General features: G+C 59.7%; 37 protein-coding genes and 2 pseudogenes. 26 read left to right on the top strand and 13 right to left on the bottom strand.

Annotated features, from left to right (window positions below):
- Positions 1-505 precede the first annotated feature (505 nt).
- Positions 506-2,737 (bottom strand): SulP family inorganic anion transporter, encoded by a 2,232-nt coding sequence (locus JWR14_RS31635; protein ID WP_299717272.1) that lies wholly within the window; start codon positions 2,735-2,737, stop codon positions 506-508.
- A 228-nt stretch (positions 2,738-2,965) separates the two neighbouring features.
- Here JWR14_RS31635 and JWR14_RS31630 point away from each other — a divergent pair, with 228 nt between their 5' ends.
- The 12 genes and pseudogenes from JWR14_RS31630 to JWR14_RS31575 form a co-directional block, all read left to right on the top strand.
- Entirely contained in the window at positions 2,966-6,328 is a 3,363-nt protein-coding gene (locus JWR14_RS31630; protein WP_299717270.1) for an adenylate/guanylate cyclase domain-containing protein, read from the top strand.
- 509 nt (positions 6,329-6,837) lie between these two features.
- A complete protein-coding gene (locus JWR14_RS31625) occupies positions 6,838-7,857 on the top strand; it encodes a LacI family DNA-binding transcriptional regulator (protein WP_299717268.1) in 1,020 nt (339 codons plus the stop codon).
- A gap of 111 nt (positions 7,858-7,968) precedes the next feature.
- Positions 7,969-9,297: an ABC transporter substrate-binding protein gene (locus JWR14_RS31620; RefSeq protein WP_299717266.1), complete on the top strand. Its 1,329-nt coding sequence runs from the start codon at positions 7,969-7,971 to the stop codon at positions 9,295-9,297.
- A 65-nt stretch (positions 9,298-9,362) separates the two neighbouring features.
- Positions 9,363-10,319 carry a sugar ABC transporter permease gene (locus JWR14_RS31615; protein ID WP_299717264.1) on the top strand — a complete coding sequence of 319 codons (957 nt, stop codon included), beginning with the start codon at positions 9,363-9,365 and terminating at the stop codon, positions 10,317-10,319.
- Complete coding sequence (locus JWR14_RS31610) at positions 10,316-11,269, top strand: carbohydrate ABC transporter permease (protein WP_299717262.1); 954 nt, start codon at positions 10,316-10,318, stop codon at positions 11,267-11,269. Before JWR14_RS31615 ends, JWR14_RS31610 begins: the two co-directional genes overlap by 4 nt.
- A complete protein-coding gene (locus tag JWR14_RS31605) occupies positions 11,266-11,460 on the top strand; it encodes a hypothetical protein (protein WP_299717260.1) in 195 nt (64 codons plus the stop codon). The genes JWR14_RS31610 and JWR14_RS31605 overlap by 4 nt, the downstream gene beginning before the upstream one ends.
- 3 nt (positions 11,461-11,463) lie before the next feature.
- Positions 11,464-12,567: an ABC transporter ATP-binding protein gene (locus tag JWR14_RS31600; protein ID WP_299717258.1), complete on the top strand. Its 1,104-nt coding sequence runs from the start codon at positions 11,464-11,466 to the stop codon at positions 12,565-12,567.
- Positions 12,560-13,597, top strand: coding sequence for an ABC transporter ATP-binding protein (locus JWR14_RS31595; RefSeq protein ID WP_299717256.1), 1,038 nt, complete (start codon positions 12,560-12,562; stop codon positions 13,595-13,597). The genes JWR14_RS31600 and JWR14_RS31595 overlap by 8 nt, the downstream gene beginning before the upstream one ends.
- On the top strand, positions 13,594-14,226 hold the full coding sequence (gene dhaL / locus JWR14_RS31590; RefSeq protein ID WP_299717254.1) for a dihydroxyacetone kinase subunit DhaL: 633 nt from the start codon (positions 13,594-13,596) through the stop codon (positions 14,224-14,226). The genes JWR14_RS31595 and dhaL overlap by 4 nt, the downstream gene beginning before the upstream one ends.
- Before the next feature lie 13 nt (positions 14,227-14,239).
- On the top strand, positions 14,240-15,229 hold the full coding sequence (dhaK, locus tag JWR14_RS31585; protein ID WP_299717252.1) for a dihydroxyacetone kinase subunit DhaK: 990 nt from the start codon (positions 14,240-14,242) through the stop codon (positions 15,227-15,229).
- Positions 15,230-15,463: 234 nt separating this feature from the next.
- Entirely contained in the window at positions 15,464-16,057 is a 594-nt protein-coding gene (locus tag JWR14_RS31580; protein ID WP_299717250.1) for a hypothetical protein, read from the top strand.
- A 117-nt stretch (positions 16,058-16,174) separates the two neighbouring features.
- Positions 16,175-16,306 (top strand): annotated as a pseudogene (locus JWR14_RS31575) (alpha-hydroxy-acid oxidizing protein); the annotation flags it as partial.
- Positions 16,307-16,345: 39 nt separating this feature from the next.
- Here the strand turns inward: JWR14_RS31575 and otsA are convergent.
- Both otsA and JWR14_RS31565 read right to left on the bottom strand, forming a co-directional pair.
- Positions 16,346-17,773: an alpha,alpha-trehalose-phosphate synthase (UDP-forming) gene (otsA, locus tag JWR14_RS31570; RefSeq protein ID WP_299717248.1), complete on the bottom strand. Its 1,428-nt coding sequence runs from the start codon at positions 17,771-17,773 to the stop codon at positions 16,346-16,348.
- 108 nt (positions 17,774-17,881) lie between these two features.
- A complete protein-coding gene (locus JWR14_RS31565; protein WP_299717246.1) occupies positions 17,882-18,046 on the bottom strand; it encodes an FmdB family zinc ribbon protein in 165 nt (54 codons plus the stop codon).
- 238 nt (positions 18,047-18,284) lie between these two features.
- Here JWR14_RS31565 and JWR14_RS31560 point away from each other — a divergent pair, with 238 nt between their 5' ends.
- Positions 18,285-18,770, top strand: a complete 486-nt coding sequence (locus JWR14_RS31560; protein WP_299717244.1) for an adenosine-specific kinase — start codon at positions 18,285-18,287, stop codon at positions 18,768-18,770.
- A gap of 42 nt (positions 18,771-18,812) precedes the next feature.
- A complete protein-coding gene (locus JWR14_RS31555; RefSeq protein ID WP_299717242.1) occupies positions 18,813-19,733 on the top strand; it encodes a DUF4922 domain-containing protein in 921 nt (306 codons plus the stop codon).
- Between the two features lie 109 nt (positions 19,734-19,842).
- On the opposite strand, the pseudogene JWR14_RS31550 reads toward JWR14_RS31555, so the two are convergent.
- Together JWR14_RS31550 and JWR14_RS31545 are read right to left on the bottom strand one after the other, a co-directional pair.
- A pseudogene (locus tag JWR14_RS31550) lies at positions 19,843-20,463 on the bottom strand (IS6 family transposase); the annotation flags it as partial.
- Positions 20,464-20,522: 59 nt separating this feature from the next.
- Positions 20,523-21,425 carry a YihY/virulence factor BrkB family protein gene (locus JWR14_RS31545; RefSeq protein ID WP_299717240.1) on the bottom strand — a complete coding sequence of 301 codons (903 nt, stop codon included), beginning with the start codon at positions 21,423-21,425 and terminating at the stop codon, positions 20,523-20,525.
- 628 nt (positions 21,426-22,053) lie between these two features.
- Between JWR14_RS31545 and JWR14_RS31540 the strand changes: the two genes are divergently transcribed.
- Positions 22,054-22,263, top strand: coding sequence for a hypothetical protein (locus tag JWR14_RS31540; RefSeq protein WP_299717238.1), 210 nt, complete (start codon positions 22,054-22,056; stop codon positions 22,261-22,263).
- Between the two features lie 28 nt (positions 22,264-22,291).
- On the opposite strand, the gene JWR14_RS31535 is transcribed toward JWR14_RS31540, so the two are convergent.
- Together JWR14_RS31535 and JWR14_RS31530 are read right to left on the bottom strand one after the other, a co-directional pair.
- Complete coding sequence (locus JWR14_RS31535; protein WP_299717236.1) at positions 22,292-22,666, bottom strand: phage holin family protein; 375 nt, start codon at positions 22,664-22,666, stop codon at positions 22,292-22,294.
- A 129-nt stretch (positions 22,667-22,795) separates the two neighbouring features.
- Entirely contained in the window at positions 22,796-23,104 is a 309-nt protein-coding gene (locus JWR14_RS31530) for a CsbD family protein (RefSeq protein ID WP_299717234.1), read from the bottom strand.
- A 522-nt stretch (positions 23,105-23,626) separates the two neighbouring features.
- On the opposite strand from JWR14_RS31530, the gene JWR14_RS31525 reads away from it, so the two are divergent.
- The 4 genes from JWR14_RS31525 (at position 23,627) to JWR14_RS31510 (ending at position 25,448) form a co-directional block, all read left to right on the top strand.
- Positions 23,627-24,025, top strand: coding sequence for a hypothetical protein (locus JWR14_RS31525; protein ID WP_299717232.1), 399 nt, complete (start codon positions 23,627-23,629; stop codon positions 24,023-24,025).
- 58 nt (positions 24,026-24,083) lie between these two features.
- Complete coding sequence (locus JWR14_RS31520) at positions 24,084-24,356, top strand: hypothetical protein (protein ID WP_299717231.1); 273 nt, start codon at positions 24,084-24,086, stop codon at positions 24,354-24,356.
- 71 nt (positions 24,357-24,427) lie between these two features.
- Complete coding sequence (locus JWR14_RS31515; protein ID WP_299717229.1) at positions 24,428-25,150, top strand: IS6 family transposase; 723 nt, start codon at positions 24,428-24,430, stop codon at positions 25,148-25,150.
- Between the two features lie 7 nt (positions 25,151-25,157).
- Positions 25,158-25,448: an HU family DNA-binding protein gene (locus JWR14_RS31510; protein WP_299717227.1), complete on the top strand. Its 291-nt coding sequence runs from the start codon at positions 25,158-25,160 to the stop codon at positions 25,446-25,448.
- Positions 25,449-25,806: 358 nt separating this feature from the next.
- Here the strand turns inward: JWR14_RS31510 and JWR14_RS31505 are convergent, their stop codons facing one another.
- The 3 genes from JWR14_RS31505 to JWR14_RS31490 form a co-directional block, all read right to left on the bottom strand.
- Complete coding sequence (locus JWR14_RS31505; RefSeq protein ID WP_299717225.1) at positions 25,807-26,181, bottom strand: hypothetical protein; 375 nt, start codon at positions 26,179-26,181, stop codon at positions 25,807-25,809.
- A 1,211-nt stretch (positions 26,182-27,392) separates the two neighbouring features.
- Complete coding sequence (locus tag JWR14_RS31495) at positions 27,393-27,761, bottom strand: BON domain-containing protein (protein ID WP_299717220.1); 369 nt, start codon at positions 27,759-27,761, stop codon at positions 27,393-27,395.
- A 734-nt stretch (positions 27,762-28,495) separates the two neighbouring features.
- Positions 28,496-29,794, bottom strand: coding sequence for a TAXI family TRAP transporter solute-binding subunit (locus tag JWR14_RS31490; RefSeq protein WP_299717218.1), 1,299 nt, complete (start codon positions 29,792-29,794; stop codon positions 28,496-28,498).
- Between the two features lie 868 nt (positions 29,795-30,662).
- Between JWR14_RS31490 and JWR14_RS31485 the strand changes: the two genes are divergently transcribed.
- Positions 30,663-31,424, top strand: coding sequence for a hypothetical protein (locus JWR14_RS31485; RefSeq protein ID WP_299717216.1), 762 nt, complete (start codon positions 30,663-30,665; stop codon positions 31,422-31,424).
- 777 nt (positions 31,425-32,201) lie between these two features.
- On the opposite strand, the gene JWR14_RS31480 is transcribed toward JWR14_RS31485, so the two are convergent.
- Positions 32,202-33,650, bottom strand: coding sequence for an ISNCY family transposase (locus JWR14_RS31480; protein WP_299717214.1), 1,449 nt, complete (start codon positions 33,648-33,650; stop codon positions 32,202-32,204).
- A gap of 228 nt (positions 33,651-33,878) precedes the next feature.
- On the opposite strand from JWR14_RS31480, the gene JWR14_RS31475 reads away from it, so the two are divergent.
- Together JWR14_RS31475 and JWR14_RS31470 are read left to right on the top strand one after the other, a co-directional pair.
- Complete coding sequence (locus tag JWR14_RS31475; RefSeq protein ID WP_299717212.1) at positions 33,879-34,121, top strand: type II toxin-antitoxin system CcdA family antitoxin; 243 nt, start codon at positions 33,879-33,881, stop codon at positions 34,119-34,121.
- On the top strand, positions 34,121-34,441 hold the full coding sequence (locus tag JWR14_RS31470; protein ID WP_299717210.1) for a CcdB family protein: 321 nt from the start codon (positions 34,121-34,123) through the stop codon (positions 34,439-34,441). The genes JWR14_RS31475 and JWR14_RS31470 overlap by 1 nt, the downstream gene beginning before the upstream one ends.
- 479 nt (positions 34,442-34,920) lie before the next feature.
- On the opposite strand, the gene JWR14_RS31465 is transcribed toward JWR14_RS31470, so the two are convergent.
- Positions 34,921-35,619: a winged helix-turn-helix domain-containing protein gene (locus JWR14_RS31465; RefSeq protein WP_299717208.1), complete on the bottom strand. Its 699-nt coding sequence runs from the start codon at positions 35,617-35,619 to the stop codon at positions 34,921-34,923.
- A gap of 371 nt (positions 35,620-35,990) precedes the next feature.
- On the opposite strand from JWR14_RS31465, the gene JWR14_RS31460 reads away from it, so the two are divergent.
- The 3 genes from JWR14_RS31460 to JWR14_RS31450 all read left to right on the top strand — a co-directional run bounded on the left by JWR14_RS31460 (position 35,991) and on the right by JWR14_RS31450 (position 40,704).
- Positions 35,991-38,288, top strand: coding sequence for an alkaline phosphatase family protein (locus JWR14_RS31460; RefSeq protein ID WP_299717206.1), 2,298 nt, complete (start codon positions 35,991-35,993; stop codon positions 38,286-38,288).
- Between the two features lie 176 nt (positions 38,289-38,464).
- Positions 38,465-39,934, top strand: coding sequence for a cytochrome c peroxidase (locus tag JWR14_RS31455; protein WP_299717203.1), 1,470 nt, complete (start codon positions 38,465-38,467; stop codon positions 39,932-39,934).
- Positions 39,935-40,032: 98 nt separating this feature from the next.
- Positions 40,033-40,704, top strand: a complete 672-nt coding sequence (locus tag JWR14_RS31450; protein ID WP_299717201.1) for a hypothetical protein — start codon at positions 40,033-40,035, stop codon at positions 40,702-40,704.
- A gap of 39 nt (positions 40,705-40,743) precedes the next feature.
- Here the strand turns inward: JWR14_RS31450 and JWR14_RS31445 are convergent, their stop codons facing one another.
- Complete coding sequence (locus tag JWR14_RS31445) at positions 40,744-41,640, bottom strand: 2OG-Fe(II) oxygenase (protein ID WP_299717199.1); 897 nt, start codon at positions 41,638-41,640, stop codon at positions 40,744-40,746.
- 892 nt (positions 41,641-42,532) lie between these two features.
- On the opposite strand from JWR14_RS31445, the gene JWR14_RS31440 reads away from it, so the two are divergent.
- Positions 42,533-43,633, top strand: a 1,101-nt coding sequence (locus JWR14_RS31440; protein ID WP_299717197.1) for a cyclic nucleotide-binding domain-containing protein, incomplete at its 3' end; no start/stop codon positions are given.

The raw sequence follows: 43,633 nt of genomic DNA, 5'->3' as shown, positions 1-43,633 counted from the left end.
ATCCCTTATGTCGAGCACATCGTGACGGGTGCTATTTCAGGTCTCTTGACGCTGGTTGCCTCATATCTCTTCGAAAACCGCGCGCGTCGCCTTCGGGCGGCATGGACTCGGGTTTTCGGTTAGCTTGTTCGTTGACTTTTTGAATCCTCCCGGTCGAACCGACCGAGGCCCCCGGTTTGGTTACGCGTCATTGGTGGGGAGCATGCGCGTGGGCGACGGGAGCTCGGGGTCCGTTACATGCCCCAGCGTCGAGGTCCGGCCATGAACGGTCTATCACCAGGGTGTATTGAACGGCCGAACCTCCGTTGGAAGGCGACATTGTTTTTAGGGCTCGTCGCTACTAATGAGAGTGACCATGCGCCGTCGCACCGTCTTCAGGAGGAATGGACCGGACATGATAGGGCCGGCCTCGACGATCCACTGGAGGGGTGATGCGAGCTCGCGCGGGACATCGCGGCATGTCCGAAATCGTTGCGCCGACGTGCACTGGATGCCGGTTGGCTGGTCAATAGGCTGCACGCAGTGCTTCATCCGCGACCGCAAGTCGTGAAGCAATCGTCTTGACGAGAAAGCGATGAAACTGCTGCGCGGTTACTGGATCCTCCTGCTCGAGTGCAAGCAGCGTCTCAAGTGACAGGCGCCGGACACGCGTGGGCACTTCGGCGAGCACATCAGCGCTGCGCCGATTCCGCGTGTACACCGCCATTTCGCCGACGACCGTACCGGGCCCGAACGAGCGCAGCCGGACCGACCGACCGTCCGCAAGCGGGAGCGATACGGCGACACGCCCGCGCTCGATGATGTACAGGGCGTCACCCGGCTCGCCGCGAAGGAACAGCGCCTGCCGGGCGTTGAGATCGCGCACCTCCATGCATGCAGCTAGCCTTTCCAGGGAGTGTGGCGTGAAATGCGCCGCGAGCATTGCGCGGAAATTGTCCTCTTCCTGAGGCGGGGCATTGACACCCGGCGCAAGCAGCTTGTCTTCGATCCATTCCAGGCCAGCATCCAAGGTCGCGAACTCATGTATCCGGAGATTGAGCGTACCGGTTTTCACAAGCAGCTCACGCGATCGCGGCGGCAATCCCGTCAATACCAAATCCGCGTCGATCGTTGCACAAAGCTGTCTGAGCTTAACGAAACTGACCGATACCGACGCGTCCATCCCGCTGGTGGCAGCAAAGTCGAGAACCACAAAACGGGCCGGCACGGGACCGCGCGTGGCTAGCCGTTCGCGCACGCGCTGCAGGATCGAATTGGCCGTGCCGAAGAACAGGAACCCTTGCAGGCACGTCCCGCATACCTGCGTGCCGAGTTCGTGGAGTCGTTGGCTATCCTCGATGCTGCGTTCGACGTTCGATGTCCGGGTGCTGGCATCGAACTCCATGCGCACGCAACTGACGCGGCCATAGAGCAACGCGAACATCACGCACGCGGCAACGACGCCCGCCACCACGCCAGTAACAACGCCATAGAGCGCGATGACGCCGAGAATGATCGGGACAAGGAGATATTCGTACCAGTTCAGCTTCCGGTATGCACCGACCAGCCACTGGATCAACAGGCGTAGTCCCATGAAGAGCTGGAGTCCGACCAGCACCGGCACGGGGAACAGCGCGACGATGTCTGGCGAGACGACCAGCAAAAGCAGGCACGCGAGGGACGCGAACACGCCGGCCATCCGGCTTGTCGCGCCCGCGCGCGAGTTGAGCATCGACCGGTTGAACGATTGATAGCCGACCATTCCACCCAGCATCCCGCTCGCAAGGTTGGCGATGCCCGCAGCCCGCATCTCGCGATTCAGGTCGACATCCTCGCCTGTCGCCGCGCCGATCGCAGTCGAGTTCATCAGGATCGTGATTGCCGACGCCGACGTGACCACGAGCGTCTCCGGCAGGTGTGCACCGATGGCCGCCCAATCGACGTTGCCGTGCACGAGCGGTCCCGGCAGGTGAAACGCGGGAATTTGGCTCAAATGCAATCCCGCATGAGGAAGTAACAGTCCCATCTTGCGCGCGTCATCGATCGACAGGCCGTCGACGTGCAGCAGGAAGTAGAAAAGCGCGATGCCGAACACCAGCACGAGAGGCAGCGCGGCAGCGTGTCTCCAGCTGCGCATCAGAACCGTGATTAGTACTCCGACCAGTAGGGCAGGCATCCAGGCGAGCCAGTGCAGATGCGTCAGGAACACCAGCGTGCGCCAGTGCAGCGGCTCGCCGGTCAGTACGCGAAACGCGCCCGACAGCAACAGGTAGCCCGTGCCGGCCAGGAATCCGCCTACAACCGGATAGGGCAGGAACTGCAGTGAGCGGCTGCGCCTCGACGAACCAATCGCGTAAAGGATAGTACCCGTCACCACTGAACACAGCGCGATGGCCATCAGCACGGTCAACAGGACGGTCTGCGCCGATCCGCCGTCCGCTCGCACGCTGCTGGCGACGCCCGCCGCGACGCCCGCGAGAAAAGCTGTCGCATTGCTGTCGGGCCCCGCGATGTTCAGGCGCATTGAACTCATGAGCGCGATGACCAGCGCGGTCACGACGCAACTGACGAGCGCGGTGGGCACGCCCAGCTCGGCATAACGGGCGAGATCCGCACTGAAGATCATCGTGCCGAGGCTCATTGCATAGCAGAGCATGACGAGCGTCGATACTGCGCCGCCAGTCAGGTCGCCGAGCAGGCCGGAGAGGCGGGAACGGGTGCGAACGTCGGCGGCTGAACCGGTGGTGTCTGGCTTCACGGTACTCCCCGACGAATGCAGGTGGTCGTGCTTCGGGCGTCGCTGGCAGAGCGACTTAGTATCCGTCGCGGGTTTCGGCCATGTCAAATTGCTTACATCTCGTCGCGTGACGCCTACACTGTTTATTCACGGGCAAACGTCGGAACAGCGAACAGTCCGTGTGGTTCTGATGCTGGGAATCGTGCAGCGTCAATTCGTCTGATTTCAGGTCAGGCGGACGGATACGTCTTGAGCAGCGAGGAGAACCGGGCCGCGTTGCGGCTCAACGAGGAACGCCGCTCCGGGAAACGGCTTTCGGTGACGGTCATGGATATTGAACGATGGCTGAGCCTGTTGGGGCTTGAGCAATACGCGCGCACATTTGCCGACAACGACGTCGACTTCGCGATGTTGCCCCGACTGACCGACGCGGATCTGAAGGAGCTCGGGGTCCATTCGCTTGGCCACCGCAAGCGCATGCTCTTGTCCATTTCCGAACTCGCCACGGCGGGGTCTTGCGCAACGCCGTCCGTGGTCGACGTGCAAGCGGATGAACGCAGACAGGTCACCATTCTGTTTGCTGATCTGTGCGGCTTTACCGCGCTGTCCCAGTCGCTCGATCCGGAAGAACTGCGCGAAATTGTCGGCCGCTATACCGCGCTTGTAGACGGTATCGTGCTCGCGTACGGCGGCACGATCGACAAGCACATCGGCGATGCCGTTATGGCGCTGTTCGGGGCTCCGCGCGCGCACGACTCCGATACCCTGCGAGCGGCGCGTGCCGCGCTGGATATCCACGACGCGCTGGCCCAGCTAGGCGCGCAGGCATCGCGTCCTTTGCAGGCGCACGTGGGAATTGCCAGTGGTGAGGTTGTCGCGGGCGCGCTCGGACGTGCCGACGCGCAGGACTACACAGTGCACGGCGATCCGGTCAATCTCGCCGCGCGGCTCGTGGCAGCGGCCAAGACCGGTGAAACCCTGGTTTCCGACGGCGTCCGCCGCGCGCTCGGTGACTATGCAGTCTGCGACCCGGCCGGCGACATGCGCTTCAAAGGTATCGGTACACCGGTGCGGGTATGGCGGCTGCGCAGCATGGCGAGCGAGCCATCGACTGCCAGCCGCGGTCATTTCGTCGGACGAAAGGCCGAACTCGAGCAATTCCATGGGATTGTCCGCGCATGTCTTGCCGGGCCGGCAGGCCATGTCGTGTATGTTCGCGGCGACGCGGGCATCGGCAAGACTCGGCTTGTCAACGAGATGCGCGGCGTCGCGCAGGCGCAGGGGTTTGAGATCCATCGCGGCCTCGTGCTGGATTTCGGGGTCGGCAAAGGTCAGGATCCGGTGCGCGCTGTCATCGGCAGCCTGCTCGGCCTGTCGTCCACCTCAGGTGGCGCCGAGTCTGGCATCGCCGTCGAGCGTGTCGTCTCGGCTGGCGTCGTCAAGCCTGAGCAGGTCGTGTTCCTCCATGATCTCCTCGATCTGCCACAATCCGGTGAATGGAGGACCCTCTATGACGCGATGGCACACGCCGCGCGCAAACGCGGCAAGCAGGCGCTCATCGCCACGCTGACTGAAAATGCGTGCCGGAATGGGCCGGTCCTGATTGTCGTCGAAGACCTCCATTGGGCTGACCCGCAGGTGCTCGACGACCTCGCGGCCTTTGCCTCGGGCGTTGCCAACGGCCCAGGCCTGCTCGTGATGACGTCGCGCGTGGAAGGCGATCCACTCGACGCCGCCTGGCGAACGCGCTGTCGCGGTACGCCGTTTGCCACCATCGATCTTGGGCCGTTGCGAAGAGACGAGGCATTGAGCCTTGCGGGAGACTTCATTGACGCCAGCCAACGTGTGGCGCTCACTTGTATCGAGCGGGCGGGCGGCAATCCGCTATTCCTCGAACAGCTCCTGCGCAACGCCGAAGAAGGAAGTGGTGAGGCTGTTCCCGCCTCGATCCAAAGCCTGGTGCTGGCGCGCATGGACCGGCTGACCCCGCGCGACCGTCAGGCATTTCAGGCGGCTGCGGTGATTGGACAGCGCTTCGACGTGGCGTTGTTGCGGCGGCTCATCGATGAACCCGACTACGTCTGCGATGCTCTGGTCGCCAATGCACTTGTGGTACCGGAAGGCGACGATCTCCTGTTCGCGCACGCATTGATTCAGGAAGGGGCCTACTCGACGCTGCTGCGAACACGTCGGCGCGAGTTGCACCGGCGAGCCGCCGACTGGTTTGCGGCTACCGACCCCGTGCTGTACGCCCAGCATCTCGATCGCGCCGACGATAACCGCGCCCCGCAGGCGTATCTTGACGCGGCTGTCGCGCAACGCACGGCCTACTTTATCGAGGCGGCGGTACGCCTGATCGAACGAGGCCTCGAAATCGCGAAGACGGACACAAATCGCCACGCGCTCATCTGCCTCAAGGGCGAACTGCAACGGGACCTCGGTGATATTGCGGCGTCGCTTGACACGTACCGGGCGGCATTGGCCGCTGCGCCGGACGAACCAGGCGTATGCCGGTCGCAGCTCGGGCTCGCCGAGGGCTTACGGGTCAACGAAGGTCTTGCTGAGGCCCTCGCCCTGCTGGAAGCGGCCCAGAGAGTGGCGGAACGCGATGACATGGTGTCGGAACTCGCGCGCCTGCACCACCTGCGTGGAAACATCCTTTTCCCCCTCGGCAAGATCGAGGATTGCCGCGCCGAGCATGAGCGAGGGCTTTCGTATGCGCGGCGCCTGGGCCTTCCTGAAGCGGAGGCGCGCGCTCTTGGCGGGCTTGCCGACGCAGCCTACGCGCAAGGGCGGATGCGCACGGCTTTCGAACACTTCAGCCGTTGCGTTACGTTGAGTCGCGAATATGGCCTCGGCCGGATCGAGGTCGCGAATCGTTCGATGCAGGGTTTCAGCCGGATGTACCTCAACGAAGCTCAGCAAGCGCGTGAGGACGCAGTCGCCGCAGTGCGTGCGGCAACGCTCGTTGGGCAGCCGCGCGCGCAGATGCTGGGCGAGACGCTAGGTGTCTTTGCCTGCCTTGAAATGGGCGACGTGCAGGCGACCCAAGTCCATCTCGAGCAGGAGATGCAGCTGATCCGGCAACTGGGAGCGCGCCGCTTCGAGGCACAAAACATGGAGATGCAGGCGCGCGTGCTGCTTGATTGCGGTCGCCGGAAAGACGCCGTAAGCCTGCTGCATGAAGCGCTGGCGATCTGTGGCGAGGTCGGCATGCAGTTCAGCGCTCCCAAGGCCGTGGGCGCGTTGTGCCGTGCGGTCGAGGACGACGCCGAGCGTGCGCGTTTCCTGGCCAAGGGTGCCGAACTACTGCGTCTCGGCGCGGTTGGTCACAATCACTTGTGGTTCTACCGCGACGCCATCGAAGCGATGCTTTCGGTCGGCGACGCGTCCGGCGCGCTGCGCTACGTGACGGGCCTCGAGGAATATACGCGAGTCGAGCCGCTGCCTTGGGCGGAACTATTCGCGGCGCGCGGCCGTGTGCTCGCCCTCTGCCTGCAAGGCCACGCTGACAATGCCACGCGGCGCGAACTCGAGCGCGTCGGCGAGGTACTTCGGGATGCCGGCTTCAAGAGTTACCTGGTTGCCGTGAACGCGTTCCTTGCCGCGTAGCTGCAGTGTTTTCCTCAAGCATCTCATCCTCGTCTCCTGCTATACCACCCACGTCTCCACGCGCTGAAAGGCTCCAGACCCGCGGTGACAGTTCGCATTGCTTATGCTGCCGGCGAGGCCGCGAAATCTGCCCAGAACCTGGGCACTCAGTCCAGGGTAAGTGCGCCCACTTGATTGGTAAAAGCACGCGACACAGACGTGCTCATACCCGCGAAACGCGGCCGAGCGACCCGACAGGTAATGTATTAGCCGCTCGTACCGACGAATATACATTTTTAGTCCGATACCGAACGGCGGCTACGACACCGCGTATATCGCGCCGCGCTTGAGTGCACCGGGCTTCACCGGCGAAAATTCCGGGCGTCTATTAAGTAAGCTATCCATATCAATCAATGTCATCATTGGCAGCGCCATGATGGGTTTATCCCAATAAATAAGCTTGCATTTTCCACCCGAAAATCTATCTTAGATAAACAACAAAGATTTTCAGCAGCGCGGCGGAGGAGACTATGCCGGCTACACGGATGATGATTGCGCGGCGAGCCGGCGTCAGCGTGGCCACTGTCGATCGCGTCTTGCGCGACGACCTGGCGGTGCGTCCCGAGACCGCCGAACGCGTTCATCTTGCACTCGCCAATCTGCGCGATGACCGTGCAAGCCGTGGCCGTCCCGCGAAAGCCACCTCGTTCCGCATTGCCTTCGTTCTTCCGCAAATCAATTCCCGCTTCCTCGATCACGTGGAACGCGACATTGCGTTGTCCGCGAGTTTTTTTCGTGAGCATCGCATCACCTCGTCGTTCTACCGCTGCGATTTCGCGGTTCAACGCGACACCGCATCCTTTTCGGAGCAAGCGATCGCATACGACGCCGTAGTCATGGCGCCTCTGGACTACCCATGGGTCGCCCACTTCATCGACGAACTGAGTAGCGCCGGCGTGCCCGTCGTCACGGTGTTTTCCGACTTGCCGGGCAGCGCCAGGGCAGCATATGTAGGCGTCGATAACCGCATTGCCGGACGCACCGCCGGACTGTTGATGGGCCTCTTTCTGGGCGCGCGCATCGGCACGGTCGCGGTGCTATCGGGATCGTCACGCCTGCACGACCAACTCGAACGGCGCACCGGTTTTTCGCAAGTCCTCGAAGAAGACTTTCGCAATCTGCGCTGGGTTGCAGAGCCCGACTTTACCGAAGATGACGACGGCGCCGGCCTCGCGGCGCAGGGCCTGCTCGCGCGCCATACGGATCTCGTGGGCGTCTATGTAACGGGCGGCGGTATCGCCGGCATTGCGTCGGCGCTCCAGGAGTCCGGCGACAAGGAGCGCGTGGTCCTGATCGGCCACGGCTGCACGGCGCAGACGCGCGCCCAACTCGCCGAGCGCGCGATTGACGTGATCCTCGATCAGGACGTGCGCGGCATCGTGCACTGGGCGGGACTCGCTGCCCTCAATTTTCTGAACGACGTGCGGGGCGCGCTTGCCATTCCAACGCCGGGAACCCGGATTTACCTTCGTGAGAATGCGCATGCCTGACGCTCGCGACACGCGGACCGATGCCTGAATCCGCAGAGCCGAAACACGGTGCCCAGCGCATGAGCGCCAATCGTCGTAATGATCGGAGACCGAAATAAAAGGAGAAGACACATGTTACGGCTTACATCAAAAAGGGTGGCTGCAGTGCTCGCCTTGACGCTGGGGCTTGGCATGGCTTCGGGCGCGCAGGCGCAGGCGAAGCAACTGACGCTGTGCTGGGCCGCATGGGACCCGGCGAACGCACTCGTCGAGTTATCGAAGGATTTCACAGCCAAGACCGGCATACAGATGAAGTTCGAGTTCGTGCCATGGACGAGCTATGCCGACCGCTTCATCAATGAGCTCAACTCGCACGGCAAGCTGTGCGATCTGATCATCGGCGATAGTCAGTGGATCGGCGGCGCGGCGGTCAATGGCCACTACGTGAAGCTCAACGACTTCTTCACGAAGAACAAGATATCGATGGACGACTTCATGCCGGCAACGGTCGTCGGCTACGCGGAATGGCCGAAGAACACCGCGAACTACTGGGCGCTCCCGGCCATGGCCGATGCCGTCGGCTGGACGTATAGAAAGGACTGGTTTGCGAGGCCCGAGTTGCGCGCCGAGTTCAAGCAGAAATACAAACGCGAACTGGCGCCGCCCACCACCATGGACGAACTCAAGCAGACCGCCGAGTTCTTCCAGGGCCGCAAGATCGACGGCAAGACCGTGTACGGCGTCTATATCTTCACCGAACGCGGGTCTGAGGGCATCACCATGGGCGTGACGAACGCGCTCTACGCGTGGGGCTTCCAGTACGAAGATCCGAAGAAGCCGTATCACCTCGACGGCTTCGTCAATTCGCCCAATGCAGTCAAGGGGCTGGAGTTCTACAAGGCGCTCTACAAGTGCTGCACGGCGCCGGGCATGACGAACGCCTACATGCAGGAAGGCCTCGACGCGTTCAAGTCGGGTCAGGTCGCGATGCAGATGAACTGGTTTGCATTCTTCCCGGGACTCTATAAAGACCCGAACGTCGGCGGCGACAAGATCGGTTTCTTTGTGACGCCAAAAGAACTTCAGCAATTCACACAGCTCGGCGGGCAAGGGATATCGGTCGTCTCTTACTCCGACCACAAGGAGGACGCGCTCGAATACATCAAGTGGTTCGCCCAAGCCGATGTGCAGAAGAAATGGTGGCAAATCGGTGGCTACTCGGCGGCGAAATCGGTCGTACAGGACCCGAGTTTCCCGACGAGCGCACCGTTCGCACCGGCGTTCCTGAAATCGATGGAAATCGTCAAGGACTTCTGGGCCGAGCCTGCCTACGCGGAACTCTTGCTCGACATGCAAAAGCGCGTGCATGACTACGTCGTGGCGGACAAGGGCTCGGCGAAGCAGGCGCTCGATCTGCTCGTCAAGGACTGGAACAAGGTGTTCAAGCAGGAAGGCAAGTAGGGCGTTCGAGCATCAGTACTGGCGGCGGTCGCATGGCCGCGCCAGTACGCCACGAGGAGGCGGGCATGCTGGCAGACAAGCCTTTTGTTTCGCAGGAGCTGGAGTCCGGGCGAGGGACGCGCAGCGGCGGCAGCTTGCGCGGCCTGTCGGATCGCACCATTGCATGGCTCTTCATTCTTCCGACCATCCTGCTATTGCTCGCGATCAATATTTTCCCGTTGATCTGGGCGTTGCGACTGTCGTTCACGAATTTCAAGTCGAACATGCCGAGCGTGCCGGCACGGTTCATTGGCATCGACAACTACATCGATATCCTGACCGACGAGGACATCTGGTACGCCATGCAGGTCACCGCGCGTTTCGTGTTCTGGTCGGTGAGCCTCGAAGTGTTGCTTGGCTTCGGCCTTGCGCTCCTGATCAACCGGCAATTCCGCGGCCACAGCTTCTGGACGACCCTGATCCTCTTGCCGATGATGCTGTCGCCTGCGGTCGTCGGCAATTTCTGGACCTTTCTGCTTCAGCCGCAGACGGGCTTGTTCAACGATGTAGTCAGCCTTGTCACCGGCATTTCACCGGCCTCGTTCCAGATGATCGGCGACGTGCCGCTCGCGCCGTGGACCATCGTCATGGTCGATACCTGGATGTGGACGCCCTATGTGATGCTGATTTGCCTCGCGGGACTGCGCTCGATTCCCGACTATATCTATGAGGCCGCGGAAGTGGATCGCGCGACACCCTGGCGCCAGTTCTGGTCGATCACGCTGCCCATGACCATGCCGTTCCTGATGCTGGCCGTGCTGTTTCGCGGCATCGAAAACTTCAAGATGTTCGATATGGTGAACCTGCTGACGTCCGGCGGTCCGGGCTCGGTCACGGAGACCGTTTCGATCACGCTCAAGCGCGCCGCGTTCGAAAAGTGGCAGACCGGTTATTCGTCGGCGCTTGCGATCATTCTCTTCGTCACGGTGTTCGGCGCAGCGAACATCTATATCAAGGCGCTCAACCGGATCAAACAGCGATGAAACCGCCCGGCAATGCTCATTCGGTGGTGGCCGCGTCGCCTCGCGGCAAGACCTTCGCGGCCATGGTCGTGATCGTGTATGCGCTCGTGACGACCTTGCCCATAGCGTGGATCTTCATGACGAGCTTCAAGACGCAGGAGGATGCGATTGCGTATCCGCCGGTCGTGCTGTTTCAGCCGTCGCTCGAAGGCTACGTCAATCTCTTTACGATCCACTCTCGGCAGACACCCGAATTTATCGCGAGCCTGCCGCCTGCGACGACGTGGTATGAACGCGATGTGCGCAAGCGCGGCATGGTGATCGCGGGGGCATCGAAGGTGTTGCCGCGCTTCGTCAATTCGCTGGTGATCGGCTTCGGCTCGACCTTTCTCGCCGTGTTTCTCGGTACGCTCGCGGCCTACGCGTTCTCGCGCTTCAAAGTGCCGCTGGCGGATGACCTGCTGTTCTTTATTCTCTCCACGCGCATGATGCCGCCCATCGCGGTCGCAATTCCTATCTACCTGATGTATCGCGCGCTGGGTTTGAGCGATAGCTATGTCGGCATGATCGTGCTCTATACGGCAGTCAACGTTTCGCTCGCCGTGTGGCTGCTGAAGGGCTTCATGGACGAGATACCGCGCGAGTACGAGGAAGCCGCGCTCGTCGATGGCTATACGCGACTGCATGCGTTCGTGAAGGTCGTGCTGCCCCAGGCCATTACCGGGATCGCCGCCACTGCGATCTTCTGCCTGATCTTCGCGTGGAACGAGTACGCGTTCGCGTCGCTCCTGACGAGCGGCGACGCGCAGACCATGCCGCCGTTCATACCATTCATCATCGGTGAGGGCGGGCAGGACTGGCCGGCCGTTGCCGCGGCCACGACGCTGTTCGTCCTGCCGATCCTCTTTTTCACCGTCGTGCTTCGCAAGCACCTGTTGCGCGGCATCACCTTCGGAGCGGTACGCAAATGAAACGTCAACTTGTCGCGCCGCGCGAGCGTTTCCTGCGACGCGGCCATAGCGAAATCGCGGCGACCGTCGTGATCGGCGCCGGCATCGCGATGCTCGTGCAACCGTTTTCGCTTGCGCTCTTCACGTGGTCGTTTCCCGTGATCCTCGCCGGCGCGCTGGCGTTCCTCGTCACCAGCCATTTTCCGGGCTGATCCATGTCCGCCATCACGCTCGTCAACCTGCACAAACGCTTCGACGATTTCGTCGCGGTGCGCAACACGGATCTCGTCGTGGGCGCCGGGCGTTTCGTCGTGCTGCTCGGTCCGTCGGGCTGCGGCAAGACAACCACGTTGCGCATGATCGCCGGGCTGGAGCTGCCTACTTCAGGCCAGATACTGATAGACGGCGAGGACGTTACGGCGCTGCGCGCACGCCAGCGCGACATTGCCTTCGTGTTCCAGATGTTCGCGTTGTATCCGCATATGACGGTGCGCAACAACATTGCGTTTCCGCTGAAGAACGAGCATGTGCCGCGCCGCGAGATCACGGCGCGGGTGGATGCGGCGGCGCGCATGCTGCGCATTGAAGAGATACTCGACCGGAAGACCGGCGGCCTTTCCGGTGGCGACCGTCAGCGCGTGGCGTTGGGCCGTGCCATTGTTCGCCAGCCGAAGGCGTTCCTGATGGATGAGCCGCTCGGCACGCTCGATGCCGACTTCCGCGAACTGATGTGCCTCGAATTGCGCAAACTTCACGACCAGCTCAATGCGACCACCGTCTACGTCACGCACGACCAGAGCGAAGCGATGGCAATGGCCGACGATATCGTCGTGATGAATCAGGGCGAGGTGCTGCAAGCGGGTGCGCCGCACGAGATATATCATTTTCCGGCGACGGTGTTTGTCGGCAACTTTATCGGCAGTCCGCCGATGAATTTCCTGCCCGTCGACGGACCCGTCGCCGCTGGTGCGACGCAAGTACAGGTGCATGGCGCGACGATTACGGTGCCGCATTGCGACGCTGCGGCCACGAGCGTGCTGCTGGGCATTCGCCCGGAGCATGTTGTCGTCGATGAACACGGGGCGCTGCGCGGCAAGGTGATCGCCGACGAGTTCCTGGGCTCCCACCAGGTGCTGATGATAGAAACGGCTGCGGGCATCGTGCGGGCGCGCGTGGGCAAGGAGGTGAGGCTCGCTGCCGGATCGCCGGTCGGGCTGTCGTTTCGCAAGGAGCGCGCGTTGCTCTATGACGCGGTGTCGGGTCGCAGGCTTCCGGCGACCGAGCTGGCGAGCGCGGAAACGGGAGATGTTCATGGCTGAGGTGCAACTACAAAACGTCTCGAAGCATTTTGGCGCGACCTTGGCGGTGGACGAGCTGTCGATTGACGTAAAGGACGGGGAATTCGTCGTGCTGCTTGGACCGAGCGGCGCAGGAAAAACCACGACCTTGCGCCTGATCGCGGGCCTGGAAAAACCCGATACCGGCGATGTCCTGATCGACGGAAAGTTGGCAACCAACGTCCATCCGTCCGATCGCGATGTCGCGTTCATCTTCCAGCAGTACTCTCTTTATCCGCACCTGACGGTATTCGACAACCTCGCGTTCCCGCTGCGTTCGCCGCGCCGTCGCATCAGCGAGGCCGATGTACGCGCGCGCGTGCAGACGGTTGCCGCGATGCTGCACATGGAATCGAAGCTTGCCAACATGGCGACGCATCTGTCGGGCGGCGAGATGCAGCGAGTGGCGATCGGGCGCGCGCTGGTTCGCGAGCCGCGCGTGTTCCTGATGGACGAGCCGCTGTCATCGCTCGATGCCAAGCTGCGCGAGGAACTGCGGATCGAACTGAAGCGCCTGCACCGGAATATCGGCGCGACTATTGTGTATGTCACGCACGATCAGGTGGAAGCGACCACGCTCGCGGATCGCATCGGCATTCTTGAACATGGGCGGCTCGTGCAGCTCGGCACGCCGCGCGAGGTCTATGGCAATCCTGCATGCGTGAGCGCGGCGCGGCGTCTCGGTTCGCCGCCGATCAACCTGCTGCCGCCGACGCTCTTCGATCCGACGGTCATGCCGGCAGGCACCGCGACCGTTGCGATACGCCCGGAGGATATTGTTGTCGCGGAAACAGGCGAGTCAGGCGGGCATAGCGAGCGCAATGTGATGGACGTGAAGGTGCTCGAATACTCGCCGCTGCGTCATCTGCTGATTCTGGATCGCAACGGCACGGCCGTGGTCGCGACGACCGTAACGGAACGCAATTTCAACGCGGGGCAATCGGTCGGCGTGTCGCTGCCCGCGCGCAGTCTTCTCTATTTTCGCGCCGACGGCAGGAGGATCCCGACATGAACGGCAAGACGGTCATGGCGTGCATCGAAGCCGCGCATGCAACGCTCAAGCAAAACATGGACGAGATCGCGTTGCTCGATCAGCAGATCGGCGATGGCGACCACATCTTCAACCTGCTGCGCGGCATGGAGGCGCTGCTCGCCGCCCGCGGTGACATCGAAGCCGCTGCGTTCGGGCCGTCGCTCGATGCGGTGGCGGCCAAAGTGTTATCGACAGTCGGAGGATCGTCGGGACCGCTGTTTTATTCATTGTTGAGCGGCATGTCTAAGTGCGCGAAGGGGCAGGGGATGGACGTGCCCGGGTTTGCCGTCATCTTTGCCGCGGGCGTGGATGCGGTCGGCCAGCGGGGCAAGACGGGCGTGGGCAGCAAGACGATGATGGACGTGCTGATCCCGGTCGCAAATCGTTTCAGGGAACTGGCGGCCGCGGGCGCGTCCGCGCAAGCGGTCCTCGACGAGCTGCCGCGCGTGGCGCAAACGCAGATGCTTGCCACCCGCGACATGCTCGCGACCAAAGGACGGGCGTCGTTTCTCGGCGAGCGTTCGCGCGGCCATATTGATCCGGGCGCGCGTTCCAGCGAGCTCATGATTGCGGCGGTGTGCGCGCATCTCGCGCAACACATCAAGTGAAGGAGCACAGGCCATGAAGAAGTTCATCAATCACGTCGACGATTTTCTTGCCGAAAGCCTGGCGGGATTCGCCACCGCGCATGCCGACCTCGTCGTCCTGAACAACGAGCCTTTGTTCGTGCGTCGCAAGGTGCTGACGCCCGGGAAGGTGGCGCTGCTGTCGGGTGGCGGGTCGGGGCATGAGCCTTTGCATAGTGGTTTTGTCGGCTACGGCATGCTTGATGCCGCGTGCCCGGGGCAGATCTTTACGTCGCCGACGCCGGACCAGATGATGGCCGCCGCCATGGCAGTCGATACCGGTCCGGGCGTCCTCTTCATCGTGAAGAACTACTCGGGCGATGTGATGAACTTCGAGATGGCCTCCGAGATGTCCGAGGTGCAGAACGCGATCGTGCTGATCAACGATGATGTCGCGGTCGAGGATTCGAGTTATACGACCGGGCGCAGGGGGGTAGCGGGAACGGTGATTGTCGAGAAACTGGTTGGCAGCATGGCGGAAAGTGGTGCGAGTCTTGAGCAGTGCAAGGCGTTTGGGGATCGTATTAACAAGCACACCGCGTCGATGGGCGTTGCGTTCACGAGCTGCGTCGTGCCGGCGGCGGGCACGCGTACGTTCAAGATCGGCGACGATGAGATTGAAGTGGGGGTGGGTATTCACGGCGAGCCGGGCAGGCGACGGGCGAAGTTGGCGCCGGCCGATGCGATCGTGGCGGAGTTGTTGAGTGCGATTGTTGATGATTTGAAGCCGGAGGGGGGTGCGGAATTGCTTGTGCTGGTTAATGGGCTGGGTGGAACGCCGCTTGGGGAGCTCTATCTGTTGTTCAACTCTACGCGAGTGTGGCTTGGCGAGCGTGGGCTGAGGATCGGGCGCGTGCTGGTCGGCGCGTTGACGACGTCGCTTGAGATGGCGGGAGCGTCAATCACGCTCTGTGTTCTCGATGAAGAGATGAAAACGCATTGGGATAGTGCGGTGCATACGGCGGCGTTGAGATGGGGGAGGTAGGGCGCGTCGCGGAACACGGCGAGAGGGGCAGGGAGAGTGAACCAAACCGTGGGAGGCCATTTCCGTTAACTTGACCGCCGTCATAGACGGCGTGACGGCGCAGTACCCGATGGGATACGACGCTTGGAATCTGCGAAGTTTCTAACGAAAAGAGCCCAGCGAGCCCGCCCGGCACGCTGGCCGTATCAGCTACGCTGGCAACGTTGCCAACCGATCGGAGACGAGCGAGTCACCGTGATCAGCGATGACGCTGGCGAATTCGGCAAGGCTGTGGACGGCAGCCAGCTCGCCAGGGGAAGGATCCTGGACTGGTTTCACATCGCGATGAAGTTCAAGGCTGCCCAGAACTCGGTTTTAGGAAGCCAGACGATGGAGCCCCACGAGCGAATCGCTGTAGAGACAGAGATCGATCACGCCAAGTGGCTGGTTTGGCATGGAAAGGGCCGGCAATGGGTGTCCCGCATCAAGGCCCTGGATGCCACGCTGTTGGCGAAGGAAGGCTATGAGCACTCGACGTTGTACTGGAACCTGCGCCGCCTGTCCTTCTACATCGAGAACAACGCCGGTACGCTCGTGAAATATGGCATGCGCTATCACAAGGGGCTACCGATCAGCAGCAGCATTGCCGAGTCCGTGGTGAACCTGGTGGTCAGCCATCGCATGGCGAAGAAGCAACAAATGCGATGGACGGACGAGGGAGCGCACTGTCTGGCACAGGTCAGAGTTGCTGTTCTCAACGAAGAATTCTCGGTTAAGAAACTTGCCGTGTTGACCAAGACTTCTGCAGCTGCAAACTCGCCGAGTGCGCGCCGAGCGCGCGTGAATTGACCTCCCACGGTTTGGTTCACTCTCGTCTACGGCTGCGCGGGCTGCGGATCCGCCAGAAGCCACCGATAGATGAGCAGGTCTTCATGCGTAAGCGAGGAGAGCGGCTTGCGCAGTTCGGCAATGGGAGAGGCTGGTGTCACCCAGTGCCTGCAGATCATCCCGAAGGAACTGGAGATCACGATGGCCTTTTGCGGCCACGCTGACATCTGTCAGGTGGACGAGCGGATTCTATTGCCTGACCGGTGTTGAGAATCTGCGCCGGGCACGACGCCTGGCGATGGACGGTGTTCAGCCAGATACACGGCGCATACCGCTCGCCGCCACTTCTTGCGGCTCGGAATCTTCCAACGCTTGCAGAAACGTCGAACTCCACCAGTGCACATCGAACTTGCGGATTCGCTGAAGAAGAGCTTCATGCCGGTTGATCCTCTCGTCGAGCGACATCGTTAGCGCCCGCTGGATGGCCTGCGCCGTGCCTTGCGTGTCGTAGGGATTGACGAGCAGCGCTTCCTTCAATTGCTCTGCGGCTCCGGCAAAACGCGAGAGCACCAGCATGCCCGGGTCGGCAGAGTCCTGTGCAGCGACGAATTCTTTCGCGACCAGATTCATGCCGTCCCGCAACGGCGTGACGAGCGCCACTCGACTCGCGCGATAGAGCCCCGGCAGACGCTTACGGGCCACGTTGCGATGGATGTAGCGCACCGGCATCCAGTCCAGTTCACCGAAGTCGCCATTAATCGCGCCGCACAGGCTATCCATCTGTCGCCGCAGATCGTCGTAGGCACCCACGTCCTCGCGGCTAGGGGAAGCGATCTGGATCAGCGTCGCGCTATCGCGGTTTTCCGGGTAGAAGGTCAGCAGTTCGCGGAAAGCATGGACGCGTTGTGGCAGCCCCTTCGAGTAGTCCAACCGGTCGACGCCCACCAGCAAACGCCGCCGCGAATACTCCTCTCGCATCCGGACGAACATGTCGCGCCCTTCCTTCGAGTCGGCAAGACGAATGAAGTCGTCGACGTCGATGCCGATGGGGTAGGCGCCGACCCGCAGCGTTCGATTGAATGCCCGAAGGCGATCCGGACTCAACCGTTGTGCCTGCGCTTCCGATTCGACGTAGTGAGAAAAATGCGTCAGGTCGGCTTCGCTCTGGAAGCCCACCAGATCGTAGGCGAAGAGCGAGCGCATCAGCCATTCGTGTTCCGGAATCGCGGCCATGATCAGCGGTGGCGGCATCGGAATATGCAGGAAGAAGCCGATACGATTGGTACATCCCATGGCTCGCAACTCGGCCGCGAGCGGGATCAACTGATAGTCGTGAACCCAGATGAGATCGTCCGGCTTCAGCAGCGGCAGCAACTTGTGCGCGAATAACTGGTTGACCCTGCGATAGCCCGCTGCGAACCGCGTGTCGAAATTGGCCAGGTCCAGCCGGTAATGGAATACCGGCCACAAGACATCGTTGGCGTAACCCAGGTAATACGTGTCGTGATCTTCCCGGCTCAGATCAAGTGTCGCAAGCGTGACGTTGCCGGCCGTTTGAACATGAACTTCGCTCTGGCCGGCTATTGCGGTATCCGCAGCTTCGCGTATCTTGCCACTCCAGCCAAACCAGAGCCCGCCGGTCTGTTGCAGGCTCTCCCTTACCGCTACAGCGAGTCCGCCGGCTGCAGGCTTGCGAGGATCGGCAGTGCGATTTGAAACGACGACTAGACGGCTCATGAGGTCCCTATGCTGGTGTGTTCACACGGCACTCACCGCCCGGACACGAAGGGGTAGCGCCGACAGTTAATCATCCACTCCATGGACGAATTGATGCGAGGTCAGATCTCAGCTCTTTTTTGACGTTTTGGCGATAAATGGCGTCGGTACGTGCTGACACGTCTCACTTGCGCACTTCGGGCAACGCGGATGGGCGCTCTCATGTTCAGCGAGATGTTCAGCGTGCTCGAACAAATGGCCACACTTCTCGCAACGATATTGATACGTTGGCATTTGCACTTCTCCAACACGAATCCACCTGGCCGGCCTGATACGATTCACCAGCACTGTCCGGCACTGTGAAAATCCATTCTAGTGCAGGAAATGCTCAGGCATGCGTCTCCGGTTCGTACTAGGCTTGATTTATGGTCAAGGCGGTCGTCGTCCGGCGAAACGTGGTGAACTGATACCCGCCTACTGGCGAAAACCGCTTCTCCCCCAGTGTTCCTGGCGGCACAGAGCGAGGTCCGATATGCAAGTACTTACAGTAACAATCGTCAAACCCGAAGCGACGAACTTCATCCTGGGGCAAAGCCACTTCATCAAGTCTGTCGAGGATCTGCACGAGGCAATGGTCGGTACCGTTCCGGGTATCAAGTTTGGTTTGGCCTTTTGTGAAGCGTCCGGTAAGCGCCTTGTGCGCCGGTCTGGCACCGACGCCGACCTGGTCGAGTTGGCGTGCCGGAATGCCACGGCCATCGGTGCGGGCCACAGCTTCGTGATTTTTCTCGGCGATGGCTTTTACCCCGTCAATGTTCTGAATGCGATAAAGGCTGTGCCGGAGGTATGCCGGATATTCTGTGCGACGGCGAATCCCACGCAGATTCTGGTTGCCGAGACAGAGCAGGGGCGCGGCATCCTGGGTGTGGTTGATGGGTTCCCGCCGCTCGGCGTGGAAAACGAGGAGGACGTTCAATGGCGTAAGGATCTGTTACGTGCTATCGGTTACAAAGCGTAGGTGCGGTTGCTCTCCTCGCGCGACCCGCGTGCCCATCGAACCATGGAACATCTACGTCTGCATCCCGGCACACTGTGGCCGGCCGTCCTGTGTCAGACCGCGCATGCGCTGCGTCTTGGTGCACTGCGGCCCATCGAGACAATCCAGACGCTGCTCGAAGAAGGCGGCGTACGCTTTCTCGTCCGCCAGGTCGCAAGCCTCGCGCGCAAGGAGGAAACCCGACAGGCGCGCGAAGTCGAGGTGGGGGCGGGCAGCGCGGTGAATCCGTTCCTTCCTTACGACCCCGACCTCTTTGTGGCCGAGCTCTCGGACACTCACGTCGCCTTGCTCAACAAGTTCAACGTCATCGACCATCATCTCCTGATCGTCACCCGTTGCTTCAAACCGCAGGAAGCGCTGCTCGAGTTCGCGGACTTCGTTGCATTGGCCGCCTGCATGGCCGAGTTCGACGGCCTCGGCTTTTACAATGGCGGCGCGCAATCCGGCGCAAGTCAACGCCACAAGCATCTGCAGATCGTGCCGCTGCCGCTCGGAGAATCAGGTCCGCCGCTCCCCATTGAATCCGTTCTTAGGCCCGGGGGCATGGAAGGTCCGATCGGCACTGTACCTGGCCTGCCTTTTCTGCATGCGTTCGCCCGTCTGGAACTGGCTCCTGCCGCCTCGCGGCACGCCGCACACGCCGCGTTTGATTGCTACCACGCGTTGCTCGAAGCTGCTGGCCTGCGAGCGATCGAGGTGAATGGCGAATTGCATCAGTCGGCACCGTATAACCTGCTTGTCACCCGCCGATGGATGCTGCTCGTACCAAGGTATTCGGAATGCGTCGAAGGCATTTCAGTGAATGCGCTGGGGTTTGCCGGATCGCTCTTCGTGCGTGACGCAGCACAGATGGACGTCATTAAGAGGCTCGGTCCGATGTCCGTGCTGCAACGCGTCGCGGTCCCTGCCGCCGTGGGTCAATAGCGCCCATCTGCCTAGCGTTTTCGCTTCAAGGCTGAACCTCATAAGGCGGAAACATGGGTTGTGGTGCAAATAGAACGAGCGGGCGAGACACCGTCTTTCGTCCGCCATTTCAACGAGCTGAGAACACCGTCATCCAGACAGCTGATGGCGTGATATCTTTGAGTTGCATCTTGAAGAGATCGAACTGGCCATTCCGAATGCGATGTATCAGTTCGATGCCGGATATCGTAACGGCCGTATTCCGAAAGCGGTTGAAGCCAAGCATCACATTGCCGCTGGACTTGACATTTTGATGGTCTTGTTCGATCGGGTTGTTGGAGTACTTCGATGATCTCGGCGTTGTACCCTCGCGCGGCAACTCGTCGGCCACCATTTCTCGCACCGCGCGTGAGATGCTGCGTAGCCATCCGGCGTAATGGTATCCGGAACCATCCCTTGGCTGTTGATCGCCTTCGCAAAGAAGGCCTTGGCAGCAACGACATCGCGCTTGGCGCTGAGCCTGAAATCGACTGTCTTTCGCGCTCGATCAACGGCACGGTAAAGATAGGTCCGTTTTCCACGAATCTTTCGTCTCGTCGACACGCCATGAGCGTCCGGCGGATATTGCGAACCGATTCCAGCGCTTAACGAATTCCGGCGTCAAGCGTTTAATCCAGCGCATGATCGTCGTGTGCGATAGCGACAGGCCGCGTTCAACCATCACTTCGACGAGGTCCCGAAGGCTTAGCTTACAAACAGATCGAGGGCGGCAGTTAAGCGCGGCACTGCTTAAATATCAATGGCGGTCTATTAGCCCGTTCGGAATGGTTTGGGGTCCAATTCATTCGAGCCGGCGCTAAGACGTTCGTATTCCGCGATCAGCTGAGCACCGAATAACAGGAGCGTCGCGAGGGCTTCGAGACTGAAGAGAACAACGATCGCTGTTGTCAGAGAACCATATACGACGCTTACCTGAGATAGCGTTGCAAAATACCAGACGAGTACGTGACGTGTCGCTTCCCACAGTAGGGCCGCCGCGATCGCGCCGACCAGCGCATGCCTGAACGTCGGGCGACCGACTGGGATCACGAGATAGATTGACGTCAAGACAAAAATTTCTCCCGCAAGTCCGAACAGATAAAGCAACACGCGTGAGGCACCGACAAGAGAGACCTGCCAGCCGAACGCGTCAATGCTGTTGGCGCCGACGGCCTGCAAGCCATTGGAAACGAGCGTGACGAGGAGAACACCCACGCCCAACGATAGACTGTAGCAATAGGGGAGCAGCGCGGAAATCAGGAAGTGTCGCCGCCGAATTGCCACCCGGTGCACAAAGATTACTGACATCGCGTTTTCTAGCACGGTGAACGCCAACGAACTGAAGAAAATCATGGTGCAGAGAAGTACCCAACCTATCACGGCGCGGTGCGCAAGGAAGTTCGCCAGTTCCCGCACAATGGCCTTCGCTTGCCCTGGGACTAACCACTCGAGCAAATGCACAAGCGAATCAAGTAGCACCCTTTGTTCAACGAGGTGTGACAGCGCGATCACAACCAGGATGAGTAGCGGGACGATCGAAAGCAGCGCGTAGTAGGCAACCGCGCCTGCGAGCAGCATCCCTTGGTTCGCGCGAAACGCTTTCAAGGTTTGCACCACGAACGTTGCCGGATGACCTGCAACGGTCCGCAACGCGCTGTCGTGTATCCGTTGCATAACGCCTCCGCTGCACGGCCAAACTGCGATTGCACTTCGTTCACTTCCCATCAGGGATGGCTCCCGAAGCTCCGGGATCCGATCGCCTTCTTGTGGACGAGCACCGCGATGCCCCGCTCATCGAATCAGCCGAACGACGGTGCGGTGCGACACGCGTTGTGGCGCCTGTGCACCATCAAATAAATTGTTCGAGCGGGCAGCGACGACTCCGATAATTTTGCCGGCCAAAACGGCCACGGTTGGCGCCTCCGCGGGTCGTCGTAAAACGAAGTCGAGCCGTGGCATCGGCCGCCACTTGATAGCTCCGTTTTGAACAGTCCCGAACATTCGACGACGGGTTTTCATAAGACTAAGCCTTACTCCGACCTCCGACTTCAATGCCTTAGCCGAAGGGCAGGCTGTGGACCGGTCCTAAGCCACGAGGCCAGACGAAAGTCCGGCACAGACTGGTGCGTCGCATCTGCAGGTCTCAAAGCGCTTCTTGGGACGGTTTCTGAGGTGTGAGCCGCAAGCCCCTGGTTTCGGGCCGCCATCGCGGCTTTCTGGCGACCGACCGCTCTAAGTTCACCCGCCTGCGATGGCGCGCACCGTTCTCGTGATCCACGCCGTCAGGACCGCTCGAAACGATATGACCAGGATCCGCCTCGGTCCGATGATGACCGATCCGACCAGCACGATGGCGAGTAGCGCCGCGTTGGGTGTGCACAAGAGCACGGGACCGGCATCCGGTGAGACATGTCGGGCTGCCCGGTTTACACCGGCGCCAATTTTCGAAGGCTGGCTGGTTGATACGAGTTGTGCGCGCGTTGCCGCCATGCGTGCGAGGACAACTGCTTGAGCCTCCTTATGTTCGTGTATCCCGCGCTTCATTTGATCGCCTCTTTGACAGACTCAACATCGCGTTGGAGCTCTTGTTGCAAGGTCTTGAATGATTGCCCAGGTCGCTGAGCGCGTAAGACAAGGAAGGCAGCAATCGTCACAACCAGCCACGTTGCGGCGACGCCCCACACGACGCGAAGGAAATAGGGCGTCCCCCAGGCGGACGCAATGACGGCGATGCAAAGGAAGGAAAGCGTGAAAAGAGCGCCAACTGCCAGCGCGACCAACGCAATCACTTCGTGCAGCAATCGCGTTTTCGTTTCGGCCAGCTCGATGCGAAACAATTCACCGTAGTCAGCGACTCTTCGAGTGCAGAATCGACCAATATTGCGCCATCGCGTGATTTTTGATTGGGCCGACATCTTCGTACCCCCACCAAGACGGTGACTGCGGCGAATCCAACCGGTCCTGCCAATTGGGCGAGACGCAATCCTAGGCCGTCGGAGCGGAGGTTCGTAGAAACATCGACCCGCTACCACGACGGTGCTGACCTAATACGCCCGGTCGTTAGCTCTCGGATTCGTTGGATAAGCTTGGGAAGCAGCGCTTCTAGTGTTTGCCCAGATCGCCCCGGCTATGAAACTGACGGCGGCGACGATGCCCAACACTGCAAGTGGACTCTCAGCCGTTCTGTCCCGCACGAGGCTGGTGGTATCCGCGCAGAGCTTCTGCGCCTTACCGCTTAACTCGCGCGCTTTCCCAGACATCTGGGTGGCCGCGTCGCCAACCACACCGCTTACTGCGTCTTGAACTTTGCCTGCCACTTCGTTCAATGTACCTTCTGCTGTGTCGGTGTCCATGACATCCTCCCATCGTTGACTATGTCCTCCTGCGCACGGGACGTGCCAGCCACCCGCCACGAGGTGTCAGTTCAGACCGAGGAGAACGCCAAGTCGAGGTACGGTTCGGCATCGCGGACAGCCGCACACGAATTGCCGTATTACCGTCAACGCAGCGGCCGGGAAGTGTGGAAAATGTCGTCACGGGATGCTGCGGCGAGGGGAGTTGCTCGGCATCTTTGACATCCAGACTGCGCGGATTGGCAAATCCTCCTAACACCCTGCCTTGACTACGGGCGCCGTTTCAAATGCATGCCTCGGCGGGAATCGGGCGCCCAGGCATCCACGTTCAAAGGAATGTTGGTCGGACTCGAGCCACAACCGCAAATGCTTGGTCGAAAAGCCCGGCGGTGCGGGATGCCGGTCGCCTGGCATTGGTCGCAATCTCGAAGAAGTCGCATCACCAGCTATCGGTCAAATACTTTATGCAGAGGAATGGTTGTTGCTTGACTAACTTAGCTCACCTCTCGGACAGCTGTTGTCATGGCCACCGCCGTTCCCTTCACCGAGTCGCATCGACTACGCAGGCTCAAAACGTTCGGGATTCTCGACACCCCGGCGGAGGAGCATTTCGACTCCATTACCAGGGTCGCTGCAAGTCTTTTGCAGGTACCGATTGCATTGCTCAACTTCATCGACGAAACCCGAGAGTGGTGTAAGTCCGCGTGGGGAATGGCGCGCCGGTCGGCCAAGCGAGAGGAGTCGCTTTGTGCTCAGGCCCTCCTGACGAACGATATCCCTGTGATTCCAGATGCGACCGCGATGAAGAATCTCGGAATCACCCTCAAGTGGTCGGTGAGCGCAACGTCGTTGTCTATGTGGGGCGGTATCGAAAGCGTCGGACAGCACGGCCCTCGGGACGCTGTGCGTAATTGCTCATGAGCCCCGGAATCTCAGTGAGTCGGAGAGAGCGACACTGAAAACGCTAGCAGAACACGCAGTGCTACATCTTGAAAAACGGCAGGCATCGGCAGAACTGCTGGAGATGCGACGTCGCCTCGACGAGCTTGAGCATCACCAGGAAGAGTTTCTCGCAATGCTTGCGCATGAGCTTCGCGCGCCGCTGGTGCCTATTCGGACCGGCATCGCCATTCTCGACCGACCTGAAGCGACGGATGCAGAGCGCGCCTGGGCGCGAGGGTTCTGTCGCGATAACGGTGAACGGACGAGCCTGATCAATATCATCAGGATTATTTATATCACTAGCGAGTAGAACTGCCGGTTCTGTCGCGCTAATGCGGGAGAGGTAATATTCGCGGCTGACAAATATACTTTGGCTGCCCGATGAAGAAAGTGCAAACACCGCGAAAGACGCTAGCTCCGGGCATCGCCCATGTCCTGAAACGCCTCCACTATCCGCTCGATGTGATGTTGCTGTGCGTGCGGTGGTACGGCGCCTACTCGCTCAGTTTGCGTAATCTTGAAGAGATGATGGCCGAGCGAGGTATCGCGGTCGATCATTCGACGGTACATCGCTGGGTGATTAAACTGGTGCCGCTGTTCGAGAAGACGTTTCGCCGTCACAAGCGGCCAGTGGGCAAGAGCTGGGGAATGGACGAAACGTATATCCGAGTCAAAGGCCAGAGGAGGTATCTCTACCGGGCGGTCGACAAAACGGGTAAAACCATTGATTTCCTGTTCAGAGCCAAGCGGGACAAGGTGGCAGCACGGCGCTTCTTTGAAAAGTCGATCGCTCAGAGTGGTGTGCCTGAGACGGTAACCATCGACAAAAGCGGCTCTGATCTGGCCGCGCTGCACGCGGTGAACGCCGAGCGGGAGACGCCCATCATGATTCGTCAAGTCAAGTACCTGAATAACGTGGTCGAGCAGAACCATCGGGCCATCAAACGCATCACCCGACCGATGCTTGGCTTCAAAGATTTTCGTTGTGCCCGCATCATCCTGTCCGGCATCGAAGTGATGCATATGATCAAGAAGGGGCAGATGAAAACCGAGAACGGAACTCATCCGTCCACCGCCGCGCAGTTTTATTCTATGGTTATGTGAGCAGTCCTTGTCATTTCTTGTCTGCTCATCAAGACGATCTTATCGCGACAGAACCTCGGCCGTTGGCATAAGCAAGAGCACCGCGGGCGAGGCCGTCGACGCATTCGTCGCGGTTGTGACGCAAGCAGTCGTTGAAGGTGAGGGCGTTCAGCTGGTCGGTTTCGGCACCTTCAGCACCGGCCAGCGTGCGGCACGCACCGGTCGCAACCCGAGGAGCGGTGAAACGCTGCAAATTGCGGCTGCAAAAACCGTCAAATTCACGGCGGGTAAAGCGTTCAAGGATTCAGTGAATTCGTAAGGGCGCTCGGCGTATTATCGGGTCTTTGCGCAACCCCATGGCAAGCGGTGGCGAAGTCATGGCTCGGCGCTTCAACACCTGGGGCAGGGTCGGCGACGCTTAAAACAGTTGATCGTCAAGGGCCACCAGGTTCGTCCACTTCACGGCACTGCGCCGCGCGACGCCGTCGCGGTGAATCGATTTGATCATGACTCGCTGGCCGCGCGCCTTGCCAAGCACCTCGGCGATGCGATCGCCGTATCGCAGTAGCGCGCCCGCTTGGGACGGGCCTTTAAAAGGAAGCGGACGCGAGAGCCTAGCGGTTGGTTACGCGGCATTGTTGAGAAGCGAACGTGTTTAACTGAAGGGCGGTCGGCCGCTAATCCAATTTAGGGCGCACGAGCGGCGATGCACCGGCGCCCGCCAGAAATTGGCGCAATTGTCTTTCGGCTGCCACCACCCGACGCAGTGGAGCCTCGGCCAACTGCTTGTCATGCAGAGAAAGCAAGCGTTCGATCACGGGGGCGTCCTGCTCACTGAAGATCCACTTGCCGGATTTGGCTGCTACCGCGGCCGTGTCCTTGAGCGCCGCTTCAGCGTGCTCATAGCACTCGAAAGGAATATCACCAGATCCCATGCGCTGAAGGTTGTACGCCATATAGACCGAGCGGACTAGTTCGTTGATTTGATGGCGGCTTCCGTTGTCGCTGCGGCAGGCAACCAGCGCGAGGTGATACGCGAGCGATAATTCCACGCGCTGAGTGACTGGGGCATCGGCAAAAGCGATGACTTGCTCAATGGCTTTCGGTTCGCACCCGGGCGGGTGGGTTTTCGTTTTGTTCCTGCCATCCGCGAATCGAAGCAAAGTTTAGAAAAATCTGGGTCAGCCTGCTGTCGACGCTTGAGCTGCCTACCGACGGTCGTTGGTGCCCCGGGGCCGAATGAGATGGCCTATCAAGTACCGCGGAGAGCGTTACTGGGCGGGGCTGCGTCGGAGGAATTGTTTGGAAGTTACCAAAGGGATTACCCTTGCGCCACCGACACAGCGTTTCCTATGCTGACTGAAGGAGTTCAAAAGGGGAGCGGGGCATTGGGTCGCCATCTACGAATGCAGTAGCGCTCCGAAGGGCAAACTCGTAAGCGGAATTTTGGCTCGCGAACTGGCCTAGCATTCCCAGTGAAGTAGCCTCGCCATCCCCTTCTAAGATGACAGCGCGCGCTACGAAAGCGTGACCTTCTCTTGTGACGGAAGGTTGTATCGCCGCACCTCGGTGGTATAGGACCATCTCAAATCCTCTCTCAGTTGTCTTAGGGGAACCGCGAGTGCAATCTTACTGTACTAGTTTTGTCGACGGAAAATGTTACCCTTTCTCGTTAGCCGCATAATTACTATGAATTGAATCAGGCGCGAATCAAGCAATAGTTTGATCTCGATCCACGCGCTGGCAACAGCGAAAACAATGATCGTTGGTGATACGCTCAAAAGCGCAAACCGACTCCTGCTTCGATCAGATCCGTGGCGCTGTTGTAGCGCGTGACTACGCGATCGCATGTGATGCGTTTGGCAAACTGTCCTGGATCGGTTGTCCATGCTCGCACGATTAGATGACGATCGATTGAGCCGGATTCAAACGCCATCGAAGTGGATGACATCCCGTCATCGTCTCCCGTATTGCTCCAAATGTCTCGTATTGAACGATGCTGACGTCGCTGCTCCTCGCTGGAAGCGTGAATGGTTAAAACCTGAAAAACGATACGCCGTGTGCATCAATCGGAGCTCGCAACCGTTCCGGCTAACGTGTTCAGCGACTCACCAAATTTCGCGGGAGCACTTCGAGCGATCATCCGTTAGCGTGCAAAATGCAAGCAGCGTGACCTTTGCCGGCTGCGCTAGCAGAATTGATGGGCAAGGTTGGCGCGCCTGTGGACGTCTAGCGCTATTAACGGACATCAACACCAGAAGGACTACTGACCCACTTCTTTAACTGTCAGAGCATTCTTCACAGACGTCACGCCGGACACACCCTTCGCCACCTCGCCGGCCTTGTCGATCTGGGCCGGGTCAGTGACGGATCCCGCAAGCGCCACTGCGCCGCCTTTTGCAATTACGTTGATTCCGGAAGTCTTGACGCCACCCTTCGAGAGCGCGCGGATCACTTTCTTGCTGAGTGCGCGATTAGCCTGTCTGGCGGCTTTCGCACTTCCTCCTTCTGCCGGCGCCATGCTGGATTGAGTCGACGACGCAGCGGATTCGCCAGTCTGCGACCACGCATTGATGGATACCACAACGATCAATGCGCTACCTATCAGCTTGAGTGTCTTGACTGATTTCATTGCTAGCTCCAGTTGGGCCACGATAAATCTCCACAGAGATCGCGGGTCTGCCATTACGGTGCAGCTTGATCATGCTGATTCGCAGTAGGTTGCTCCCTGCCTTGGCCCCTACAAATAGACCCCGCCGACCGTTGGCCGAGTTTTGGCGAGCGCGCAAGGGTATGCAATCGCTCACAGGCAATCTGCTCCTGTTTTTCCAGCGAAACAATTGGACCTTGGTCCAATTGACCCTGGTCCAATAGATCGGCAGCACCAAGCTTCTGAGATGGCACCTCGATAGGTTCCCGGAGGGCCGGACATGATCGGCTCAAGTTCACAGGGAAGCGGACAGTCCCCAAGTGTTCATCGAATGGCGGCACATGGGCCGGCTTGCGCTTGACGCCCGTGACCTCCGCGCGGCCGAAGGCCGCCGATAAGCGAGCGAAAAGGTGGCAGCGATGTTTCGACCGGCTTGGTCATGGATCGCTCTCGCGGGTGCAAGCCGTGGGTGCGGGCAACACGTCGGTGTCCATTGGACGACTTTCTATCGCCTGGCGTCGTCGCTTTCTGGCGGACCCGGTACCCGGTTACACGCGGGATTTCGCCAATGTCGGGCGGACACAAAACGGGCGATCACAGGCGGGCGTGGCCGTGCCTCCGCGCCAGCAAAAATAACGGGCAAATATTAGCGCGCCAGTGGACATCACTAGCAGAATTGACGAACTCCAACAGCCGAAACAATTTTCGCCGCCCAGCTATTCTTTCACCTTCTGAGCTACATGGGAAATCCGGTCCCGTACGACGCGAATCGCCTGTTTGAGGGCGTAAACATCCTGAAAATAACGCTGAGGAATCCGTATCCGGCTGGCATGAGCATCAATGTTCTCGATTTCATCGCGCCATTTCGCAATCTGGTCAGGGGTTGGTTGCTTGTTCCTCCATATTTCATCTTCCAGCGATTTGATTTCCCGATACCAAACCACCAGCCGGTTTCTTATCCGCGCCTCCACCATGCGCGGCAATGCCTGCAGCAAGCCTAGCAGTAAGGCCATGAAGGGGAGCAGGATCAACAGGCGCCTTTCGATAAAGCTGGCCAGCCAGAACGGAAGGTAGCGCTGCAGGAAGGGCCGACCGGACTTGAAGTAGCGTGTGCTTTCCTCGGAGATGGGGAACTCTTCGGTGTTCAGATTGGGAAACGCGCCGAGCGGCGTAAAGTAATCTTCGCCGCCGTGGACCGTTTTGGCCGCTTCGAGCAGCAGGTAGGCGAGAGCCGGGTACAGGGTGTCCTTGGACACGAGCAGAGCCGTGGCGGCCAGCAGGGTGACATCAGCCTTCGGAAGATCGTTGACGATGCTGGTCGAGGCGCGCGGAAAAATAATCTTGGACAGAGACGGGAATTTTTGCACCAGGGCGTCGGCCTGGGCAAAACTCATCAACTTCAGATCACTGTTTAAAAGTGTTTGCTGCATGGAGGCATCGGGCCTGCCGATAAAGAATGCGGCATCCAGCTGGCCATTTTCGAGGCCTTGATATGCCTTGACTGCATCTATTTGCAGCAGCGTGGTGCTGTCGCCTGTGATGCCACTATCGGCGAGCAATACCAAGGAGACGTTGAGCAGGCCGCTGCCGGGAACGCCTATGGCGATCCTTTTGCCGCGCAGCTGTGCCAGCCGGTCGACGGTGGCGTCACCACGATAAAACACCCAGATCGGTTCATATGAGACGGCGGCGATGATCTGCAGGCGGTCTGTTTCTTTTGGACTGGTGGTGCCGGACTGGATAAAGCCCACTTCGTATTCGCTGTCCGGATTCTTCAGCCGCTGATAATTCTCGATCGAACCGGAAGACCTGCGGATATCGAGCGTGATGCCATTACGTTTCAGGATGGGGGCATAGCGATCCGCAAAGCCGCGATAGATACCCTTGTCCGCCCCGGACGTGATGACGATCGTGTGCTGCATGGCGGGCTTGAGTACTGTCGCCAGCGGCCAGCCCAGCGCGGCCAGCAGCAGTGCCGCGCCAAGGATGAGGAGCCGCCGGCGCCCTAGTGTCATGGGAACCTTCTGGCTACGACGAAGCGCTGGGTTATGCCTGGGCATTGCTCGGCCTCTCTCGTCAGGTCTCTCACGCGGGGCTGGACTCGGAGTAAGCGTATAGGTGGCGGAGTTGCTGACAGTCGCCGGCGAGACGGCGACTGTCAGCTGAAGCGTCTGGCTCACTGCCTCGCTGGCGGTTCCGAACAGGAAGCTGGATAGCGCGGCCGCTTGAGCACCTTGTCCACGCCCGCATTCGAGCTCGCTTTTCGTCGATCTATCCTTTTGTTTTCCAAACCTACGTTACCAGATTGTCTTATAGCAAGACCCATTAGCCTGTCCCTTCAGATCTGCTTTTTCGGATGGATACCTCAGGATGTTCGAGAGATATATTCCGGTACTACGAGCGTCAATGTCTCGTTCATTCAACGGGTCGCCTGGGTCCGCCAGCTCAGACCTATGCCGTGAGCCGCAATGCCTCGTATACGCAGGCAGTACATTGCGCAACGCATAGGTGGCTCTAATCAGTTAAGGGAGCTGACACGTTCGTGTCCATTGCCTTCAGGCAGTTGCCCGCGATTTTCCACGGTCAGTAACAGGGCGGCAGGCGCACAGGTGTGAATGTGGGGTCGAAGGGCCGCAGCGGGTCTAACATTGGCAATCGTGAAAGACAGTGTTCGCCCACAGAAACCGCCGTTCGAGGTGGCGATTAAAACTTCCCTATGGTGGACGCTTAGAGTCCGCCCGTCAATGAGACATGATTTCGGCGCCGAAGCGATATCCTCGGTCGGGCACTGTGATGTAGGTGTAGCATCCCAGCACTCAAACATGGTCTTCGCCAGTCCCGGTCGTGCGGGGGCGACCTCGAGGCAAACCGCAGGAGTCAATCATGAGCTCATTGGTAGTCGCCTTGATCGTGTTTGTGTGCGTCTTCGCCAGTGGGATGCTCGGCTTGGGTCTTCGCTCTTTTCTTCCCGCCCATCACCTGAGCGAGGATTCGACGGTTATCGTGAAGCTGGGGGCTGGCCTGATGGCGACGCTCGCCGCTCTCGTCCTTGGTCTCCTCATCGCCTCGGCAAAGGTTTCTTTCGACCGACTCAACGACGAGTTCATGCAGACGGCGGCTACGGTCATCATGGTCGATCGCACCTTGGCCGATTATGGCCCGGAGGCGAAGGAAGCCCGCGAGCTCCTGCGCCGTACCTACGCCTCGTCTGTGGAGCTGTTTTATTCCGGGGGAGGTGCCGGGAAGGCCGAAGCGGACGTTCCGGACAGCTTGGTGCGCGTGGAGCAATTTCAGCAAAAGCTTCGAGAACTGGCACCACGAAACGATATGCAGCGGATGCTTCAGTCGGACACCTTGGCCCGCAGCCACGACCTGGCGCAAACGCGCTGGATACTGTTCCGACCAGGGCAGGGCGCGATACCAACGCCATTCCTGGCGGTGCTGGTACTCTGGCTTGGTATCCTCTTCGCAGGTTTCGGTCTGGTCAGCGCCAACAACCCAACCGCCATTGCGACGCTTTTCGTCTGTGCGCTGTCGGTCTCCGGCGCTCTTTTCCTGATCGAGGACATTGCCCACCCTCTCGAAGGGTTGATGCAGATCTCCCGCGCGCCGGCGCAGATCGCGCTGTCCCATCTCGGCCAATAGTCTCGCGCTGCCCAGCAGCCGTATCGCCTTCGTCGACATCATTCCACACGGTTTGTTGCAATACCGCAGCCTGCCAAGCTGCAGGCGACGAGACCAACGATTTGATCGATGAAGCATAACTTGATCCGGCTGTGGCACGGGTCCTCGAACGCCTTCACTACCCACTGAAGTGAACCTGACCTGCCCGCACTGGTATGTGGCCTAAATGCGTAGGCCGTGCTCGACTTGATAGCATGGGTTTATTGCTTCTCGATAATCCGTGCCCGATCATCTTGCATCAACCTTCCTTATCGTCGCCGTAAGGAGGGTCGATTTCTCTGGTCGCACGACACTGGAAATTGCGGAGCGCGAGTTGCACTGGTTGCTCGAACGGCTGAACTGACAGACAACGATTTGCGGATCGGGCGATGTCTGCGCGTGACGTTCGCTGAGGCGAATCCTAAAAATGCGTAACTCACGGGACGGCAGGCTCGGATATCGTGAGGGTATGGAAGGCAACGGCCTCAACCATTTATCGCCTGAAGTTCAAGGCTAATTTTCCCGATTTACGCAGCCATAGCGATCAGAGTTTGGGCAAAGGAATTGTCGATTTATGAACTTTGGATTCCTACCCAATACCAAGGCCGGTACAGTCAGCGCGTTTGACATAAATCTAGGAATCGACGCCGGCTAAGCTTAAGCCGCCCGGAAGCGGACATTTGAATATGGCTAGAAGCGGACATTACAACTTAGCTGCTATATCAATGTCGAGGCCAGATACAGATGTCCGCCTCCGGGCTAAGTTGAAATGTCCGCTTTTGGGTCGAGAATTATCTCTGTAGAAAGCAGTTTCCCCACCGCGGCTGCCTGCATTTCGGAGGTCCTCAAGATCATCGCGTTCAGATCAATCTGCTTGAGTTCGCGTTGCTTGCGCGTGTTGTTGGCCCGCATCTTCGGCCTCACCGGTTCGCCCTGATTGGTCCTTGACGGCGAGCCCGAGATGCGTCGATTATCACGCTCGGTTTGCACCTGTCGAGACAGCGCGAGGATGTGTCCAAGCCGCTTGTTATCGATCTCGGCACCCTGGTCTACATCCGAGAGCCGATCGTACTGGCGATAGGTCAGGGCGGTGCCATTGGCCACGATTTCGATGCGACCATCCGGGTACTCGTACACCTCCAGATAGTGATGAATCAGCGCTCGGGTTATGGGTGAATCATCGAGCAGGTAGAGCACCCGATCGTATTGCACGGTCAGTGTGTTCGACACGCAGCGCGATGCGCGAGACGTTAAAACTGAGTCCAGATTCTCGTCGCTGCGCAGTGGCCTATGTGCGTTGTAGTCGCTCTTGGGTACCTTGCCAAACCGGTTGTTGAAGTCGGCAATGAAGTGGGGCGCATAAGCATTGGCCGCCTCCTGTGTGTCAATTGCGCGCAACCGCAATTCCTTCACGAGCCGGTCCTGCAAGGTCAGGTTGGCGCGCTCCACGCGGCCCTTGGCCTGGCTGCTGTTGGCGCAAAAGGTGTCGACATTGAGTTCATATAAGGCCCGGCCGAACTGCGTTATTCCCGTGTCAGCAGTGCTTTTGTGATTGGCCGAGAACACGCTGGCTTTATCGCTGTAGAGCGCCATCGGCTTGCCATGCTGCTCGATATAGCGCCGCGTCGCTTCGAAATAACTGAAGGTCGACTCGGTCGCGGTGAAGTGCAAAGTCATCAAGCGGCTCGTCGCATCATCGATAAACACCAGCAGCGTGCAGGCCGGCGCCCGGTCTTCGAACCACCGATGATCGCTGCCATCGATCTGGATCAGCTCGCCCAGGCACGAACGCCGGTTCCTCGGCTGGTGGATCTTGGGCGGACGTTGTCGGCGAGGCGTCCATAAGCCCGCGTCGATCATCAAGCGCCTGACCGTCTCCTTGGCCAGCTTCAGATCGTGGCATTCGCGCAGTTTCTCGCACGCCAAGGTCGGACCGAAATCGGCGTACCGCTCCTTGATGACCGCCACGGCTCGCACGCCAACTCCTGAATCTATCCGGTGATTGCTCGGCTTGGCGCATCGGCCCGAGATCAGCCCAGGCGGTCCTTGTTCGCGCAGGCGTGCCGCTAGGCGTCGAACCTGGCGCGTGGTCAACGACAGCCGCTCGGCGGCTCGCCACGGCTTGAGCAATCCATCGACGACTGACTGAATCACTTTGAACCGGTCCAACTCGCGCATCGTCATGGTGATTCTGTCCGTCGCCGTCATCGTAGCTCCCGGCGCCGTAGGAATCGACGCCGGCTAAGCTTAAGCCGCCCGAAAGCGGACATTTGAATCTGGCTAAAAGCGGACATTACAACTTAGCTGCTATATCAAAATCATTGATAATTAGCATTATGTCAAATAAAATGCACCGACCGCGGGGAGGAAGATCCCATACGAGAATCATCGTTCATGTGGACTATAATGCACATGTTTTTGAACATGGAGATGCGCATGGGTAAGGCACTCGAAGTCCGGGCACGTAAGTCAACGAACGTTACGCTGCCGCTTGAAGTTCTGACTCGAGCCAAGGAGCTCGGGATCAACCTTTCGCGCGCGAGTGAGCGTGGTGTGCGTGAAGAAATTCAGGAGACTGAGGCTCGCCGTTGGGCCGACGACAATGCCGAGTTGGTCGCAGCATACACTTCAATGGTTGAGCGCGACGGGCTGCCGCTTTCAAAGCACAGGACGTTTTAGTGGCGCGTTTTGATCTCTACGAGAACCCCGACGATGGGACGCGCCGCCTTGCGCCGTATCTGCTTGATGTGCAGAGCACTCACGTCGGAATCTTGCCGACGCGCATCGTGATTCCTTTGCGACCTACCTCGGATCTTGGGTTCTCAGGCAAACCATCCGATTTGCTGCCGTTCTTCGAGATCAGTAGTGAGAAACACTTCCTCGACACGCCTGCCATGAGTGCTGTTCCCTTGAGCGCGCTCGGCAGGTACATCGGCTCGCTTGCGGATCGCCGCGATGTCATCCTGTCCGCACTCGACCGAATTTTCGGCGCCTACTGACAGAAGGCAACATGGGTTTGGTCGGTCTCCCGGGCGAAGACTGGCAAAGGCGCGGCATCAGCGCTCTTTTGACGCTCGGCATTGCGCGCTAGAGTTGATTGCCAACCTCTATGCGTCCGTCTGCCCGGCACTGCCACCCTCCTCCTGGTTCGTGCACGCCGTGCTATGTGATTCATTGGCTAACATGCTTTCATTGAGAAATGACCTCCGCTTTGCCGCAGCAGCTACTAATTGATTTGGATAACTAAAACATTTCGCAAATATTATTATCTCAATTCGGAGTTTTCAGTGGTCTATCTTGAGCGCTCATATCCGCCGTTCGGCCACGACGAAGAAGCCTATTCGGCCGGCAGGCTACGGGACGCTGAAAATCATGAAAGAAAACGGCTTGCGCCTGTTGCTCGTTGGCTATGAGTCGGGCGACGACCAGATCCTGCTCAACATCAAGAAGGGCCTGCGTACGGACATCGCGCGACGCTTCACCGAAGACTGCCACTCGATAGCCGATAGCCTCCTTTCCGGACCGTTTCGATCATTGCGTCGACCGGCCTAAGCGCATCACGGAGGATTTTGACATACACATCGACGGTGCGTTCTTTAGTATCGGTTTGTTCCGCCCAGACTACTTTCAAAATTGTGTCACGTGAAAGCACCTCTCCGGGATGCGTCAAAAACAGACGCAAGAGTTTGAACGCCATTGGCGACAGGCTAATGGTCACTTCTTGATCTTCCATTCGGACGGATACTCGATGTGACGTGAGAGACATGGTGATCGCAGCAACTTTCAAAACATCCTGCGCTTGAACAATTGGCCGTGGTCGCAACATAACCTGCACACGGGCAAACAATTCTCTCGTTGAAAAGGGCTTGACGAGGTAGAAGTCTGCCCCGACCTCGAGTGCCTTCAATGTGTCTGCTTCGCGCAAGCCTTCACCCAACACGATCACACCCAAATCTTTTGTCCTTCTAACCGAACGAAGTGCGCTCAACAGCGACAGGCCCGTCATGTCGGGCAACGTCCAGTCAAGGATCACAACTTCTGGCAACCGCTCATCAATTAATTCCTTCGCTTTTTTTCCCGTGAATGCAATCGCAGGTTGATGCCCTGCTTGCTGTGCATGCAGCCATAGTCGTTCGGCTATTGAGGGGTCATCTCCGACGATCAGGATTGCAGACATATTGCTGCCCGAGTATGGGGGCGCGAAGAAAGTAGGTTGGTGGAGCAGTAAACAAAAGCTGCCTAAGTTCTTATTTGCGACTGAGGCGTGATCATAACCGGCTGCCTCACCCGTGTCTGAGAACTTCAGCGGTTTATCTCAACATCGATTTGTCACATTTTTATGGTAGCGAATTTTGCCAATTCAAGGGCGAATAATTGAGAAACATCTACGCCCGTTAATCACTTCGAAAGCAAACGTTCAGGTTTCCGACGCCAAAATTTCATTTGGCAGTGTTCCAATCCGGCCAGCTTCAAAAATAGTAAGAGAACGAAATAGTAAGTAAGGGAACGAGAAACTAGTACACCCAAACCAACCGGGGACCCCCACACATGTCGGTCATTTCAACAAGTCGCACTGGTTTTCTTCTAACCTCAATCGCGGCAGCCTGCGTGCTGACCGCTTGCGGAGGCAATGACAACAATTCGCCGGCATCGGTCAGCGATAGCGGCGTAGTAGCCGCAGCCGGCTTCATGCCCGGCAGCACGACCGGCAATCCAACCCTCAAGGCGGGCTACTATGCTGGCGCCACCGTGTGCGTGGACGTGAACGGCAACGGCAAGTGCGATACATCGGAAGCGAGCACGACAACCGACAGCACCGGCCACTTCACGCTGCAGTCCGCCGCCAGCGGCCCGTTGATCGCCGACGTGAGCACCAAGGCCATCAACACGGCAACCGGCGCAGCTGCTCCAAGCCATCTGATCCTGCGCGCCTCGGCTGCGCAGGTCGCCGACCAGGGTGCGACGAATGTCGTGATCAGCCCGATGTCGAGCGAAGTCCAGCGTCTTGTCGAAGCGAACGGCACAGTCTACGCGACCGAGAAGAGCAACCTGGTCAACCGCCTGAGCACACCGGTCCTGGGTGCGGCGTCGGTGTCGGTGCCAGCTGCGGACGTACTCAGCGATGTGAACAAGCTCTCGGCTCCTGAGCAGCAGGCTGTGCTGTTCGAAGACAACCAGCTCGCGAACCGCTACACCTACGCCACGACGAAGCTCGACCGCGGCGACCTGTACCCCGACAACCTCGCCGTGCCCGGCGGCGACCCGTCGCTGGTCGGTGTCGCGGGCGTGAGCGCCGCAACGATCGTGAAACCGACGCAGACGCAGGCGCCCATCACGTTCGCTCAAGCCCAGCAAGCCGCGTTCAATGTCGAAGGCATCCCGCGCTACGACAACGTCTTCATCATCATGCTCGAGAACCACAGCGTGGCCCCGGTTACGGGTACCCCAGGAATTCTCGGTGCGACGCAAGCCCCGAACATCAACGCGTTCCTGAGTGCCAACAACCAGTTCACGACCTATTACTCGACGGGTAACCCGAGCGAGCCGAACTACACGGCACTCGGCGGCGGGGACGACTGGGGTATCGTGGACGACAACTGGTGGGGCTGCGCCGCCCCGGCCGCGCCGACGGACGTGGCATTCACCGGTGGCAAGGCCTCGGACGGCCAGCCTCTCGTCGCGACCGGCGCGTTGCCACCGCAAGACTCCAGTCACCTGTCGGGCTTTGGGAGTTCGTCCTGCAACGTCACCGCCAGCGCCAACCACAACGTCACGGCACCGTCCATTTTCAACCTGATTTCGCAAGCGGGCCTGACGTGGCGCTCGTATAGCGAATCGATGAACCCCGGCCAGGATCCGCGCGCCGACAGTATTGCCGACGCCGCAATATCGGATACCTACACGGGTCCGGGCTCCGCCGGTGGGCCATTCAAGGTTCCGGGTGCGCTGTACAAGACCAAGCACCATCCTGGCATGGCCTATCAGCAGACGCGCAGCCTGCCTGAGTTCTTCGCCGACAACCGCACCATCTTCGGCACGCAATACTCCGCCGCCGACTGGTCGAAAGCGACGGCGTACCCTGTCCCGGCCGGCTACAACACCGACCAGTTCAGCACAGACCTCGCGAGCGGTGACGTGGGCAATCTGAACTTCATCATGCCCGATCAGTGCGACGACATGCACGGCACTGGCTCCGATCCTTCGTGCCTCGGCGGAAGCGAGAATATCGTTCAGCGTGGCGATGACTACGTACGTCAGGTGGTCGCGAAGATCCAGGCATCGCCGCTCTGGTCCAACAAGCAACGCAAGGTGGCCATCGTCGTGATGTTTGACGAAGGCGAAGGCAGCTCCACCTCGTGCTGTGGCTGGAACCCGGTGACGTCGAACGTCGGTCAGCAACCGCTCACATTCGCGAACGGCAAGTTCACGCAGACGACAACGACGGCTTACAGTGCGGGCAACCACGGTCACGGCAACTCGATCTTCGGTGTGGCAACGAACCAGGCCAACCCGAAGGTAATCGACAGCGACGAGTACAGTCACTTCGCACTGGTGCGTACGCTGCAGGACATGTTCCAGGTCGCTGACCCGGCGCAGCCGCAGACGTACCTCGCTCGCGCGAAGTACACCGAGTCGTTCATCGCGAGCAACATCGTGAACCTGCCGGAACTCGCGGCCAGCGCGGATACGCACTTCGACTCCGTGCGTCCGATGAACCATGCCTACATCACACCGGCAGGCTACACGCAGAAGCTGAACCCGGTCGATGTGACGGGTACGTCGCTGGCATCACGCGCTCCGGGCCCGGACGCAACCCAGACCAACGTCTGGGCACTGGCCAAGTAAGCACGCGGCTCGCGGGGAGGCGGCTCACTGCCTCCCCGCGGCGGCAAGTGTGATCTCCCTGCCAGGCCGCGTTTTTTGCGGCCTGGCAGTTTCCGTTCTATCCGTCCCATCGCCAAGCGGCCTTCGGCCCTGTCAGGACCGCCCGGCGATTGGAGTCAGGGTTCCAAAGACTTGATATGCGAAAACTCTCCCTCGGCGTGATCTGCGCGCTCTCACTGATCTTGGCCGCCTGCGGCGGCGGCAGTGGCAGCGGCGACTCGACCCAGACGTCGTCGGGCGGCCCGTCGGGCGTCGTCGCGCCCCCGGCGCCAGTCACGCTTAGCGTGGCTGCACAAGTCGGCCAGAAATTGTTCTTCGACCAGAATCTGTCAGGCAACAAGAACATGGCCTGCGCCACCTGCCACAACCCTCAGTTCGCGTACGGGCCGCCCAACAGCCTGTCCGTGCAGCTCGGCTCGGATCCGTCGCAGGCGGGCCAGCGCGCCGTGCCTTCGTTGCGCTACAAATCCATGACGCCGCCCTATAACGATATCGCCGAGAACCCGGACGGCATCACGCAGAACGCGCCTGGCGGCGGTTTCATGCTGGACGGCCGCGCCGCGACGCTCGCCACCCAACCGGCACTACCGCTGCTCAATCCGATCGAAATGAACAACCCGTCGCCAGCCGCCGTGGTGCAGGCCGTACAGAAAGCGTCCTACGCGGCGCTGTTCCAACAGGCATTCGGCTCAGGCGTGTTCTCTGACGCCAACGCCACGTTCAACGATATCGGTCTCGCCCTCCAGGCTTATCAGCAGGAAGACCCGAGCTTCGCGCCCTACGCGAGCAAGTTCGACCTGTATGTCTCCAACAAGCTCGGCGGCACGTTGACAGCGGCGGAGATGCGCGGCCTCCAGCTCTTCAATGACACAGGTACGGGCGCCGCATGCGTAGCCTGCCACTATGCCGGAGCGAACTTCAAGGGCTCCGTCGCGCTCATGACCGACTTCACCTACCAGGCGATCGGCGCGCCGCGCAACGACACACAGATCCCGGGCAATCCCGACCCGATCCCGAGCAACGTCCCTGCGTCGTACGTCGACATGGGTCTGTGCGGCCCGCTCAACAACCTCCACACGCCCGGCACAGCCAGCAGCGGCGCGGGCCCGGATTCGATCACCGGCGTCAATGTTCCCGACCCGTATTGCGGCCGCTTCAAAGTGCCGACGCTGCGCAATGTCGCGACGCGCTCCGTGTTCTTTCACAACGGCGTGTTCCACTCGCTCGTGCAGGTGCTGAATTTCTATAACACGCGCGACACGAACCCGGAGTACTGGTACCCAAGCACGGGCGGCGACCCCGGCCAGTCGGTGCAGAACCCGTCCTACGCGCTGTTCCCGACATCCGCCTCGGGTGCGACGGCCCAGTCGTTCAACGATCTGCCAGCGGCGTACCAGGGCAATATCGACGAGGAATTACCGATGGGCCAAGGTCAGACTGCGGCGGGCGGCACAACAGCGGCCGACGGTGCGCAGCCCCGCGTGGTCCACTCGGCGCCGCAGCTGACGCAGCAAAACATCGCGGACCTGGCCTGCTTCCTGAACACGCTTACCGACGGCTATCAAGTGCCCGCCACGCCGCCCACCAGCGGCAGTTGCGTGAACTGACAACACCCTGATCCAGGCAAGCGGCCGGCCCTTTCGGGCGGCCGTGCGCCGAAAAAATTCACCTGTACTTTAGCAATCCAACCTGAGCAACAAACACCATGACGCGACGTTCCACCGCCGGCCGCATTGCTTGTGGCGCATTCGCCCTGAGCGCCCTGACCCTGTTCGCCGGCTGCCATGACAATAGCCAAGACGTCAGCCGGGAGAATTTCACGGCCACCATCAACACCTTTCTCGCCCAGCGTGGCCACCTGTGCCTCGCTAAATACGACTGGCCGATCTACGTGACAACGGACGATATGGCCGCCGGTACCCGCGACGCGTTACAAATGCCGGTACTCGAGAAACTCGGTCTGGTCGCAGGCAAGGACGTGGTGGTCGAACGCACCGATGAGAACAGCAAGAAGATCCGCGCGAACGCGCGCCAGTTCCAGTTGACGGCCGAAGGTCAGAAATACTATCTGCATATTCCGGAAGTAGTTGCGACCGCCACCTCGCGCGTCACGCATCCGGCCGATTTCTGCGCGGCCACGCTTTCGCTCGACAAGGTAGTGGGCTGGGAGCGGCCGGCGCAAGTGAACGGCCAGACCGCCACCTCGGTTATCTATACCTACAAGATCGATCCTGCGCCGTGGGCCAAGAGTGACGACGCACAGCGCGTGTTCCCGATGGTCAGGCGCGTGATCGAAGGCGCGGGCACGATGCAGCTGCGCGAGGGTGTGTATTTGACGTCGAAGGGCTGGGTCGCCGACGAGGTCTTCGTCCGCTGAAATCCAGCGGGCCTGCGGGGCGCCCAGCCGTCCCGAAGGTCACTCCATGCCGGACACGCGTGGCGCGAAGCGGCGCGTGCGAATCCATTTGGTGGCCACCCACTTCTCGCCCGTCCGCAAGGGCGTGCTTGCGTGCAGGGAGCTCGGGTCGGCGAGCCCGAAACGGTTGCCGTATTCGAAGTAAAGTGCCTGGCCGCGCCGCGGCACCACCGACCATCCGATCTGGGGGAACACGGTTTCACCTCCGCCATCCACATCGTTCAGATACATCAGCAATGTGCCCACGCGCTGTCCGCTGCGCGCGATCGACTCTTGATTCGCCGGGTTGCCCGGGACCAGGTAGTCGACGTGCGGCGTCGATTCGGCGCCCGCTTCGTAGTGCAGAAGTTGCAGGCCTTCGCCGTTCTCGACCGGCAGGCCTGTGAGTTCGGAGATACGAGATTCAAGGCGCGCGATCAGCGGGGTTTCGCCCAAGCGAAAAAACATGCCGTGGCTGCTGCGATGCCCTGCCACGACATTACGCCCGGTCACAGGATCGACCACGGTCGAACGGTCCAGACGCGGCCGCGCGAGAGAAGTTAACTGCTCGCATTCGTTCGCGCTGAGAAAATTGTCGAGCAGTACTGCGGCGGGCCGGTGCATACGCGCAATCACGCGCACCTTATGCTCTCCGAGCCGGATCAGCGGACCGTCCGGTACGCGCCACGGCTCCACTTCGTATGTGAGCGGCGCACCGCCGATTTCGAGCGTCTCGCCCGGCAACGGCGTGCCGTACAAAAAAGCCGACGAGACCGCATCGACCATTGCCGACGCGAGCTCCGGTGCGTTCTTTCGGTCAACCAGCTCACGCACAATCGCCTGTGGCGCAACGCCGCGTGTGAGATTGTGGGTGATCCAATCACGCAAAGCGGCGGGGAAGCTAACTGTTATGGACATCGAAATGGCAAGCGATAGGCTGGAAGAATTGTGTCGTGGTGACGCCTGAAATCACTGCCATGATAACGTTTTTCAGCTTTTTTTCTATGCTTTGGTTGCCCTGCATCTTCGACAGGGCGGACGATTACCCGAGGGGCCATTTGTCGGAATACAGATGCACCTATTCAACGGACTGCTGCTAACGCAGCGCACTTAGCTGAGCGGTTTTTAGTGGTCGTCCGCTGGCGATGAGCAAATGCCCAATCTCACAGTGATACAGTCAGCCACGGTTGAATCGACGCGCCGCATCGCCAGGCTACCACTGGGCTTTGTTCGGAAGGGGGTGCTTGTCGATCAGTCCTGTCGTACATGTGTAGGGTTCCGCATACCGGCTCCTGCGTCAGCCCCATTCGGACGTGAGCTGCACCAGGTGCCTCTGCACTCGCCCTTCGGGCTCCCCCCGATGCGCCCGATACTAGTCCATCGGCACCTCCGCCAGCCGTCGAAAACCCCGCTCTGAAGAACAAGTCATTTAGCGTTTCTGATTGACGCCGCCATCGGTGTCGCTTTCTGACCGCCGTTCACACCTCTCCATCCAGCCTGTTTTCCGAATACGTCGGCGCCGAGCTCTGCTGGCAGCACGCCGAAAATTGCTCGACACAAATGATCCGTCGCCCCAACGCCCGGTTGAGCTAATCCTACCTTCTGTGTAGTCAGTTGTATGTTTGGCCCCCTTTACAACGGCCAACCCGCCATTCCCGATCGATATATGTCAAAACACCCCTCTTGCAATTAAAGGGTTCGTAAGAGAATGCCGTTATCCCTTGTAGAAGACGATTGTCTCCGACAAAAATCAGGCTACCCGATCGATAACGTTGGGTCAGGCGACATAAGTGGCATAGCGGGGGATACATTGCACCAAGAAAAGGCACCACAATTTCGGGCCGTCGCAGCGGGCGAAGTCGTTTACTCGGAAGGGTATGCAGGAAACGCCTGCATCTACGTCATCGCCGAAGGCAAGATCGAGATCTCCACCAGATGCGATGAAAGGCGAGTGGTGCTTGCGATCCTGGGGAAAGACGAATGCTTCGGGGAATGTGCGCTGTTGCGGTCCGAGCCGCGCGGATCAACCGCGAGAGCCCTAAGCTTTTGTCGGCTGATCGTCATCGACCCAACGTCGGTCGAAGTTGAACTGGAGCGCGTGTCGCCCCTGCTTCGCCACTTGATGCGTAGCCTGATCCGCAGGAACAAACGAGTTGACGAACTCCTCCCGGCACACACGAACGCCGATCTTTTGCATGGCATCGTCTCCTATGCCAATTTGCTGAGTCTGATGGCGCGGGCCGAAAGCCACGACGCACGGCGTCATCCGAGTTCGGAGAATGTGTCTATTTCATTCACCGATGCCTTCAGGCATTGCCAGGCCATAATCGGTCATCCTCGCATGCACATTATGGCAATGCTCAGACGTATGGAAACGTTGAACCTTATCGCGTTTGAAACCGCGCGTGGGGACTTCGTCGACGATGTGTCCTCTCCCACGGCTGACGACACCGTCGAGCGGCAGGTCGTCGTTTTCAACCCTGGGCGAATCGTGGAATCAGCGCAGCGGGCCGCGGACCATAGCCTTGGCATCTCGATCGTGACGGAACTGGAACAGGCCGGCTTGACGAACGTCGACGCGCTTATCGGCATCGAAAAGCAGTTGCTGCTGGACAAGCTGTCTCGCGAGGATAACGGCATCCCCGCCAGTTCGAAGAAGCCGCCGCGGTCCACCAACGATTACAAATCGCTGGCCGACATTGAATTCATCGACGATCGCACGCTCTTTGACACGGTCAACGCTTTCGACCCCTCCGACCTTGCCAAAATGCTTGTCTCGGCGACCGATCGCGCGGTTTCCGAGCGCCTGTTGTGGGTCATGACCAAGGCCCGGCAACACGAGGTGTCGCGGATCATTCGAAGCAATCCTATGATCGATCCGATCGAGATAGACGATATCAGTCGGAGATTC

It is taken from the genome of Caballeronia sp., from assembly GCF_028292365.1.
In the GTDB taxonomy this organism is placed as follows: domain Bacteria; phylum Pseudomonadota; class Gammaproteobacteria; order Burkholderiales; family Burkholderiaceae; genus Caballeronia.
Note: the sequence above shows the minus strand (reverse complement) of the source record. Positions and strands in the feature narration are given on the sequence as shown.

Coding starts and splice junctions, on each gene's coding strand:
- JWR14_RS31515 (WP_299717229.1), top strand. CDS start 24,428: ATGAAGAAAGTGCAAACACCGCGAAAGACGCTAGCTCCGGGCATCGCC.
- JWR14_RS31530 (WP_299717234.1), bottom strand. CDS start 23,104: ATGGACACCGACACAGCAGAAGGTACATTGAACGAAGTGGCAGGCAAA.
- JWR14_RS31525 (WP_299717232.1), top strand. CDS start 23,627: ATGGCCACCGCCGTTCCCTTCACCGAGTCGCATCGACTACGCAGGCTC.
- JWR14_RS31540 (WP_299717238.1), top strand. CDS start 22,054: ATGACCAGGATCCGCCTCGGTCCGATGATGACCGATCCGACCAGCACG.
- JWR14_RS31460 (WP_299717206.1), top strand. CDS start 35,991: ATGTCGGTCATTTCAACAAGTCGCACTGGTTTTCTTCTAACCTCAATC.
- JWR14_RS31535 (WP_299717236.1), bottom strand. CDS start 22,666: ATGTCGGCCCAATCAAAAATCACGCGATGGCGCAATATTGGTCGATTC.
- JWR14_RS31455 (WP_299717203.1), top strand. CDS start 38,465: ATGCGAAAACTCTCCCTCGGCGTGATCTGCGCGCTCTCACTGATCTTG.
- JWR14_RS31615 (WP_299717264.1), top strand. CDS start 9,363: ATGCTGGCAGACAAGCCTTTTGTTTCGCAGGAGCTGGAGTCCGGGCGA.
- JWR14_RS31490 (WP_299717218.1), bottom strand. CDS start 29,794: ATGACACTAGGGCGCCGGCGGCTCCTCATCCTTGGCGCGGCACTGCTG.
- JWR14_RS31465 (WP_299717208.1), bottom strand. CDS start 35,619: ATGTCTGCAATCCTGATCGTCGGAGATGACCCCTCAATAGCCGAACGA.
- JWR14_RS31620 (WP_299717266.1), top strand. CDS start 7,969: ATGTTACGGCTTACATCAAAAAGGGTGGCTGCAGTGCTCGCCTTGACG.
- JWR14_RS31495 (WP_299717220.1), bottom strand. CDS start 27,761: ATGAAATCAGTCAAGACACTCAAGCTGATAGGTAGCGCATTGATCGTT.
- JWR14_RS31480 (WP_299717214.1), bottom strand. CDS start 33,650: ATGACGGCGACGGACAGAATCACCATGACGATGCGCGAGTTGGACCGG.
- JWR14_RS31450 (WP_299717201.1), top strand. CDS start 40,033: ATGACGCGACGTTCCACCGCCGGCCGCATTGCTTGTGGCGCATTCGCC.
- JWR14_RS31610 (WP_299717262.1), top strand. CDS start 10,316: ATGAAACCGCCCGGCAATGCTCATTCGGTGGTGGCCGCGTCGCCTCGC.
- dhaL (WP_299717254.1), top strand. CDS start 13,594: ATGAACGGCAAGACGGTCATGGCGTGCATCGAAGCCGCGCATGCAACG.
- JWR14_RS31560 (WP_299717244.1), top strand. CDS start 18,285: ATGCAAGTACTTACAGTAACAATCGTCAAACCCGAAGCGACGAACTTC.
- JWR14_RS31625 (WP_299717268.1), top strand. CDS start 6,838: ATGCCGGCTACACGGATGATGATTGCGCGGCGAGCCGGCGTCAGCGTG.
- JWR14_RS31600 (WP_299717258.1), top strand. CDS start 11,464: ATGTCCGCCATCACGCTCGTCAACCTGCACAAACGCTTCGACGATTTC.
- JWR14_RS31595 (WP_299717256.1), top strand. CDS start 12,560: ATGGCTGAGGTGCAACTACAAAACGTCTCGAAGCATTTTGGCGCGACC.
- JWR14_RS31445 (WP_299717199.1), bottom strand. CDS start 41,640: ATGTCCATAACAGTTAGCTTCCCCGCCGCTTTGCGTGATTGGATCACC.
- JWR14_RS31475 (WP_299717212.1), top strand. CDS start 33,879: ATGGGTAAGGCACTCGAAGTCCGGGCACGTAAGTCAACGAACGTTACG.
- dhaK (WP_299717252.1), top strand. CDS start 14,240: ATGAAGAAGTTCATCAATCACGTCGACGATTTTCTTGCCGAAAGCCTG.
- JWR14_RS31545 (WP_299717240.1), bottom strand. CDS start 21,425: ATGCAACGGATACACGACAGCGCGTTGCGGACCGTTGCAGGTCATCCG.
- JWR14_RS31485 (WP_299717216.1), top strand. CDS start 30,663: ATGAGCTCATTGGTAGTCGCCTTGATCGTGTTTGTGTGCGTCTTCGCC.
- JWR14_RS31605 (WP_299717260.1), top strand. CDS start 11,266: ATGAAACGTCAACTTGTCGCGCCGCGCGAGCGTTTCCTGCGACGCGGC.
- otsA (WP_299717248.1), bottom strand. CDS start 17,773: ATGAGCCGTCTAGTCGTCGTTTCAAATCGCACTGCCGATCCTCGCAAG.
- JWR14_RS31555 (WP_299717242.1), top strand. CDS start 18,813: ATGGAACATCTACGTCTGCATCCCGGCACACTGTGGCCGGCCGTCCTG.
- JWR14_RS31565 (WP_299717246.1), bottom strand. CDS start 18,046: ATGCCAACGTATCAATATCGTTGCGAGAAGTGTGGCCATTTGTTCGAG.